Origin of the sequence: Streptomyces sp. NPDC088252 (genome assembly GCF_044740965.1) — a bacterium.
In the GTDB taxonomy this organism is placed as follows: domain Bacteria; phylum Actinomycetota; class Actinomycetes; order Streptomycetales; family Streptomycetaceae; genus Streptomyces.
In genome coordinates this window covers 1-56,538 of sequence record NZ_JBIURS010000002.1, presented here as the reverse complement: position 1 = coordinate 56,538, position 56,538 = coordinate 1, and the positions used below count along the sequence as shown (strand labels likewise).

Below are 56,538 nucleotides of genomic sequence, written 5' to 3'. Positions count from 1 at the left end.
GACGGCGGTCAGCAGGCCGAGAGCGCCGAGTGAGTACGCCACGGTCGAGGAGGTGACTCCGGCGTACTCGACGGGGCCTTCGAATCCGAACAGCCCGTACAGCACGTGCTGGAGCCGGTCGGCGACGCTAGGGCTTCCCACGACACGGCCGGGGTGGACGCTGACGATGATCAGGCCGAGGCCCAGCGAACCCGCTCCGAGGAGCACGAAGTTGGCCAGGGCCCGCCAGCGGCTCCGGGGATCGGGGAGCGCGGCGAATTCGCCGCGGTGGCGGACCAGCAGGAGGCAGAGCGCCAGCGAGACGAGCGTGCCGATGACGGAGTGCCGGTAGGCGAACTGCGCCAGCGCGCCGGCCGGCAGCAGGAGGGCGGCCGCCCGCCAGGCCCGCCGCTTGCGTCGCTTGAGGCCGTGGGCGAGGAGGAGCAGCAGGACGCCCGCGCTCAGGGAGAGGGCTGCGGCGAACGGGCCGAGGGCGCCGGGGAGCACCTCGGCGAGGGTGTGCATCCGGCTGTGCCGGAAGCGCGGGAAGACGCCCGCGGCCACGTCGATCAGGCCGACGACGGTGCAGGCGGTACCGACCAGCGTCGGTACGGATTCGGGTCGCGGGCCGCGTACGAACTTGCGTACGGGACTCGGAACCGATCCTGATTTATCCCCATCTAGCGTGACAGACATCGCTTCCCGTGGTTCCGCGAGAGATTCTTGAGTCCTTCGGCCGTGGCGCTCCGGACGATGTGCGACTTGTAGGACGAGGCTTCCAGGCCGGGGGTTCACCCGCCGGCCGGAAAATTCCAGACAAGAAAGCTCACCCCCTCATGGGTCTTACCAGCAAGGCGTTCCTGGCCGCCGCCATCATGCTGGCCGTGGTGTTCTTCGCCGCCACGGTCTGGCTCTGGCCGCGGCTGGCCCGGCGCAGTGTGCCCGCGGTGTTCGGCAGGGTCGGTCTGTTGCTGGCGACCCAGGTGACGGTCTTCGTCTCCGTCGCACTGGTGGCGAACAACTCGTTCCTCTTCTACGGGTCCTGGGCCGACCTGTTCGGCCAGAAGCAGGAGCTGGGTGTGGTCACGGACCGCGCGGCCGGCGCCCTGGCCTCCAAGAACATCGTCCGGGTCGGGATACAGCGGCCGGACGGGCCGGGCGGCTCACTGCCCACGAGGAACGGGCGGATCGACAAGGTCGTCATAGCGGGGCGGGAGTCGAAGATCGAGAGCTCGGCGTACGTGTATCTGCCGCCGGAGTACTTCCAGCCCGCGTTCGCCCGCCGGAAGTTCCCCGCGGTCGTCGTCCTCACCGGCTATCCGGGTGTCTCGGAGAACCTTCTGAAGGGCCTTCGGTACCCGCGGACGGCACACGATCGGGTGAAGGCCGGCCGGGCCCAGCCGATGATCCTGGTGATGCTGCGGCCGACGGTGGCGCCGCCGAGGGACACCGAGTGCGTGGACATAAAGGGCGGTCCGCAGACGGAGACGTTCCTGGGCAAGGACGTGCCGCGGGCGGTCTCGGACGAGTACCGGGTCGGCAGGCTGGCGCGCAACTGGGGCATCATGGGCAATTCGACCGGTGGCTACTGTGCGCTGAAGATAGGACTCCACCACCCGGACCGGTTCGCCGCGAGCGCCGGGCTCTCCGCGTACTACAAGGCGGCCGAGGACCCGACGACCGGTGACCTCTTCCACGGCGACCAGGACGCGCGCAACCGCTCCGATCTGATGTGGAGCCTGGACAATCTGCCGCAGCCCGACTCGTCCTTCCTGGTCACGACCTCCAAGCACGGCGAGGGGAACTACCACTCCACGATGCGGTTCCTCGACAAGGTGAAGGCGCCGGCCCAGGCCTCGTCGATCGTGCTCGACAGCGGCGGCCACAACTTCAACACCTGGCGACGGGAGATCCCTTCGGCGCTGGACTGGATGAGCAGCCGTCTGAGCGAGAGCTGAGCCGCGCCCGGTTCCGCTCCGACGGGGCCGGTTCCTGCGTCGATCGTGCCGGCCCTGCCCCGACGGGGCCGGTTCCTTCGCCGAACGTGCGGGTCGCGGTTCCTGCGGCGGCCCGGTCCGCGTCAGCGGCCCGGCCGGGCCGGAGGCCGGCTCACCGTGCGGCGGTCTTGGCGAGGCTCTCCACGGTCTCGACGGCGACCTCGGTGCGCGGGACGGCCTGGGCGTCCGCGTCGATCGAGCGGCGCAGCGCCTCGTGGAGCCGGGCCGGGGTGAGCACGCCGAGGAAGCGGCCGGTGCTCTCCTCGTCGATGACGGCGATCCAGCCGGCGTCGTGCTGGAGCATGGTGGCGAACGCCTGCTTGAGCGGGGCGCCGACGGGCAGCCACGCCTCCATCCTGCGGGCGTGGGCGCGCACCGTGTCCTCGGTCCCGCCGACGGGGCTGTCGGCCGGGATCCAGCCGTGCAGATTGTCCTCGCCGTCCAGGACGACGGCCCAGCGCGCCCCCTCGGCCCGCAGCCGTTCGGTCGCCCTCGCAAGGGAGTCGTCGAGGTGGACGACCGGCGGCTGGTCCAGGTCGCCCTCCTCGATGGGGGTGACGGAGAGTCGCTTGAGCCCGCGGTCGGCGCCGACGAAGTCCGCGACGTAAGGAGTGGCCGGCGTGCCGAGCACGGTCGCCGGGGAGTCGAACTGCTCGATGGATCCCTGTCCGTAGACGGCGATGCGGTCACCGAGCCGGACCGCTTCCTCGATGTCGTGCGTGACGAACAACACGGTCTTGCGGACCTGTGCCTGGAGTTTCAGGAATTCGTTCTGCAGTCGTTCCCGTACGACGGGGTCGACCGCGCCGAAAGGCTCGTCCATCAGCAGCACCGGCGGATCCGCGGCCAGTGCCCTGGCCACGCCCACGCGTTGGCGCTGACCTCCGGAGAGCTGTTCCGGATAGCGGTCGCCATAAACGGAAGGATCAAGTCCGACAAGGTCCAGGAGTTCCGCCGCGCGCTCACGGCCCTTTCCCCGCTTCCAGCCGAGGAGATGGGGAACGGTCGCGGTGTTCTCCAGGATCGTACGGTGCGGGAAGAGCCCCACCTGCTGGATCACATAGCCGATACGACGGCGCAGCCGAACGGGGTCGATGGCCGATATGTCGTCCCCGTCGAGGAATATCCGTCCCTCGGTCGGTTCGATCAGCCGGTTCACCATCTTCATGGTGGTCGTCTTGCCGCAGCCCGACGGTCCGACGAGCGTGACCAGTTCACCCTCGGCGACCTCGAAGGAAAGGTCGTCGACGGCGGTGGTGCCGTCCGTGTACCGCTTGGTGACGTGCTCGAAACGGATCATGGTTCCCCATTGTCGCGCGTGTTCTGTGAAGGACATGTTGCTGGAATACAACGGCTTCGGCGATTGTCAGTGGTCGGGGATAGGGTCGCCAGACATCGGTACGAGGCGGAAATCGGGAGGTGGGGGACGGATGGCGGCCGCACAGAACTGCATGGTGACGAACGACTGGATCTGCGGGGAGTATCTCCGTTCCCGCAGCCAGGAGTTGACCGATGCGACGGTCCAGCACATCTGGATCACCGCGGTCTCGGTGGCGATCGGACTTCTGGTGGCCTTTCCGCTGGCGTTGCTCGCCCGTCGCAGCCGTCGCTTCGCCGGACCGGTGCTCGGGCTGACCACCGTGCTCTACACCGTGCCCTCGCTCGCCATGTTCTCGCTGCTGCTGCCCCTGTTCGGACTCTCCGCGGCACTGGTCGTCACCGGCCTGGTGCTCTATTCGCTGACCATTCTCGTGCGGAACATCCTGGCCGGCCTCGAAGCGGTTCCGCAGGAGGCGAAGGAAGCCGCGAAGGGCATGGGATACGGGCCGGTGCGCCTGTTGTGGGAGGTCGAAGTCCCTCTCGCCATGCCCGCGTTGATGGCCGGTGTGCGGATCGCCACGGTCTCCACGATCGCGCTGACGACGGTCGGATCGATCATCGGCAGAGGCGGCCTCGGCAACCTCATAGGGGACGCCCTGCCCAGCTTCTTCAAGGCGCAGGTGCTCACCGCCTCGGTCCTGTGCGTACTGCTCGCGGTCGTCGCGGATCTGCTGTTGCTCGGTCTCCAGCGGATGTTGACCCCCTGGACCCGCATACGCGCCACGCACGCCGGCGCGGGCGCCACGGCAAAGGCGGTCTGAACCATGGGAGTTCTCGGCGAGGCCTGGACCTGGCTCACCACCGGCGCCAATTGGTCGGGGGAGAGCGGTGCGGCGCACCGGCTCGGCGAGCATCTGTACGTCAGCGGTGTCGCGCTCGCCCTGGCCTGCCTCATCGCGCTGCCGATCGCGCTGTACCTCGGGCACATCGGGAAGGGGGGCGCGCTGGCGGTCAATCTCTCCAATGCGGGGCGGGCGATTCCGGTCTTCGCGGTGCTGGCCCTCTTCATGGTCTCGCCGCTGCGCAACGCCGGATACGTGCCGACGGTCATCGCGCTGGTGCTGTTCGCCGTGCCGCCGTTGCTCACCAACGCCTACGTCGGGATGACGGAGGTCGACCGGTCGGTGACCGAGGCGGCGCGGGGCATGGGCATGTCCGGGGGACAGCTCTTCGTACAGGTCGAGCTGCCGCTGGCCTACCCGATGATCATGACCGGGCTGCGCTCGGCCGCGGTCCAGGTGGTCGCCACCGCGACGATCGCCGCGATGGTCGGGCAGGGCGGTCTCGGCCGGATCATCACCGCGGGGTTCAACACGTACAACACACCGCAGGTGGTCGCGGGGGCGCTGCTCGTCGCCGTGCTCGCTCTGCTGGTGGAGGCGGTGCTGGTGGCCCTGGACCGGATGCTGTCACCGCTGCGCCGCCGTCGCGGGACGGCATGACGGCCCCCACGCCCGTCCGTCGCGACCATCCGTCGGGCCCGCGCCCTCACGTGCCCGACGCCCCGGCGATCTCTCCCGGTCCCGGGACCCCTTCTCGAACCATCCTTGTTGCTGTGGACGGAGACAACTCATGAGCAAGACCTCGCGCATAGCGGGTGCGGTCATCGGCATGGTCGCGCTGGCCGGCTCGCTCGCCGCCTGCGGCGGCGACAGCCTGGAGAAGGACAAGGGGGGCTCGGCGTCCTCCGGCGACTCCGGCGGCGGCTCGGGGAAGAAGGGGTCGCTCGTCGTCGGCGCGGCGTCCTTCACCGAGTCCAAGGTGCTCGCGGAGCTGTACGCGCACATCCTGGGCGATGCCGGATACAGCACCTCGATCACCACGGTGGCCAACCGGGAACTGTACGAACCGTCCCTGGAGAAGGGCGAGATCGATGTCGTCCCCGAATATGCCGCGACGATCGCGGAATTCCTGAATGCCAAGGTGAACGGCGCGAAGCAGGCCGAGAAGAAGCCGGTCGCCTCCGGTGACGTGGCCGCCACGGTCGCGGCGCTGGAGAAGCTCGCCACCCCGCGCGGACTGAAGGTGCTCCCGGCCGGCGGGGCCGTCGACCAGAACACCTTCGCGGTGACGAAGGAATTCGCCGCCGAGCACAAGCTCAAGTCCCTTTCGGATCTCGGCAGGTCGAAGGCCGAAGTGAAGATCGCGGCGGGTGACGAGTGCGAGGTGCGGCCGTTCTGCGCGCCGGGTCTGAAGAAGACGTACGGCGTCAATGTCACCGGTATCGACCCCAAGGGAGTCGGTACGCCGCAGTCCAAGCAGGCGGTCAAGGACGGCAAGGACCAGTTGGTTCTCACCACCACCACGGACGCGGTGCTGGACAGCTATGGACTGGTGTTTCTGGAGGACGACAAGAAGCTTCAGAACGCGGACAACGTTCTGCCGGTCGTCAATGCCGAGGACGCGGGTTCCCAGGATGTCGCCGACGCGCTCGGCAAGCTCACCAAGGCCCTCACCACCCAGGATCTGGCGGAACTGAACCGCAAGGTCGACGCGGAGCGCGCAAAGCCCGCCGATGTGGCCAAGGACTATCTGCGGTCGAAGGGCCTCATCAAGAAGTAGGGATCGGGAGGATTGGGGGGCCGTCAGGTAACCGGCCGGGAACAGATTGGCGGGCGGCTCCCCAAGTGCCTCCTACACACGGTAAATTTCAGGCCATGCCACGTGGACGTCATCGCCATTCGCCACCTCTGCACAGAATCCTTCCGTCTTCGGCCGTCGTCGGAGTCTCGGTCCTCTGTGCCGGGGGCGCCTGGCTGCTCGCCGAGCCCCTGGTCCTGCGCGGTCTGGTGGCCGCCGCGGCGGCCGCTGCCGTGACCGGTGCGTATCTGATGCGCAGCTGGGACCGGGAAGCGGGCCGTCGCGTCGCGGAGCTGACGCGCGCCCGCGCCGGGGACGAGTGGCGGGCCGAGGAGCGCGTGGCCGAGCTGGAGGCGGACCTGGAGGAGTCGCGGGAGCTGCGCGTACGGCTGGAGACGAAGCTGCGCCGCAAGCGCGTGGAGCTCGCCAACCTGCGTGGTGAGCACGCCGCGCTGCTGCGTCGGTACGCCAACGCCGAGACCGGGCGGGCCAGCGCGCTGGAGGGCCGCAGGCAGCTCGCGCTCGAAGCCGCCGCGCCCCGGGAACTGCCCGCCGCGCGCAGCACACCGACACCGGCCGCCTACCTGCGTGCCGCCCAGGCGCTGGAGGACCTCTCGCGCAACGGGGCCCTCCAGGAGGCGCGCCGCACCGCCGAGCAGGCCAGGAAGCGCGATCTCGCGGAGCGCGCCCGGGAGGCGGAGGAGCGGCAGGGGAAGCACGCGGTCGCCGCGGACCCGTCGGACGCGCGGCACCTCCGTCCGCCGGCCGCCCTTCCCGCGTCCCGGCCGTCCGCCGCGCTGCCCGCGGCCCGCACCGTGCCGGTCGCCAGCACGGTCGCTCCGTACGCGGCCCCCCGGCGCCAGCCGGTGCCGCAGGGCAGCTTCGACTTCTTCGGAACGCAGAAGGCGCGCGCCGCGATCGAGTCCGTGCAGAACGAGGACCTCGCGGACGTCGTGGGCGAGGAGGCGCTGGCCGCGCACCGCACGGGATCGGCCGAGAACCGGGCCGTCGGCAAGGTCATCGACCTGACCGCGCACGACGAGACCGAACAGCTGGACGTGGTGCAGCTGCGCAGCGCCATCTCGTAGGGCCTCTCGTCCGGATCCGGCCGGGCCCGTGCCCCGGTCGCCGATCGGGCCCGATCCGGACGGAAGACCCCGGCACGGGCCGTCCTGCGGGCGGCCTACTTGTCGATGTCGCCGACGACGAAGAAGAGCGAGCCCAGGATCGCCACCATGTCGGCGACCAAGGTGCCCGGCAGCAGCTCGGTGAGTGCCTGGATGTTGTTGTACGAGGCGGAGCGGAGCTTCAGCCGGTACGGGGTCTTCTCGCCCTTGGACACCAGGTAGTAGCCGTTGATGCCGAGCGGGTTCTCGGTCCAGGCGTAGGTGTGGCCCTCGGGGGCCTTCAGGACCTTGGGCAGCCGCTGGTTGATCGGACCGGGTGCCAGGCCGGCCATCCGGTCCAGGCAGGCGTCCGCGAGATCGAGGGCGTTGTGCGTCTGCTCCAGCAGGCACTCGAAGCGGGCCAGGCAGTCGCCCTCGGTCCGGGTGACGACCCGGAGCGTGTCCTGGAGCTCCCCGTACGCGAGATACGGCTCGTCGCGCCGCAGATCGAAGTCGACCCCCGAGGCGCGGGCGATCGGCCCGGACACCCCGTACGCGTGGACGGTCGCGGCGGACAGCACGCCCACACCGCGGGTACGGCCCCGGAAGATCTCGTTGCCGAGCACCAGGTCGTCGTACACGTCCATCCGGGAGCGGACCGAGGCGACGGCGTCCCGGGCACGGCCGAGCCAGCCCGCGGGGAGGTCCTCCTTGAGGCCGCCGACCCGGTTGAACATGTAGTGCATCCGGCCGCCGGAGACCTCCTCCATCACGGCCTGGAGTTCCTCCCGCTCACGGAACGCGTAGAACACCGGAGTGATCCCGCCGAGTTCGAGCGGGTACGAGCCGAGGAACATCAGATGGTTCAGGACCCGGTTCAGCTCGGCGAGCAGGGTGCGCGTCCAGACCGCGCGCTCCGGGACCTCCATGCCGAGCATGCGCTCGACGGCCATCACGACACCCAGCTCGTTGGAGAACGCCGACAGCCAGTCGTGGCGGTTGGCGAGCATCACGATCTGCCGGTAGTCGCGGGCCTCGAACAGCTTCTCCGCGCCCCGGTGCATGTAGCCGATGACCGGTTCGGCGTGCTGGATGCGTTCGCCGTCCAGGACGATGCGCAGACGGAGCACGCCGTGGGTGGAGGGGTGCTGGGGGCCGATGTTGAGCACCATGTCGGTGCTCTCCGCCGCGCCGCCGATGCCGACTGTCGTCTCCGTCATACGGCCAGTATTCCTTGAGCGGTGGGGTGATGGGCGGTGCGGGGTGGGGGGTGCGCGACCGTTCCCCCGTCCGCCCCTTCCCGGAACCGGGACTCCGTCCCGGACCCGCGCCTCAAGAGCCGGTCGGAGGTCACCCGACAGGCCCTCGGACCCCGGCGGGGCCGTCCTTGCGCTGTATCAGCCAGCCGAAGTCGCCGAGGCCGCCCAGGGCCGTCAGTTCCGCCGCCTCGCCCGCCGAGGCGAGGGCCCGTACGTATCCGGCCGGGTCGGCCGACGCCAGGGACAGCGGGGGGCGCCCGCCGTCGACGCCGAGGCGGCGCAGCGCCTCGCGCTGCGTCAGCACCTCGGGCGGTGCGTCGGCCCCGGCCGCCGCGGCGCACGCGTCCAGTGCCACGTGCGAGGTGAGGTCGCAGCTGCCGTCCGGCACCGGTCGCACCTCGCGGCCGGACCGGAAGCCGGTCAGTGTGCCGAAGGGCGGTCGCGCCTCCCGTGCGTGGGCGTAGTCCACCGCCACTGCGAGGCCCCCGGCCAGCGAGGCCACCGCCCCCGCCCAGGCCTCGTCGCGCGGGCGGCCGATCTCCGCCCGGCCACCCGGCCCGGCCGACGGCCACCAGCGGCGCAGCCACTCGGCATCCGCCCCGGTCACCGGATCGCCCAGCCGTTCCGCACCGTCCGCCGTCCGCACCAGGACGTACCGGTCGACGCCGTCCTCGTCGGTCTCGACGACCTCGGTGGGGACGTTGTCCAGCCATTCGTTGGCGAACAGCAGACCGTACGTTCCCCGTGGGGGTTCGGCGCACCACTCGATCCGGGGATCCAGACCGGCCGGGCGCGCGGCGAGCTCCACGGCGTACGCCCGCACGTCCAGGTCACCGGCCCCAGCGGCCGGAAGCGCGGCCAGCACCCCCGTCAGCAGTTCGCCCCGCCCCGCGCCCAGGTCCACCAGATCCACCGAGCCGGTGTCCAGCTCCCGCGCCGTTTTGACCAGCAGCCGGGCGACGGCCGAGGCGAACAGCGAAGACGCGTGGACGGAGGTGCGGAAGTGGCCCGCCGGCCCCTCGGGGCTCCGGTAGAACCCCCCGTCTCCGTACAAAGCGGCCTCTGCCGCCTCCCGCCACCCACGCCACTCATCCGTCACGTTCCCAAGTCTCCACCTTGGGGAGTACGGTCCCAGGAGCTGGATCGGCCCTTCGGCTGACCCATGCACCCACCGCCTGTCCCTACGCTGGGTTACGTGCAGCGCCTCTACGACTTCATCCGCAGACACCCGACGGGCGTCGACAGCTGCTGGGCTGTCTTCCTCCTCGGGCTCTCCGGCCTGTCCATGGTGGCGGATCCCGGCCGCGGCAGTGAGCGGCTGCCTGCCGTGCCGGTCGTCATCGGCCTCTGCACCGTCGTCGCGCTGCGTCGGCGTGCGCCGGAGAAGATGCTGCTGCTCGCCGTGGCGATGGGCGTCGTGCAAGTGGTGTTCGGGGTCAAGCCGGGTGTCGTGAACTTCGCGATGCTGGTGATCGTCTTCACCGTGGCCACCGTCGGGCAGCGCTGGGCGTCCCGGCTCGCGCTGGTCTGCAGCCTGAGCGCGGCCACTGTCGCCCAGCTGCGGTGGCCGCAGGACGTGCCCCAGACCGGTTGGCTGCAGCAGGCCTTCGTCGTCGTCGTGATGACCGTGCCGTTCGTGCTCGCCTGGGTGCTCGGCGACTCGATGCGCACCCGGCGGGCGTACTTCGACCAGCTGGAGGAGCGCGCGGCCCGGCTGGAGCGGGAGCGCGAGGCGCAGTCGAAGGTCGCGGTGGCCGCCGAGCGGGCCCGGATCGCCCGCGAGCTCCACGACGTCGTCGCGCACAATGTCTCGGTGATGGTGGTGCAGGCGGACGGCGCGGCGTACGTCATGGAGGCGGCCCCCGACCAGGCCCGGCAGGCACTGGAGACCATCTCCAGTACCGGCAGGCAGGCGCTCGCCGAGATGCGGCGGCTGCTCGGGGTGTTGCGGACCGGGGACGCCAAGGAGAGCGGGGAGTACGTCCCGCAGCCCGACGTCGAACAGATCGAGGACCTCGTCGAGCAGGTCAGGCAGACCGGCCTGGCCGTCGACTTCAAGATCGAGGGCACGCCCCGCCCGCTGCCCAGCGGGGTGGAGCTGACCGCGTACCGCATCGTGCAGGAGGCTCTGACCAACACCCGCAAGCACGGCGGTCCGGACGCCGGGGCCAGTGTGCGGCTGGTCTACTTCGACGACGGCCTCGGACTGCTGGTCGAGGACGACGGGCGGGGCGCGGCGCACGAGATGTACGAGGACGGCGGCGCCGACGGCGCGGGCCACGGGATGATCGGTATGCGCGAGCGGGTGGGCATGGTCGGCGGCACGCTGGACGCCGGGCCGCGTCCCGGCGGCGGGTTCCGGATCAGCGCACTGCTGCCGCTCAAGCCGGCCCACTAGAACTTCGGATCCTTGCGGGACAGACAGCAGGACAGACAGGAGACAGGACACCTCATGGCCATCCGCGTGATGCTCGTCGACGACCAGGTGCTGCTGCGCACCGGCTTCCGGATGGTGCTTGCCGCCCAGCCGGACATGGAGGTCGTGGCCGAGGCCGGCGACGGCGCGGAGGCGATCGAGATCCTGCGCTCCACCGCCGTCGACGTGGTGCTGATGGACGTCCGGATGCCGAGGCTCGACGGGGTCGAGGCCACCCGGCGCATCTGCGCGCAGCCCGGTGCGCCCAAGGTGCTCATCCTGACCACGTTCGACCTCGACGAGTACGCCTTCTCCGGGCTGAAGGCCGGGGCCAGCGGCTTCATGCTCAAGGACGTGCCGCCGGCCGAACTGCTCGCCGCGATCCGCTCCGTGCACAGCGGTGACGCCGTGGTCGCCCCGTCCACCACCCGCCGACTGCTCGACCGCTTCTCACCGATGCTGCCGAGCGGCAACAGCGAACCGCAGCACAAGGGCATCGCCAAGCTCACCGAACGCGAACGCGAAGTGATGCTGCTGGTCGCGCAGGGGCTGTCGAACGGCGAGATCGCGGCCCGCCTGGTGCTCTCCGAGGCGACCGTGAAGACGCACGTGGGCCGCATCCTCACCAAACTGAACCTGCGTGACCGGGTGCAGGTCGTCGTCCTCGCGTACGAGACGGGGCTGGTCAGGGCAGGCGGGGGCGGGGCGGGCTGAACCCGGCCCCCGGCTCAGCGCAGGATGCCCTCCAGGAAGTCGCTGCCGAGCCGGGCCACCACGGTCAGGTCCAGCTGGTGCTGGACGTACCGGCCGCGCCGCCTGGTGGTGACCAGGCCCGCCTTCTTGAGCGCCGCGAGATGCCGGGAGACCTCGGGCGCCGTGATGCCGTACGTGTCGGCGAGTTCGCCGGTCGTGTACGCGGACCGGGCGAGATGACGGCACAGGCGCATCCGCATCGGGTGGGCCAGCGCCTCCATGCGCAGCTGGAGCAGTTCCACGGAGGAGGGGGAGGACAGCTCGGGGCGGTGCACCGGGTAGTGGATCACCGGGCGCCAGCCCGGCGCGTGCAGCAGGTTCAGGTGCGGCCAGCCGAAGGCGGACGGGACGAGGGTGAGTCCGGGGCGGCCGACAGCCGGGTCGACGGCATCGGCCCGGCCCTCGGTGAGCTTGTCGGCGCTGATCCGGGTCCCGGCCTCGTCGAGCGAGAGTGCCGTGGACACCGCGCCTATCGCCTCGCGGAGCCCCTTGCGGCGCAGCAGATCCGTCTTGTGCCGGGCGTCGGCGACCAGCTGGACCTGCACCCTTCGCCAGGTGTCGGAGAAGAACGCCTGGTCACAGTCCTCGAACAGGCGGCGGATCCAGCGGCGCAGGGGGGCGGGGTCGGCCAGCAGTTGCTGGGTGAACTCCACCTGTTGGGGGCCGCGCGCCGCCGCCATGTCCAGGGCGCGGGCGCGCATCGTCGCGTCGCAGAGCGGGGAGGGCGCGCCTAGCCCGTACAGGCTGGAGCAGGTGAACTCCAGGGCGGCGGCGACGAACCGCTCGTCGTCCAGCCGGTCGAGGATGTCCAGGTCCTCGGCGAGGTTCGCGCCCGCCCTGCCGTTGCCGCCACGGACTCCGGCGAACGGCAGGAAGACGTCCGAGAACGTGTTGCGCCAGAGGAACTCGGCCTCGTGCAGCCGGTCGGCGAGGTCGGGTTCCAGCGCGCTGGCGGTCGCCGTCGCCCAGCCGTGCAGCCCCGGGTGGTGTCCGGGTTCGGAGAGGGCATGCAGGGCGAGCCCCAGCTCGGCGAGGGGGGAGGTCTCGAAGACGATGCTCTCGGGCGCCAGCCCGGCGATGTCGATGTGCACGCTCACCCCTCCATGGTGCGGGGTGCGCGCGGAAGCTCACGTGCCATTTGACGGTGGTCGTCAATCGGTCGGCCGGACCGGCCGGGCCCGGCCCACGCTGAGAGCATGGACGCCATTCAGCAGCACATGTTCGACAGCTACCGGGCGGCTCGGCGAGGTGAGCTGCCGCCGCCACTGCCGGGACGGCACGACTGGGGGGTGGTGCGCGAGGCACGCGACCGACGCCGCTTCGACCTGGTGATCGCGGGCCGCCCGGCGCGCCGCCGGTGGCGGACGGCGCTACGGGCGCTGTTCACCCGACGCCACCGAGCCGGTGCCCCCGGCCGGTGCGGCGTCTGAGGACCGAACCGTCCGGGCGGCGCCCCTGGGGCAGACGTGTCCGGCCACTCGATCGGCGCGGCTGCCTCCCGTCAGGCCAGCCGCTTCACGAACTCCGTCACTGCCTCCCGTACCTCCTGCGCCGTCCACTCCAGGCCTTCGCGTCCCACCGTGACCTCGGTGAACGACACCCCGGGCGGCCCGGCAGCCGCCGGGTACCAGTTACGGAAGAGTGCCACGCCCGTCTCCTCGGCCTGCCGCACCGCCGCCTCCGTCAGGACTTCCGCCTCGTACGGCAGCCACACCTGGAACTGATGCGTGTGCGGGGGTTCGGGATGCACCCGGAACCACCCGGCACCGGCCGCCGACAGGCCCTCGGCCAGCGCCGCGGCCACCACCTTGGCCTGTGTCACGTACGACGGCAGGCTCGGCAGCTCCCGGTCCAGGCCGATCAAAGCGGCGAGCGCTGCCGGGAACTGCTGGAAGAGCTGCCCGCCGTACCGGTGGCGCCAGGTTCGGGCCTCCTCGATCAGCGATTCGGGCCCGGCCAGCGCGGCCCCGGAGATTCCGCCCAGGGTCTTGTAGAACGAGACGTACACGCTGTCGGCGAGCGCCGCGATCTCCGGCAGTTCCCGCCCGAAGTGGGGGGCGCATTCCCACAGTCGCGCGCCGTCGAAGTGCACCACCGCATCGCGTTCCCGGGCCGCCGCCACCACGGCCTCCAGCTCCTCCCACGTCGGCAGGACGAAACCGGCGTCGCGCAACGGCAGCTCCAGCATCAGCGTGCCGAACGGCTCGGCGAAGTCCTGGATCTCCCGCGCCGTGGGCAGCCGGGGCTCGGACGTCGGATGGACGGTACGCAGCCCGCTCACCGCCCCCAGCGCGCCGCGCTCGTGCACCTCGGGGTGGGCCAGGGGGTGCAGTGCCACCGTGGGATCGCCGGTCCGCCCGGCCCAGCACCGCAGCGCGACCTGCTGCGCCATCGTCCCGGTCGGGAAGAACGCGGCGGCCTCCATGCCCAGCAGGCCGGCGATCCGCCCCTCCAGCTCGGCGACGACCCCGTCGCCGTAGATGTCCGCGGGACGGTCCGGATCGGTGACCGATCCGGCTCCCGCCGCCAGCGCGGCCAGCCGCTCACCGAGCGGAAGGTGCATGGGCGGCCTGATCAGGACCCGCTCGGCCGCGCGCCAGGCGCTCAGCCTGCGCAGCCGCTGTGCCTCCTCCCGCGACGGCTCCGGCTCGTGCGCCGGAGCATCCGCGGCCTGCCCGGCCTGCCCGGCCTGCCCGGCCTGCCCGGCTTGCCCGGCCTGCCCGGCTTGCCCGGCCTGCCCGGCCTGCTCCGTGCCGTCCCGTGCCCCGCCCCGCGCCTGTCGTACCTGCTGATCCGTGTCCGGCGTGTCTGTCATGGGACGATCATCACGCAGAGTGCGGCTCGCACCTGAACGAATTCCGGGCCCACCAGGCGCCGGGCCCTGCCGCGCCGGACGTTTCCCACAGGCTGTGGACAGCCGGGAACCCGGACGAAACGCTGGCGTAGCATGCAGAGGAATCGTCCGGTACCCCCCGCGGACTGGAACGGAAGGCCACCGCCGCGTGAATGCAACAGCCCCCAAGGAGCCCCTCGACGCGAGGGACCGCCCCGCCCGCCTCACGGTCGGCGTCGTGGGCGCGGGCCGCGTCGGCCCCGCCCTCGCCGCGTCCCTGCAGCTCGCCGGGCACCGACCGGTCGCCGTGTCGGGCGTCTCCGACGCGTCCGTGCGCAGGGCGGCCGCCCTCCTCCCCGACGTACCGCTGGTGCCGCCCGCCGAGGTCCTCGCGCGTGCCGAGCTGGTGCTGCTGACCGTCCCCGACGACGCCCTGCCCGGCCTGGTCGAGGGCCTCGCCGAGACCGGCGCGGTACGGCCCGGACAGCTGATCGTCCACACGTCCGGGCGGTACGGGACGAGGGTGCTGGACCCGGCGCTGCGGGCCGGTGCCCTGCCGCTCGCCCTGCACCCGGCGATGACGTTCACCGGCACCTCCGTCGACGTCCAGCGGCTGGCCGGCTGCTCCTTCGGCGTGACCGCCCCCGAGGAGCTGCGGCTCGCCGCCGAGGCGCTGGTCATCGAGATGGGCGGCGAGCCCGAATGGATCGCGGAGGAGTCCCGCCCGCTCTACCACGCGGCGCTCGCCCTCGGCGCGAACCACCTGGTCACCCTGGTCGCCCAGTCGATGGAGCTGTTGCGTACGGCCGGGGTCGCCGCCCCCGACCGGATGCTCGGCCCCCTCCTCGGCGCCGCGCTCGACAACGCGCTGCGCTCCGGCGACGCGGCCCTGACCGGCCCCGTGGCCCGCGGCGACGGCGGCACCGTCGCGGCGCACATCGGCGAGCTGCGCGAGCACGCTCCGCAGGCCGTGGCCGGCTACGTCGCGATGGCCCGCGCCACCGCCGACCGCGCACTCGCCCACGGCATGCTCAAGCCGGAGCTGGCCGAGGACCTGCTCGGCGTCCTCGCCGACGGCACCGGAACCACGGGCGGCACCGGATCACAGGAGCCCCGATGACCCACACGACCGGCAGGCCCGGCACGTCGCACACGCCCGGCGCCCCGACCCGTGCACCCGGTACCGCCCCGGCGGCCCCCCTGCTCCGCACGGCCGCCGAACTCGCCGCGTTCGCGCCCCGCAAGGGACCGCGGGCGGTCGTCATGACCATGGGCGCCCTGCACGAGGGCCACGCCACCCTGATCCGTACCGCACGCGCGGCCGCGGGCCCGGACGGGCAGGTCGTCGTCACCGTCTTCGTCAATCCGCTCCAGTTCGGCGAGGCCGCCGACCTGGAGCGCTACCCCCGTACCCTCGAAGCCGATCTCGCCGTGGCGGGCGCCGCCGGGGCGGACGCGGTCTTCGCACCGTCCGTCGAGGAGGTCTACCCCGGCGGCGAGCCGCAGGTCCGGATCTCGGCGGGGCCCATGGGCGAGCGCCTGGAAGGGGCGTTCCGCCCCGGGCACTTCGACGGCATGCTCACCGTCGTCGCCAAGCTCCTGCACCTCACCCGGCCCGATGCCGCCTTCTACGGGCAGAAGGACGCCCAGCAGCTCGCGCTGATCCGCCGCATGGTGCGCGATCTGAACTTCCCGGTCGAGATCGTCGGCGTGGAGACGGTCCGCGAACCGGACGGCCTCGCGCTCTCCAGCCGCAACCGCTTCCTGGACGCCGAGGAACGGCACACCGCCCTCGCCCTGTCCCGGGCCCTGTTCGCGGCGCGGGACAGGCTCGCCGCCCAGCAGGCGCTGCACGCCCGCGCGCAGACCACCGCGGCGACCACCGGCCGGGCCGCCGCCCTCACCGCGCTCGGCGAGACCCGAGCGGCGGCCGACACCCAGGCGGTGGCCCTGGCCCGCCCCGTGGACGGACCCGCCGCGGTACGCGCCGCGGCGCAGTTGATCCTGGAGGACGCGGCCGCCGAACAGCCGCCGCTCGCCCTCGACTACCTCGCGCTCGTGGACCCGGCCGACTTCACCGAGATCCCCGACGACCGCACCACCGGTGACGCGATCCTCGCCATCGCCGCGAAGGTCGGCAAGACCCGCCTCATCGACAACATCCCGCTGACCTTCGGAGCCACCACGTGACCGGAATACGGCTGACCGCCCCCGCCCCCGGCTGGTCCATCGACGCCGATGTCGTGGTCGTCGGCTCCGGCGTGGCCGGTCTGACCACCGCGCTCCGCTGCGCGGCCGCGGGCCTCGCCACCGTCGTCGTCACCAAGGCCCGCCTCGACGACGGCTCCACCCGCTGGGCGCAGGGCGGTATCGCGGCGGCCCTCGGCGAGGGCGACACCCCTCAGCAGCACCTGGACGACACCCTGGTCGCGGGCGCGGGCCTGTGCGACGAGCCGGCGGTCCGGACCCTGGTCACCGAGGGCCCCGACGCCGTGCGCAGGCTGATCGGAACCGGCGCCCACTTCGACACGACGGACAGCGGTGACATCGCCCTGACCCGCGAGGGCGGCCACCACCGCCGGCGCATAGCCCACGCGGGCGGCGACGCCACGGGCGCCGAGATCTCCCGCACCCTGGTCGAAGCGGTCCGCGAAGCCGCCCTGCACACCGTCGAGAACGCCCTGGTCCTGGATCTGCTCACGGACGCCGAAGGCCGGACCGCGGGCGTCACCCTGCATGTCATGGGCGAGGGCCAGCACGACGGCGTCGGCGCGGTCCGCGCCCCCGCGGTCGTCCTCGCCACCGGCGGCATGGGCCAGGTGTTCTCCGCCACCACCAACCCGGCGGTCTCCACCGGCGACGGCGTGGCCCTGGCGCTGCGGGCCGGTGCGGAGGTCTCCGACCTCGAATTCGTCCAGTTCCACCCGACGGTCCTCTTCCTCGGCGCCGACTCCGAGGGCCAGCAGCCCCTGGTGTCGGAGGCGGTACGGGGCGAGGGCGCCCACCTGGTCGACGCGTCCGGCACGCGCTTCATGGCCGACCAGCACGAACTGGCGGAACTGGCCCCGCGCGACATCGTCGCCAAGGCCATCACCCGTCGGATGCAGCTGCACGGCACCGAGCACATGTATCTCGACGCCCGGCACTTCGGCGCCGAGATGTGGGAGCAGCGCTTCCCCACGATCCTGGCGGCCTGCCGCGCCCACGGCATCGACCCGGTCACCGAACCCGTCCCGGTCGCGCCCGCCGCGCACTACGCCTCCGGCGGCATCCGCACCGACCTGCGGGGACGTACGACGGTGCCCGGCCTGTACGCCTGCGGCGAGGTCGCCTGCACCGGCGTGCACGGCGCGAACCGGCTGGCGTCCAACTCCCTCCTGGAGGGGCTCGTCTTCGCCGAGCGCATCGCCGCCGACATCGTCGAGGACCGCCCCCGCGCGGGCGCCCCGACGACCGACGCCCTGCCCGATCCCTCGCCGCTGCTCGCGCCCGAGGCACGCACCACGATCCAGCGGATCATGACCCGGGGCGCCGGAGTCCTCCGCTCCGCCGAGAGCCTGGCCGCCGCCGCCGAGGAGCTGGAGGCTCTGCACGAGGGCGCCGCCCGTGCTGCCGAGGCGACCGAGCCCAAGGTCGCGGTACCCGGGGTCGAGGCGTGGGAGGCCACCAACCTGCTGCTCGTCTCGCGCGTCCTGGTCGCCGCCGCCCGTCGGCGCGAGGAGACCCGTGGCTGCCACTGGCGCGAGGACCGGCCCGAGCGCGACGACGAGAACTGGCGCCGTCACCTCGTCGTCCGGCTCACCCCGGAGCGTCAACCGGTCCTCCGTCGGACGGAGACCGAGGCATTCGGGCCCGTACGTCCCACGCAGGCACCAGACTGCGCAGCAGCACCCCCGACCCACCCCGCCGACGTCACCGAGGAGCCGTAACCGTGAGCACGCCCGAAGAGAATCCGCGCCCGACACCCGTGGACGTACCGCTGATCCAGATCGGCGCGCCCGCACCGTCCGCGGGCGGCTGCGGGGACGGCTGCGGCTGCGGCGGGGACGAGCTCTACGAGCTCGACCCGCTGGAGTGCGGCCTCGACCCCGACCTCGCCCAGCTCCTCGCCGACGTCGGCCTGGACCCGGTCCAGGTCGAGGACGTCGCGCATGTGGCCATCGAGGAGGACCTCGACGGCGGTGTCGACGTCACCACCGTCGCGACCGTCTCCGAGGACGCGGTGGCCACCGGCGACTTCACCGCCCGGGAGGCGGGCGTGGTGGCGGGGCTGCGCATCGCCGAGGCCGTCCTTTCCATCGTCTGCACGGACGAGTTCGCGGTCGAGCGCCACGTCGAGGACGGCGACCGCGTCGCCCCCGGCCAGAAGCTGCTGACCGTCACCACCCGCACCCGCGACCTGCTCACCGGCGAGCGCAGCGCGCTCAACCTGCTCTGCAGGCTCTCCGGCATCGCGACCGCCACCCGTGCCTGGGCCGATGTGCTCGAAGGCACGAAGGCCGAGGTCCGCGACACCCGCAAGACCACGCCGGGCCTGCGCGCCCTGGAGAAGTACGCGGTGCGCTGCGGCGGCGGCGTCAACCACCGCATGTCGCTGTCGGACGCGGCGCTGGTCAAGGACAACCACGTGGTCGCGGCGGGCGGTGTGGCCGAGGCCTTCAAGCGGGTACGGGACGAGTTCCCGGACGTTCCGATCGAGGTCGAGGTCGACACCCTGCAGCAGGTACGCGAGGTCATCGACGCGGGCGCCGATCTGATCCTGCTGGACAACTTCACCCCGCTGCAGACGGCCGAGGCGGTCGCCCTGGTCGGTGGCCGCGCGGTCCTGGAGTCCTCCGGCCGGCTCTCCCTCGACACCGCGCGCGCCTACGCGGAGGCAGGCGTCGACTACCTGGCCGTCGGCGCGCTCACCCACTCCTCGCCGATCCTCGACATCGGCCTGGACTTCCGCGACACCGACGAGGCCGGCGTCTGATGCTGCTCACCATCGACGTCGGCAACACCCACACCGTGCTCGGCCTGTTCGACGGTGAGGAGATCGTCGAGCACTGGCGGATCTCCACCGACGCCCGCCGCACCGCGGACGAACTCGCGGTACTGCTCCAGGGGCTGATGGGCATGCACCCGCTGCTCGGCGAGGAGCTGGGCGACGGCATCGAGGGCATCGCGATCTGCTCCACGGTCCCGGCCGTCCTGCACGAGCTGCGCGAGGTGACCCGCCGCTACTACGGCGACGTCCCCGCGGTCCTCGTCGAGCCGGGCATCAAGACCGGGGTGCCGATCCTGATGGACAACCCGAAGGAGGTCGGCGCGGACCGCATCATCAACGCGGTCGCCGCCGTCGACCTGTACGGCGGTCCGGCGATCGTCGTCGACTTCGGTACGGCCACGACCTTCGACGCGGTCTCGGCCCGGGGCGAGTACACCGGCGGTGTGATCGCCCCCGGCATCGAGATCTCGGTCGAGGCGCTGGGAGTCAAGGGCGCCCAGCTCCGCAAGATCGAACTGGCCCGGCCGCGCAGCGTGATCGGCAAGAACACGGTCGAGGCGATGCAGTCGGGGATCATCTACGGCTTCGCCGGCCAGGTCGACGGTGTCGTCGCGCGGATGAAGAAGGAACTGGCGGCCGACCCCGACGACGTCACCGTCATCGCGACGGGCGGCCTTGCGCCGATGGTGTTGGGCGAGTCCTCCGTCATCGACGAGCACGAGCCCTGGCTCACTCTCATCGGGCTGCGCCTGGTGTACGAGCGGAATGTGTCCCGGATGTAGCGGATGCGGGGTGTACCTGCGGGAACGGTCGGGCGGGGCGGGGCCGACGCCGCGCCGCCGACGGCCAGCTAAGAGGATTTTGTCCATTTAGCACGTATTGTCGCGTCATGCCCACGCCTTACGGATCACGCGGCGGTATGGCGTTCAGCGCGGACGAGCTGCGGGTGCTCCGACGTGCCCTCGCCATCGCCCTTCAACCCAAGCCCCTGCCCGACGAGGACGTCCAGGACTGCCTGCGGCTGGCGGGCGCCGTGGACGAGGCGGTCGGCGAGGCGGGACGACTGCGCACGTTCCTCCTCGCCGACCTCGTCCGCTACCGCAACGCCCTCCCCGGCTCCGTCAGCGGCTATCTGGAGCTGCTCCAGGACGCCCTGGCGGGCGGATACGACCCTCGTCCCGACGACCTGGCCGCGCTGCGGGCCCTGCGTCACAGACCGGTGGCCGCGGCGCTCCTGGAGCGCTGTCAGATGCTCGCGGAGCGCTCGGTGCGGGCCCGCCTGGCCGGACGTGCCACGCCGGCGACGGCCCCGGCGCCCCGCAGTCGACTGCTGGCCCTGCCCGGCGGCCGGGCGGCCGACGCCGAACCCGAACGGCCCAAGACCCCGGCGGCCCCGCCCCGGCCGGTCCCGCCGTCCGAGCGCCCGGCGCCCAAGCCTTCCGAGGTCTTCCCGCCCCGCAAGCCCGCCCCGCCGCGGCAGGAGTGGGCCGCGGGCTGACGGCGTGCACCAGGCCGTAAGGGGTGTCCCGTAACCCCTGGCGGGCGAACGACGACAGCTGCGGCACCCCGACGCGGAGGGGGCGCGCGGAAGTCCGTACCGGCCTCGCTACTCTGGACGTCATGGACTACGTATCCGCGCTCGTGCCCCCCGTGGTGATGGCCGTCTTCTTCATCGGCCTCGTCGTGACGATCGTCAAGAGCCAGGGCGGTCCCAACAAGGCCAAGGAGGACGCGGTCGTGGACCTGGCGATCGGCCGCGCCGAGTCCGTCCAGCAGGCCCCGCGTACCGACGGCGTCTGACTCCCCGCACCTCGCAGTACCCGAAGGGCGCACGGCTCCTCAGGGGTCGTGCGCCTTTTTGCTGCGCAAATAACCAGGCATTCCAGGCATCTGGCACTAAAGTGACATTGTGCCCCGCCAATTGGGAGAACTGGAAGACGCCGTGATGACACGGGTCTGGCAATGGAACCGCCCGGTCACTGTGCGGGAAGTCCTTGAGGACCTTCAGCAGGAACGCTCCATCGCCTACACCACCGTCATGACGGTAATGGACAATCTCCATCAGAAGGGCTGGGTGCGCAGGGAAGTCGACGGCCGCGCATATCGATATACGGCGGTCTCCACCCGCGCCGCCTACTCGGCCGCACTGATGAACGAAGCCTGGTCGCGGAGCGACAACCCGGCCGCCGCTCTTGTCGCGTTCTTCGGCATGATGTCCGCCGAGCAGCGGGAGGCCCTCGCGGACGCCATGCGGATCGTCCGCCCCGGACTGCCCGGGGCTTCCGGACACCCGGCCGAAGAAGCGGTCCACGGTGCGGTGGGCGAACCGGGTGATGAACCCGGGGGTGAACCGGCTGATGAAGCCGCCGGAGAAGCGGCCGAAGATCCGGCCGAAGATCCGGCCGATGGCGCGGGCCCGGAGACCGGGCGATAGCGTCGGGGGTATGTCCTCAGAGCTTCCGCATACCGATTTCCGTACCGAACCGTCGGTTATAAACATGGCCATCACTGTGCGCCGTGCCAGGACCAGCGATGTCCCATCGGTCCGCCGTCTCCTCGACGGGTACGTACGAGAAGGCATCCTGCTCGACAAAGCAACGGTGACGCTTTACGAGGACATCCAGGAGTTCTGGATCGCGGAACGCGACGAGGACGCCCGGGTCATCGGCTGCGGTGCACTGCACGTGATGTGGGAAGACCTCGCTGAAGTGCGCACTCTAGCTGTCGATCACGGCATCAGGGGTGCCGGAGTCGGGCATCAAGTACTGGACAAGTTGTTGCAGACCGCCCGTTGGCTGGGCGTACGGAGGGTTTTCTGTCTCACCTTCGAAGTCGACTTCTTCGCGAAGCACGGCTTCGTGGAGATCGGAGAGACGCCGGTCGACGGAGATGTCTACAGTGAGCTGTTGCGTTCCTATGACGAAGGTGTAGCAGAGTTCCTGGGTCTCGAACGAGTGAAGCCGAACACCTTGGGCAACAGCCGGATGCTTCTGCACCTGTGACCGTCACAAGAAGCCGTCGCCCTATGTCCGAATCGCGCATGTTTCCCGTCTTCTTGCGATCCTGAACCTCTCCCGGGGGTTTGTGTTTTCCGAAGAAAAGCGGTTTCCTTTCCGCGTACTGCATTTTCGATGAAAGGAAATCCGGTGGCACAGAAGGTTCAGGTCCTTCTTGTCGACGACCTCGACGGTGGCGAGGCTGACGAGACGGTCACGTTCGCTCTGGACGGCAAGACATACGAGATCGACCTCACCACGAGCAACGCGGACAAGCTCCGTGGTCTTCTTGAGCCGTACACCAAGGGCGGTCGGCGTACGGGCGGTCGCGCGGCGGCCGGTCGTGGCAAGGGTCGCGCCGTCACCGGCGGCAACAAGGACACCGCGGAGATCCGTAAGTGGGCCCGCGAGAACGGCCATAATGTGAATGACCGCGGCCGTGTTCCCGCGGAGATCCGCGAGGCTTACGAGAAGGCCAACGGCTGAGCTGTCGACCCTTCGGTCGACCGCCCCGTTCGGGCGTGCATCAACCGGGCCCGGTGGCATTCCGTGGCCACCGAGTCCACGAGCCGTACGAGATCGGGAGCATCCCCACCCCTGCTCCCGAGGCCGACGAGGGCCGGGAGTTCCGGCTCTCCCTCGTGCCGCAGCCCGGGGGGTCGCAGCCATACGGCGGCCCCCGGCCGGTCGGTCGCCCGTCCGGGCGGTGCCGGCGCAGTGATCCGGCCGCCCGTGCCGATGGCGGTCAGCGAGAGGGCGACGCCGCCCCATTCCAGCCAGTCGAGCAGTCCGGGCAGTTCGTCGGCGCTTCCCGCCGCCACCAGCAGACCCATCCGTCCACCGGACAGCGCCACCGGCCCGGTGCGGCCCACCCGCCGCAGTGCCGCATGGCCGGCCACCGCGGGCACTTCGAGGACGTCGAACCGCAGCCCGGTCAGCAGTCGCACCGGTGCGATGCCCTCCGTCGGCCAGCCGAGCTCGTGCTCGTACCACCGCGCCCACTGCGCGTGACCGGCGTGAGCCTTGCGCGTGTCGGCGAGCGACGGCGGGGGAGGCGGGACGGTGACGGCCATGCCGGAAGAACGGCCGGGCCGCCCCCGTGGTTACGCAGGGTCCGGGAGCGGGTGCGTAGTGTGTCCGGGGTGGGGGCGTGGAGACGTATTCGGGAGCGCAAAGATGTTCGCCCGTAGCGGAGGGAACCGGCGCGCGCCGCATGGACTGTCTGTAATTACGGGTAAGACATCCCTAGTGGGGAGGGGCGACACGCAGGCTCGGGCATCTCACGTTCGCCATCGGCGTACTGGCGAAAGGGGTATCTGCCTGGCCTGCGGGAACATCGTCTCGCACCATCGGGTTGGAGCAGATGTCGGCGTTCGAGGTCAGGAGGCCAAGGACGGTGTCGGCAGTTGGAATGAGCGGTCCCCGCTTGCGGGACTAAGCTGCGGAAGGACAGGGAGGGGACCGACCCCTTACTGCCTGACCGCTCTGAGGAGCGATTAACGATGTTCGAGAGGTTCACCGACCGCGCGCGGCGGGTTGTCGTCCTGGCTCAGGAAGAAGCCCGGATGCTCAACCACAACTACATCGGCACCGAGCACATCCTCCTGGGCCTTATCCACGAGGGTGAGGGTGTCGCCGCTAAGGCCCTGGAGAGCCTCGGGATTTCGCTCGAGGCGGTCCGCCAGCAGGTGGAGGAGATCATCGGCCAGGGCCAGCAGGCCCCGTCCGGGCACATCCCCTTCACGCCCCGGGCCAAGAAGGTCCTGGAGCTGTCGCTCCGTGAGGCCCTTCAGCTCGGCCACAACTACATCGGCACCGAGCACATCCTGCTCGGCCTGATCCGCGAGGGCGAGGGCGTCGCGGCCCAGGTCCTCGTGAAGCTCGGCGCCGACCTGAACCGGGTGCGGCAGCAGGTCATCCAGCTGCTCTCCGGGTACTCCGGCGGCAAGGAGGCGGCAACCGCGGGCGGCCCCGCGGAAGGCACCCCTTCCACGTCCCTGGTGCTCGACCAGTTCGGCCGGAATCTCACCCAGGCCGCTCGCGAATCCAAGCTCGACCCGGTCATCGGGCGCGAGAAGGAGATCGAGCGGGTCATGCAGGTGCTGTCCCGCCGTACCAAGAACAACCCGGTTCTCATCGGCGAGCCCGGCGTCGGCAAGACGGCGGTCGTCGAAGGACTGGCGCAGGCCATCGTCAAGGGCGAGGTGCCCGAGACCCTCAAGGACAAGCACCTCTACACCCTCGACCTCGGTGCGCTGGTCGCCGGCTCCCGCTACCGCGGTGACTTCGAGGAGCGCCTGAAGAAGGTCCTCAAGGAGATCCGCACCCGCGGCGACATCATCCTGTTCATCGACGAGCTCCACACCCTGGTGGGTGCGGGCGCCGCCGAGGGCGCGATCGACGCCGCCAGCATCCTCAAGCCGATGCTGGCCCGCGGCGAGCTGCAGACCATCGGTGCCACGACGCTCGACGAGTACCGCAAGCACCTGGAGAAGGACGCCGCTCTTGAGCGCCGCTTCCAGCCCATCCAGGTCGCGGAGCCGTCGCTGCCGCACACCATCGAGATCCTCAAGGGGCTGCGCGACCGCTACGAGGCCCACCACCGCGTCTCCATCACGGACGAGGCGCTGGTCCAGGCCGCGACGCTGGCGGACCGGTACATCTCGGACCGGTTCCTGCCGGACAAGGCGATCGACCTGATCGACGAGGCCGGGTCCCGGATGCGCATCCGCCGGATGACCGCGCCGCCGGACCTCCGCGAGTTCGACGAGAAGATCGCGGGCGTCCGCCGCGACAAGGAGTCCGCGATCGACTCGCAGGACTTCGAGAAGGCCGCGTCCCTGCGGGACAAGGAGAAGCAGCTCCTCGCCGCGAAGACCAAGCGCGAGAAGGAGTGGAAGGCCGGCGACATGGACGTCGTGGCCGAGGTCGACGGTGAGCTGATCGCCGAGGTCCTGGCCACCGCGACCGGCATCCCGGTCTTCAAGCTGACGGAGGAGGAGTCCTCCCGTCTGCTGCGCATGGAGGACGAGCTCCACAAGCGCGTCATCGGCCAGAAGGACGCCATCAAGGCCCTCTCGCAGGCGATCCGCCGCACGCGGGCCGGCCTGAAGGACCCGAAGCGCCCCGGTGGCTCGTTCATCTTCGCCGGCCCGTCCGGTGTCGGTAAGACGGAGCTCTCCAAGACGCTCGCCGAATTCCTCTTCGGCGACGAGGACGCGCTGATCGCCCTCGACATGTCGGAGTTCAGCGAGAAGCACACGGTTTCCCGCCTCTTCGGTTCTCCCCCCGGTTACGTGGGTTACGAAGAGGGCGGCCAGCTCACCGAGAAGGTGCGCCGCAAGCCGTTCTCCGTCGTCCTCTTCGACGAGGTCGAGAAGGCCCACCCCGATATCTTCAATTCCCTGCTCCAGATTCTGGAAGACGGTCGTCTGACCGACTCCCAGGGCCGGGTCGTGGACTTCAAGAACACGGTCATCATCATGACGACCAACCTCGGGACCCGGGACATCTCCAAGGGCTTCAACCTGGGCTTCGCCGCCCAGGGCGACGTCAAGACCGGCTACGAGCGGATGAAGAACAAGGTCAACGAAGAGCTCAAGCAGCACTTCCGCCCCGAGTTCCTCAACCGTGTCGACGACACGGTCGTCTTCCACCAGCTCACCGAGGAAGACATCATCCAGATCGTCGACCTCATGCTGGCCAAGGTGGACGAGCGCCTGAAGGACCGCGACATGGGCATCGAGCTGAGCTCGGAAGCCAAGTCGCTCCTGGCGAAGAAGGGCTACGACCCCGTGATGGGCGCCCGGCCGCTGCGCCGGACGATCCAGCGCGAGATCGAGGACGTCCTCTCCGAGAAGATCCTCTTCGGCGAGCTGCGCCCCGGTCACATCGTGGTCGTCGGCACCGACGGCGAGGGTGAGGAGAAGAAGTTCACCTTCCGCGGCGAGGAGAAGTCGGCTCTGCCCGACGTCCCCCCGATCGAGCAGGCGGCGGGCGGTGCGGGTCCGAACATGTCGAAGGACGTGTAAGGACGCCACCGAGCGCCTGAGCGCCTGAAGGGGCTGCCCCGGAACCGTTGAGAAACGGTCCGGGGCAGCCCCTTTTCCGTGCGGCACCGGCCTCGTCGTGCGGTCGGTTGCGCTCGGTGGACGACGGGGCTCCTCGACGGCCTGCGGCTCCTCGACGGGCCGCGCGGCTCCTCCATGGCCCGCGGTATCGGCCGGGCCGGCGCGACGGCCGTCGATCGCGCCGTCGGCATGCGGCGGACGGCCCCGATCGAAGGGCTCCAGGACCCTCCGGCGGTGACAAGGCACACAGCCCGTTCCGCCCCTACTACGGGCGATAGGAGAGAGCGCCGTGAACCCGGGAGGGACCTTCGGCCCTGCGTGGAGAGGGGCTTTCGGCGCGGGAACGAGAGAAGCCCGGATCGCCGGTTTCGGTCCGTTTGGACCGGTTTGGAGCTGGGGCTGAACCTGCCCGGAACGAGAGTTTCAGTGGGCCCGTACGAGGGGTGCGCGAAGGCGGTGCCGAGGCATTCCCGAGGCGCCGGATACGGCTTTTGTTCGTAGATGGGGTGTTTGAGCATCGATGGGGGTGCGGGTTACCAAGGGATGGCCGACGCGGCGAAAGCGTCGGGTCCAGTCATCTCCGGAGGTTCTCCGCTCATGTCGAAGCGCGTTTCGTTCCAGCACTCCCGTCGCCCGTCCCTGTCCCGTGTCCGTGGCGCCGTGGTGGCAGCCGGCCTGGGGACGTCGATGGTTCTCGGCGCCGGTGCTGCGTTCGCGGCCGGCACGGCGGGTGCACCCCACACGGCGAGCCCGATCAGCAATGGCACGGCCGACTCGGTCGCCGCGCAGGCGGCCGCGCAGGGCAAGGCGGCCAAGGCGGTCAAGGCCGAGCGTGCGGCAGCCGAGAAGAAGACCGCCGCGTGGCGGATCCCTGTGGCCCACTACGCGCTGAGTGCGAGCTTCGGCAACGACGGCTCCCGCTGGGCCCACAAGCACTCCGGCCAGGACTTCGCCGTCCCGGTCGGTACCAAGGTCGAGGCCGCGCACGGCGGCACCGTCGTGAAGGCCGGTCCGAACGGCGGCGGCGACGGCCCCGCGTACGGCAACGCCGTCGTGATCCGCCACGGCAACGGCACGTACTCGCAGTACGCCCATCTGTCGAGGATCGATGTGCGCATCGGCCAGACCGTGAAGGCGGGTCAGAAGATCGCGCTCTCCGGCAACACGGGCAACTCCAGCGGCCCGCACCTGCACTTCGAGATACGGACCACCCCGAACTACGGTTCCGCGATCAACCCGGTCTCGTTCCTGTACAAGCAGGGCGTCACGGTCTGACCTGACCGGACGTGTTCCGCTACTCGGCGGACCCCGGGCCGTGCGCCCGGGTGACCAGTTCGAAGGCGACTTCGAGGACGGCGCTGCGCTTCTCCTCGGGGTCGCCTTCGACGTCCTTCAGGGCGAACATGCCCGCGTGGATCGTGAAGAGCGCGGTGAAGCAGCGCACCTGGTCGGCCAGTGAGGCGTCGGGTTCCTTGATCAGGTCGACCAGGCCGATGACGCGGTCCTTGATGGTCTTCCCGATGCTGAGGTCCCGCACGGTCGCCTGGTTCTCCTGCATGAAGCGGAAGAGCGGGGCCGCGGCGGTCAGCGCCTCGCTGTAGCGGCGCAGGATCTCTTTCTTCGTCTCCAGGGTGTGGGGCCGGTCCCGGCCCCACACGATCAGCTCCTCGACCGGCCGGTTGAGGTCCTCGAAGATGCTGACCAGGATGTCTTCCTTGGTCTTGAAGTGGTAGTACAGCGCGGCCTTGGTGACATCCAGCCGCTCGGAGATCTCCCGCAGCGAGGTCTTCTCGTAACCCTGTTCGGCGAAGAGCTCCAGGGCGACGTCCTGAATGCGCTGGCGCGTGTTACCCCGGCGTGCCTGCGGCGTGCTGCCCATGGCGCTCTCCCTCAACAAACTTACTTGACGCCCGGCTAGTTACGGGTCTACTTTCCCCAGTGTAGTCAACTAGCCGGGCGGCAAGTAAGAACCCGGCGCGCACCGGGGATCAGGGGAGTGGGGACCATGGCGGAGCTGAAGAAGGCGACGGACGGAGGGGCGGGTGACCGGCCGGCCGGGAAACCCGAGAAGCAGCAGCGCAGTGTCCGGGTGGTGATGCTCGCCCTGATGATCACGATGCTGCTCGCCATGCTGGACAACCTGATAGTCGGCACGGCCATGCCGACCATCGTCGGTGACCTCGGCGGCCTGGAGCATCTGTCCTGGGTCGTCACCGCGTACACCCTGGCCACCGCCGCCTCCACCCCCATCTGGGGCAAGCTCGGCGACATGTACGGACGCAAGGGTGTGTTCCTCACGTCCATCGTGCTCTTCCTGATCGGCTCGGTCCTGAGCGGCATGGCCCAGGACATGGGCCAGCTGATCGGTTTCCGGGCGGTCCAGGGGCTCGGCGCGGGCGGCCTGATGGTCGGTGTCATGGCGATCATCGGCGACCTGGTGCCGCCCCGTGAGCGCGGCAAGTACCAGGGGATGATGGCCGGCGTCATGGCCATCGCGATGATCGGCGGACCGCTGGTCGGCGGCACCATCACCGACCACCTCGGCTGGCGCTGGAGCTTCTACATCAACCTGCCGCTGGGCGCGGTCGCCCTGGCCATGGTCACCCTCGTGCTGCACCTGCCGAAGCGGGAGCGCGCAGAGGTGAAGATCGACTACCTCGGTGCGGGGCTGCTGACCGTCGGCATCACCGCGATCGTGCTGGTCACCACCTGGGGCGGTTCGGAGTACGCCTGGGGCTCCGTCATGATCGTGGCGCTCATCGCGATCGGCGTCGCCTCGCTCACGGGCTTCTGCTTCGTCGAGACGCAGGTTGCAGAACCGATTATTCCGCTCCACATATTCCGCAACCTCAACTTCACCCTGATGTCCGTCATCGGCTTCATGTCGGGCTTCGTGATGTTCGGCGCGGTGCTCTTCCTGCCGCTGTACCAGCAGTCCGTCCAGGGCGCGTCGGCGACCAACTCGGGTCTGCTGCTCCTGCCGATGCTGCTGGCGATGATGGTCGTCTCGCTGATCGCGGGACGGGTCACCACCAGTACCGGCAAGTACAAGATCTTCCCGATCCTGGGCTCGGTCCTCATGGTGTCCGGTCTGTTCCTGCTCTCGCGGATGGACACCGGCACCACGCGGCTCACCTCGGGCATCTACATGGCGGTGCTCGGCGCGGGCATGGGCTTCCTGATGCAGATCACGATGCTCGTCGCGCAGAACAGCGTGGAGATGAAGGACATGGGAGTCGCCTCCTCCGCGACCACCCTCTTCCGTACGCTCGGCAGCTCCTTCGGTGTCGCGATCATGGGAGCCCTGTTCACCGGCCGGGTGCAGGACGAGATGGCCGCCCGCGGCGGCGGGGCGGTCACGGCGAAGTCCGCCCAGCTGGACGCGTCGAGCCTGGCGAAGCTGCCGGCCGCGGTGCGTGAGGCGTACCAGTTCGCGGTGTCGTCCGGTACGCACATCGCGTTCCTGGTGGGTGCCTCGGTCGGAGTGATCGCGCTGATCGCGTCGGTGTTCGTCAAGGAGGTGCCGCTGCGGGGAGCGGGCCCGGAGACCACGTCGTCGGACGGCGGCGCGGCACCGGCCTCGGCCGCCGGTGTCAAGCAGCCCGAGGCGGTCTGACCCCTCCGCGGTGGTACGAGCGATGAACGTGAGGAGGCTCCCGGGGCGCGCCCCGGGAGCCTCCTCACGCATCCGGTTCAGCTGCCGGGCCGCCGGCTGCCGGACTCCGCGCTCTCCCCGTCACCGCTGTCCGGGGTGCGCTGTTCGGACAGGTGCAGGATCGGGAAGCTGCCGGTGTTCGTGGGTGCGTGCTCGGGCAGCCACAGCACGGCGATCGCCCCGCCCGCGCCCTGCGCGGCCCCTTCCGGCGCCGCGTTGCGGAAGGTCAGCCGGGCCCCGAGGACGCGCGCCTGACCGGCCGCGATCGTCAGCCCGAGACCGTGTCCGTGCCCGGCCCGGTCACTGCTTCCGGTACGGAACCGGCTCGGCCCCTCACGCAGCAGCGCCGCGGGAAACCCGGAACCGTGGTCGCGGATCCGTACCACCCGGCCCTCGACCGTGACCTCGACCGGTGTGGCACCGTGCTTGGCGGCGTTCCCCAGCAGATTGCCGAGGATCCGCTCCAGCCGCCGCGGATCGGTGCTGACCCAGGACTCATGGACGACCTGCACCCGTACATCCGGGTACAGCAGCGCGACGCGCCGGCTGACGAACTCGCCCAGCGCGATCTCCTGCAGCTCGGCCCGCTCCGACGCGCTGTCCAGCCGGGCCACCTCCAGAACGTCCTCGACCAGGGTGCGCATCGCCTGCGCCCGGTCCCGTACGAGCTCGGTGGGGCGGCCCGGCGGCAGCAGCTCCGCCGCCGTCAGCAGGCCGGTCACCGGGGTGCGCAGTTCGTGCGCGATGTCCGCGGTGACCCGGCGCTCCGCCTCGATCCGTTCGTTCAGCGCGTCCGTCAGCGCGTCCACCGCACGGGCCAGCTCGTCGGTCTCGTCCTGGACGACCCCGCCGACGGCCTCCCTGACCCGTACATCCGTATTGCCCTGCGCGACCTTGCCCGCGGCGGCGGCGGCCTTGCGCAGCCGGCGCGACAGCTGCCCGCCGATCAGCACGCCCAGCGCACAGCTGCCGAGCACCACAGAGACCGAGCCGATGATCAGCGCCCGGTCGAGATCCCCCAGGACCCTGGCGCTGCGGCCGGTGAAGCGGGTGTGCAGCGAGAGCACGTCGCCGTTGCCGACCGGGACGGCCGCCCAGACGTCGGGTCCCCCCTGCTTGAGCTCCTCGACATGCGTGGCGCGCCGGTTCCTGCTGGTCTCCGCGCGCAGGCTGCGCGGCATCAACGGGTCGTTGAGCTTGGCGCCGAACCGTGGGTCGGTCTTCTGCGTCTTCTTCGCCTCGTACAGCAGCTGCGCGTACGTCAGCCGCGTCAGCTGGACCTCGCGCGCGTTCTCCAGCATCGAGACCCGGGCGGCGTTGTGGACGACGAAGCTGAGCGCGACCGCGGTCAGCGCGCCCACCGCCGCGATGGCGATGCTGATCTTCCAGCGGACACCCGTCCGCAGCGTCGGCCGCCTCATGGCTTGAGCTTGTAGCCGAAGCCGCGGACCGTCTCGATCCGGTCCTGGCCGATCTTGGTGCGCAGCCGCTGCACGTGGACGTCCACGACCCGGGTGTCACCGCCCCATCCGTAGTCCCAGACCCGCTCCAGCAGCTTGTCGCGGGAGAGCACCGTGCCGGGCGCGGCGGAGAACTCCAGCAGCAGCCGCATCTCGGTCGGCGTCAGCGCCACCTGCTCGCCGCCCCGGTGGACCTCCATGCCCTCGGTGTCGACCTCCAGATCGCCGAAGACCAGCACGCCGCCGAGGGGCTGCGGCTCTCGTTCCCCGTTGCCCGGCTGCCCGCCCGACGCATGACCGAAGCGGCGCAGCACGGCACGGATCCGGGCGACCAGGACCGCCCCGTCGAAGGGCTTGGTGACGTAGTCGTCGGCACCGGCCTCCAGGCCGAGCACCACATCGATCGAGTCGGCCCGCGCCGACAGCATGATCACGGGGACCGTCGACTCGTCGCGGATGCGACGGCAGAGGCTGACCCCGTCGAGCCCCGGCACCATCACATCGAGCAGGGCGATGTCGGGACGGTCGGCCCGGAACGCGGCGAGGCCCGACAGGCCGTCCGGCATCGCGGTGACCGCGAAACCGTCGCGCTCCAGCGCCAGCTGGGTGGCCTCGCGGATGACGTCGTCGTCCTCGACGAACAGGACGTGGGTCTCGGCCATCGGGCTGCTCTCAGTTCCCCGCCGGTTCCGCGGATTCCGGAAGACCGGCCTCTCCGTTACCGACGGCTCGGTTGAAGTCGTTGTGCACCCGGTCGTGCTCGTCGAACCGGTTGTCCGCCCAGCGGTAGGTGATCACTTCCTCGCCGGAGGGGTACGCGACCGAGTCCTTCTTCCCGTACACCTGGGCCGTCACCACCAGATCACCGCGGTCGATGGTGCCGTACACCGCGGGCTGTTCGACGGCGAACACGTTCTCGTACGTGCCATTGGCCCGCTGGCGATACACATAGGTGCCGACCCCCACCGAATCGCCGCAGGTCATCACGTTCACCACGACGTCGGCCGAGGGACCGCCGGTCAGGGTGCCGTACGAGGTGTCCACCGGGTACTCGGAGCCGCTGCAGGGCTTCAGATCCGTTCTGACCCGCTCGCTGACCTTGGGGTCGTGCTTGAGCAGCGTCACGGGATCGACCCGCGGCGTCGGCTTCGCCGTGGTCGACGGCTCGGCGCTCGGCGTGACCTGGGCGACCGCCTGGGTGCCCGCCGGGCCCTCGTCCCGGGTGCCGGTGCCGCCGCTGGAGCATCCGACGACGAACAGCCCGAAGGCGGCGAGCGCGACCAGGGTCGTGGTGCTCGCCGCCCAGCCGGTCAGGGTCCGGCCACGCCTGACGGCGGCCTGGCGGCCACCGTCACTCCCGTTGCCGCCACGGTCGCCGTCCTTGTCGCCGCTGCCGCTGTCATCGCTGGCTGTCAGGCCGCGCACCGCTCCCGCCCCCGTTCGTCCACACGCCTGCCCGACTCCACCCGGACCTGCGCCCTTGCCCGCGCACGTACCGGAGCACCGTCGGCCGCCGTCGGTCCCTGCTCCTCCCGGAGCCGGGCCTCCCTGCTCGCTGCCTCACGGCTCTCCAGCTCCTGGCGCAGCCGGGCCAGCGCACGGTGCAGCGTGCTCTTCACCGTACCGGCCGACATGCCGAGGGCCGCAGCCGTCTCTTCCGTACTCATCTGCTCCCAGTGTCGCAGCACGACGACGCTGCGCTGCTTGGGAGCCAGTACGCCCAGCACATCCATCAGCAGGGCGCGGTCGGCGCGCTGCTCGGTGCCGTCCTCGACGCTCGCGTCGGGCAGCTGTTCGGTGGGGACCTCGTCCAGCTTGCGGGCCCGCCACCACTCGGTACGGGTGTTGATCATGACGCGGCGCAGATAGGCGTCGGCGAGGGACTTGTCGGCGATGCCGTCCCAGCGGCCGTACGTGCGGGCCAGGGCGGTCTGCAGCAGGTCCTGCGCGTCCACCGGGTCGGGTACGAGTCGGCGTGCACTGCGCAGCAGTGCCTCCTGCCGAGTGCGTACGTACTCCTCGAATTCGAGCACCTCGCCCTGCGCCATTCCAACCGCCTCCGTCCCCGTAGAACCCCGTAGAACACCGTCGAACCGTGTCGGCCACCGATGGGCCGGGCCGACGTCGTCGACGCTACGGAGCTGTTGTCACGGGGCTGTGCGGAGCAGCCATACGCCGACGCACGGCTGTCCATCGGTTGTGTAACAGCGGAGGGGAGGGGACCTGGCGGCTCAGCTCAGCGGCAGCCGGTACTGGCCGCCGGCCAGCGGTTCGACCAGTCCGTCCGCGACCAGTCCGTCCAGTGCGCGGGCGCGCTGCACCGGTTCGTCCCACACCGCGTCCAGTGCCGACTGCGGCACGGGGGTCATGGCCTCGCGCAATACGGCGAGCAGCCGGCCGCGCACCTGCCGGTCCGTGCCCGCGTACGTCTGACCGCGCCGCGGGGGCCCCTGGTGTGCGGGCTTCCCGGCCAGCCGCCAGGCGCACTGCTCGGCGATCGGGCAGTGGGCGCAGTCCTCGTTCTTGGCGGTGCAGACGAGGGCGCCGAGCTCCATCGTCGCGGCGGCCCAGCGGGCGGCCCGCTCCTCCTCCTCGGGGAGCAGCGCGCGGGCGAGCTTGCGCTCGGCGGCGGTGGTCGCGTTCGGCGGGTACTGGATGCCGGTCGCGGCGCGGGCGAACACCCGGCGGACGTTGGTGTCGAGCACGGCATGCCGCTGTCCGTACGCGAACGAGGCCACGGCCGCCGCGGTGTACTCACCGATACCGGGCAGCGCGAGCAGCTGACCGTGCTCGCTCGGTACGTCGCCGCCGTGCCGTTCCGTTATTGCCTGGGCGGCCCCGTGCAGCCGCAGCGCTCGGCGCGGGTAGCCGAGCCGGCCCCAGGCGCGGACCGCCTCGCCGGGCGGCTCGGCGGCCAGGTCGGCCGGGCGGGGCCAGCGGGCCAGCCACTGTTCGTACACCGGGAGGACCCGGCTGACGGGGGTCTGCTGCAGCATGAACTCACTCACCATCACGCCCCAGGCGCCCGCTTCGGGGCGGCGCCAGGGCAGATCGCGGGCGTGCTGTTCGAACCACCCGATGACGGGAGCGTGGAGGGAGGCGGGGGGCGTCTGTGTCGCAGTCATGGCAGTCATCGCACCGACGATCCTGGCACGGAAGCGCGGACAACGGCTCCGCGCACGGTGGTGTCGCGCCTCGTGAGGGCCCTTGGGGTGATAATCCCACCCGTCTTGTCCCCTCGGTGTCCGGCAACCGGCCCAAGGGGACTCCCTCCGGGCCGTCAGTGCCGTTTGCGCCGCCTCCGGGACCGGCCGGCCGTGACCGGTGCCCTCCCCGTACCCGGCCCCGAGACCAGGGCCGCCACCGGGGCCCCGCTGCTGCGTACCGTGCGGGCGAGCGAGTGTGCCGGGCGCCGCAGCACCGCGACCACGACGGCCGCCAACGCCGCACCCAGCAGCAGACCGACCGCCACGTCATGCGGATAGTGCACCCCGACGAAGACCCGGGAGAAGGCCATCAGCAGCGCCAGCGGCACGGTGAGCCAGGCCAGCCGGGGCCGGGCGATCGCCAGGGCCACGGCTGCCGCGCCGGCGATCGCGGAGTGGTTGCTGGGGAACGACCAGTCGCCCGCCGGCGGACACGGCACCAGTGACGCCGCCGCCCCGGCGACCGCCCTGCACGGGCGCTCCTCGTTCACCAACGACTTGAACACCTCGCTGCCCACATAGGCGAAGGCCGTCGCGAGGGGCGCGAGCACCGCCAGGGCCAGGGCGCCCTCGTCCGCCCGGCGGGCGCGCCACCACCCGGTGATGAACAGGACGCCGAAGACCAGAAGGCCGAGCTCCGTCCATATCTCGGCCAGGTGTTGCACCCATGACGGCATGTCATGAGCGAAGTCGGTGATGTCCCGGTAGAGCGGGGCAGTAACTGAACTATCCATGTGACAGAGGCTAGTCAACGAAACGGAGTGGTCGGACGGGGCGATTCCGGGAGCCCGACCCGGCCGGAATTCCGGGCGGAACGGGACGGGCCGGGATGATGATCCGCAAAACTTCGGGGCCGGGCGGCGGGTGGGGCGGGAGTCGGCGCCGATCTCTCGTAGAGTTTGCGCCGTGGGATCTTTGCGTAATCCGATCGGGCCGCTTCCCTCCACCATCTACTGGCGACGGAGGGCCGTAGCGGCGACGCTGGTTGCGCTGCTCGCGCTGCTGATCGTATGGGCCGTCACTTCCGGCAGCGACGGCAAGAAGAACACGGACGACTCCCGGCCCGGCGGCAAGGGGCCCGCGCACGAGATCACTCCCGGTCCCTCCCAGCCGGGTACGGCCATCACCCAACAGCCGGGCGGACGCGACGAGTCGGGCGACACCGGCGGCGGAGGCACCGGCGGTACGGGCGCGGGCTCCGACGGCGGTACGGGCACCGGCGACGGCGGTACGGGCACCGGCGGCGGACCGGGCACCGGCGTCGGGGGCGCGGGCGGCAGCGGTGCGGTGACCGGTGAGCAGGTCCCGGCCGGTTCTTCGCTCCCCGACTGCGCCCCCGCCACACTGCAGTTGAGCCTGAACACCGAACTCAGCTACGGCCCCGACGAGAAGCCGAAGTTCCGGTTGCTGGTCAGGAACACCTCGTCCACCACCTGCAAGGCCGACCTCGGGCCGAGGAGCGCGGTGCTCACCATCACCGAGGCCGGTGGCGACGACAAGCAGGTGTGGTCCTCCAAGGACTGCCCGCGCAACGGCGGCAGCCTGCTGCTGAAGGTCCCGGCGGGCACGACCGTCGTCCACACCGTGGAGTGGGACCGCAAGAAGAGCGTTCCGCAGTGCGCGACGCCGCCCGCGGGGACCGCGGCGCCCGGAACGTATCTGGTCGAGGCGAAGGCGCCGGGCGAGCCGGTGCAGCGCGCCTCGTTCCGCCTTGAGAAGGACTGAGCGAAGGACGCGGGCAGGGGCCGGGAGAAGGCCGGGGAGGGCCGAGGAGAAGGCGGGCGGAAGGCCGGGGAGGGCCGAGGAGAAGGCGGGCGGAAGGCCGGCGGAGGGGCTCGAAGCAGGGCTGGGCCCCCGAGGCCGGCCGGCTCCGGAAAGCGCTTCGGGGCCCGGTCTCCCGGGCCCCGGCGCCCCCTTCTGTGTGCAGGGCCGCGCGTACCGCTACACGTACCGCTCAAGGATGGACGACTCGGCCAGCCGCGACAGCCCCTCGCGCACGCTCCGCGCCCGCGCCTCGCCGACCCCGTCGACCGTCTGGAGGTCGTCCACGCTGGCGGCGAGCAGCTTCTGCAGGCCGCCGAAGTGCTCCACCAGCCGGTCGATGATCGCTCCGGGCAGCCGCGGCACCTTCGCCAGCAGCCGGAAGCCGCGCGGCGAGACCGCCGAATCCAGCGTCTCCGGCGAGCCGCTGTACCCCAGTGCCCGTGCGACGACCGGGAGTTCGAGCAGTTCGGTGTGGGAGAGCGCGTCGAGTTCGGTGAGGGCCTCGGCGACCGTGCGGGACCGCTTGGCGGTCGGCTCCGGCACGTAGTCGCGCACGACCAGCTCACGCTCCGGCTCGACGCCGGCGATCAACTCGTCGAGCTGGAGCGAGAGGAGCCGGCCGTCGGTGCCCAGCTCCACCACGTACTCGGCGATCTCGGTCGCGATCCGGCGGACCATCTCCAGGCGCTGCGCGACGGACGTCACGTCCCGGACCGTCACCAGATCCTCGATCTCCAGCGCCGAGAGCGTGCCCGCGACCTCGTCGAGCCGGAGCTTGTAGCGCTCCAGAGTGGCGAGTGCCTGGTTGGCGCGGGAGAGGATCGCGGCGGACTCCTCCAGGACCCGGCGCTCGCCGTCCACGTACAGCGCGATGAGACGCATCGACTGCGAGACCGAGACGACCGGGAAGTTGCACTGCTTGGAGACCCGGTCCGCCGTGCGGTGACGGGTGCCGGTCTCCTCGGTGGGGATGGAGGCGTCCGGGACCAGCTGCACACCGGCACGCAGGATCTTGGTCATGTCCTTGTCGAGGATCAGCGCCCCGTCGAGCTTGGCCAGCTCGCGCAGGCGCGTCGCGGTGAACTCCACGTCCAGCACGAATCCGCCGGTGCACATCGACTCCACGGTCCTGTCCATGCCGAGCACGACCAGCCCGCCGGTGTTGCCGCGGAGGATGCGCTCCAGGCCGTCCCGCAGGGCCATTCCGGGCGCGACGGCGGACAACGAGGCGCGCATCAGCGCCTCGTTACCGGTGCCTTGGCCGGACTTTCCGGGCGATGCTGCCCGGTCGCTGGCTGCCACTGCACTCCTCCGGTCACAGGTTTGTGGTGCCCTTGCGTCCCTCATGCCGTTCGTACGGACGGGCGAGACCAGGGCAAAGTCTACCGGCGCGCGTTCTCCTCCTGTGGGGCCTGTGCGCGAGACCGGCGCGGGAGCACCCTCAGTGCATCACCCATGTTGGCGACTTCTGTGACCTTCATACCGGCCGGGACCTTTCCGGGATCGGTCGGGACCAGCGCGTGCGTGAAGCCCAGACGGTGCGCCTCGGCCAGCCTGCGCTGCACCCCGGTGACCCTTCTGACCTCGCCCGCGAGGCCCACTTCGCCGATCGCCACCAGGTTCTTGGGGAGCGGGGTGTCGCTGGCCGCGCTGGCCAGGGCCAGGGCGACGGCGAGGTCCGCGGCGGGCTCGGAGAGCTTCACACCGCCGACCGTCGCGCTGTAGATGTCCCGCTTGCCGAGCGAGCTGATCCGGCCGCGCTGCTCCAGAACGGCCAGCATCATCGACACCCGGGACGTCTCCAGGCCGGAGGTGGTGCGCCGGGGTGACGGAATCTGTGAGTCGACCGTCAGCGCCTGGACCTCCGCGACGAGCGGGCGCTTGCCCTCCAGGGTGACGGTGAGGCAGGTGCCGGGCACGGGCTCGTCGCGCCGGGTGAGGAAGAGGCCGGACGGGTCGGCGAGGCCGGTGATGCCCTCGTCGTGCAGCTCGAAGCAGCCGACCTCGTCGGTCGCGCCGTATCGGTTCTTGACGCCGCGCACGAGGCGCAGCCGGGCATGGCGGTCGCCCTCGAAGGACAGCACCACGTCGACGAGATGCTCCAGCAGCCGCGGCCCCGCGATCGCCCCGTCCTTGGTGACATGGCCGACCAGGAGCGTCGACATCCCGCGCTCCTTGGAGGCCCGGATGAGCGCACCGGCGACCTCCCGGACCTGCGCCATGCCGCCGGGCGCCCCGTCGATCTCGGGCGAGGCGACGGTCTGTACGGAGTCGAGGATGAGGAGCGACGGCTTGACGGCGTCCAGATGGCCGAGGACCGCGGAGAGGTCGGTCTCGGCGGCGAGGTACAGATGGTCGTTGATCGCCCGGATCCGGTCGGCGCGCAGACGCACCTGGCTCGCGGACTCCTCGGCGGTGACATAGAGGGTGCGGTGGTCGTCGCTCGCCGCCTTCGCGGCCACGTCGAGCAGCAGCGTCGACTTCCCGACGCCCGGTTCGCCCGCGAGCAGCACGACGGCCCCGGGGACGAGACCGCCGCCGAGCACCCGGTCCAGCTCGCCCACGCCGGTCGAGCGGGCGGTGGCCTGTCGGCTGTCGACCTGGCCGATGGGGAGCGCGGCCGTGCTGACCCGGCCGGCCGCGGTGGTCCGCACGGCGGGGGCGCCGCCGAACTCCTCGACCGTCCCCCATGCCTGGCATTCGGGGCAGCGGCCGAGCCACTTGGCGGTCGTCCAGCCGCACTCGGTGCAGCGGTAGGACGGCCGGTCCTTCGCAGTTTTCGTACGGGCAGCCATGGCGCAACCGTATAGGTGGGGTCGGACAGTGCCGCCGGGCGCGGTCCGGGGCGCCACCCGGCGCGGGCGCGTGCCCGGCGACTACCCCGGCACTTCCGCCGAAATGTCTGATTCCGGCCCCTCGGCTTCCCGGTTTCGGCCTCTTGAACCATGAATCCCTGTCCCCTTTTGAGCGATACGTTCACCCGTAAGGATTAAATGTGCTGAAGAGGCGCTAAAAGCATGCTCTGTGCTGCCTACGGTCGCCAGGTGATGAGCAGCAGGCTGGAGCCCCCTACGCACACCACCGGCGCACACCGGGCGCGGCGCCGTGCGCCCCACCCCGCGGCGCAGCCTTCGCCGCGGCGGCCTCCCGCACGTTACGAGCCGCATCTCGACGGTCTGTTCACCTACTGCCTCTCCGTGCTCTGCGACCACGACGCCGCCACCGAGGCGCTCGGCGGGGTGCTCGCGATCGCGGAACGGCAGGGCGGCCGGTGCCCGGCGGGCGAGGAGGAACGTAAATCCTGGCTGTACGCGCTGGCCAGGTGGATGTGTCTGCGCAAGCTCGCCGAGCGGAAACAGGGCCGCCAGGCGCACCGCCACAAGGCCGGGAAGCTGTCGGGAAGGCAGCCGGTCAAGCCGGAGACGAAGCGGGAACCGAAGCGGGCGGGCGGGCCTCAGGGCAAACAGCCGGGCGGGACGGCCGCCCAGGGGGCGCGCACGGGACGCTGTACGCCCCCCGCCGCTCCTGCGAAAGCTCCTGCCGCCTTCACCCCGGGCGGCATCCCGGCGGGCAAGGCCCGCGCCCTCGAATCCGAGGCCGCCGCCGAGGCGCACCGCCGCGAACTCGCCCAGCTGGCCTGGCCCGAGGCCGCGGGTACCACCCCCGAACAGCGCGAAGCGCTCGAACTCGCCGTCCGCCACCGCCTCGCCCCGCGTGCCGTCGCCTCCGTCCTCGGCCTGGAACCCGCGACCGCGCGGGACCTCCTGGCCGCCGCGGCCTGTGAGGTGGAACGGACCCGCGCCGCCCTCGCCGTCGTCGAGACCGGCAACTGTCCCACCGTCGCCCGGCTCACCGGCGACCACCGCGTCCTGCTCTCCGCCACCCTGCGCCGTGAACTCGTCCGCCACGTCGACGACTGCCCCCGCTGCCGCCGGGCCGCCGAGCGGGCCGGCGCCGAGGGCCCCTGGCCGGGCGGGCCGCTCACCCCGGCCGCCGTGCTGCCGGTCGTCGAGGCACCGCGACCCTCCGCCTACGTCGCGATGGTCCACGCCCAGCGGAGCCGGTCCGGCGGCCCGCGCTTCGACCGGACGGGCTTCCCGCTGGACCCGAAGGACCACGCCGCGCGGCGGGACCGGATGCGGGCCAGGGTCGTGACGACGACGGTGGTGGCGACGGTCGTGGCCGCCCCGGTGATCGCGTTGTGGACCGCCTACCGCGGCGCACCGCAGACCGGCGAGGGCCATGAGGGCTCCTCGGTCACCGCGACCGAGACGGACGTCCGCCACGACGACGGCACTCCGGACGGCCACTACGAGAACGCCGGCAACGCCCGTCCCCAGCCGGGTGCCCGCTTCAGGGACGGCGGCACTCCGGACGTCTCGGCCGAGGTGATCAGCTCGGGTTCGGTGCGGGGCATCGGCGGGCTCACCGTCGAGGCCCGCTCGTCCGGCGGCACGACTCTGATCCGCCTGACCGCCTCGGGCGGTGCCCCCGTCGCCTGGTCGGCCCGCGCGGACGTGTCCTGGCTGCGTCTGAGCAGTTCCTCGGGGACGCTCGCCGCGGGCGAGAGCGTCACGGTCCGCGTCCTCGTGGACCATCCCCGGGAACCCGCCGGTCCGTGGAGCGCCCGTATCGCCCTCGCCCCTTCGGATTCGGTCGTGGTGATCCGGGGGCGCGGGGCGACGGCACCGTCACCCGACGGTCCGGGACACCCGGGTACGCCCGCCCCCTCCGGCCCGTCGGCTCCGCCCTCGTCCTCGCCGCATCCCACACGGCCGACCGATCCGACACCCCGCCCGAGCGAACCGACACCGACGCCGACGGACCCGGCCCCGACCGATCCGACCCCGACCCCGGACCCGACGCCCCCCACCGACCCCGGGTCCGGCACGACCACCCCGGCGGGCTGAAACGGGGCGTCGGGGGGCGAGGCGAACCGCACCGTCGACCCGCGCGACACCGGCCGACGCACGGCGTCCGGCCGTCACGCCCCGGCCTCAGGGGCCGCGCCTCCCGGTCCCCGCCGTCGTCGTCACGCCCCGGGCCGCTACGCCGGATCCGCCGGGTGCGGCGCCATCGGCAGCAGCGAGGACAGGCGCTCCTCGCACAGCTCGACCAGCCGGTCGTACGCCTCCTTGCCCATCAGCTCGGTGAGTTCCGGCCGGTACGACACGTACACCGGCTCACCGGCCCCGTGCGCGGAGGTCGCCGACGTGCACCACCAGTGCAGATCGTGACCGCCCGGACCCCAGCCCCTGCGGTCGTACTCGCCGATCGACACCTGGAGCACGCGGGTGTCGTCGGGCCGGTCGATCCAGTCGTACGTACGCCGGATCGGCAGCTGCCAGCAGACGTCCGGCTTGGTCTCCAGGGGCTCCTTGCCCTCCCGCAGCGCCAGGATGTGCAACGAGCAGCCCGCGCCCGCCGCGAAGCCGGGACGGTTCTGGAAGATGCACGAACCCTCCCAGCGCCGTGTCTGGCGTTCCCCGTCGTCGTCGACCTCGACCCAGCCGGTCCTGGTGCCGACGTCGTGGAACTGCCACAGGTCAGGGGTCAGCCGTGCGACATGGCCCGCCACGCGCTTCTCGTCGTCCTTGTCCGAGAAGTGCGCGCCCAGGGTGCAGCATCCGTCGTCCGCGCGGCCCGCCTGGATGCCCTGGCAGCCACTGCCGAAGATGCAGGTCCACCTGGACGTCAGCCAGGTCAGGTCGCACCGGAAGACCTGTTCGTCGTCCGCCGGGTCGGGGAACTCGACCCAGGCGCGTGCGAAGTCGATACCCGTTTCGTCCTCGGACCGGTTCGGTCCGTTCGCTTCCTGCTGCTGCATCTCCTGCTTCGTTCTCTGCTTCTTCGTGTTTTTGCCCGGCTTCGCCTTTTTCGTCTTTGGCACGGGCCAAGAGTAAGTCCGCCGCCCCGGTAGCGTTCCGGGTATGAGACTCGGAGTCCTCGACGTGGGTTCGAACACAGTGCATCTGCTGGTGGTGGACGCGCACCCCGGTGCGCGCCCGCTGCCCGCGCACTCGCACAAGGCGGAACTGCGCCTGGCCGAACTCCTCGACGAGGACGCGGCGATCGGCCCCCACGGTGTGGACCGGCTCGTGGCGACGATCACCGACGCGCTGCAGGCCGCCGAGGACAAGGGGTGCGAGGACGTTCTGCCGTTCGCCACGTCCGCGGTGCGGGAGGCGAGCAACGCCGACCAGGTGCTGGCCCGGGTACGGGAGGAGACGGGCATCGACCTCGCCGTCCTCAGCGGCGCGGAGGAGGCCCGGCTCACCTTCCTCGCCGCCCGCCGCTGGTTCGGCTGGTCGGCGGGGCGGCTGCTGGTCCTGGACATCGGTGGCGGCTCGCTGGAGGTCGCGTACGGCATGGACGAGGAGCCGGACGCCGCGGTGTCGCTGCCGCTCGGGGCGGGCCGGCTGACCGCCGGATGGCTGCCGGGCGATCCGCCGGACCCGGCGGACGTGAAGGCACTGCGCCGCCATGTACGGGCCAGGATCGCCAGGAGCGTCGGGGAGTTCACCCGCCTCGGGCGCCCGGACCACGTCGTCGCCACCTCCAAGACCTTCAAGCAGCTCGCCAGGATCGCGGGCGCCGCGCGCACCACCGACGGTCTGTACGTGCAGCGTGCCCTCACCCGCAAGTCGCTGGAGGAGTGGGTGCCGAAGCTGGCGTCGATGACCGTCCAGCAGCGGTGCGACCTGCCCGGGGTCTCCGAGGGCCGGTCCGCGCAGCTGCTGGCCGGGGCGCTGGTCGCGGAAGGCGCCATGGATCTGTTCGGGGTCGAGGAGCTGGAGATCTGCCCCTGGGCGCTGCGCGAGGGCGTCATCCTGCGCCGACTGGACCACCTGCCCACGGAGCAGGCCGCGCTGCGCTGAGTGCCGCGGGGCCCGCCAGGGTTCGCCCGGCGCCGCGGGGCCGGGCGGGGTTCCGCCGGGCGCCGTGGACCCTGCCGGGGTCCGCCATGGCCCTTCTCACTTTCCGCCCGGGTCTCTCGGCGAGGCGTACCACTGCCCGTACGCTGTCCCAGTGGCAGAACCAGTGGTGCGCATCCCGGATGCGAAGGTCGCCCTGTCGACGGCATCCGTCTATCCGGAGTCGACGTCGACGGCCTTCGAGATCGCCGCGCGCCTCGGTTACGACGGTGTCGAGGTCATGGTGTGGACCGACCCCGTCAGCCAGGACATCGAGGCCCTGCGCCGGCTCTCGGACTACCACGGGGTGCCGATCCTCGCCGTCCACGCGCCGTGCCTCCTGATCACACAGCGCGTCTGGTCCACCGACCCGTGGGTGAAGCTCCAGCGGGCGCGTGCCGCCGCGGAGAAGCTCGGGGCGACGACCGTCGTCGTGCACCCGCCGTTCCGTTGGCAGCGCAACTACGCGCGCGACTTCGTCAGTGGGATCTGGCGGATGGCGGACGAGACGGACGTGCGGTTCGCCGTCGAGAACATGTACCCCTGGCGCTACCGGGACCGCGAGATGCTCGCGTACGCCCCCGACTGGGACGTCACCAACGACGACTACCGCCACTTCACCGTGGACCTCTCGCACACCGCGACGGCCCGCGCCGACGGCATGGCGATGGTCGACCGGATGGGCGGCCGGCTCGCCCACATCCACCTCGCCGACGGCAAGGGCTCCAACAAGGACGAGCACCTGGTGCCCGGCCGTGGCGACCAGCCCTGCGCCGAACTCCTGGGGCATCTGGCCCGTACCGGCTTCGGCGGCCATGTCGTCATCGAGGTCAATACCCGGCGCGCCATGTCCACTGCCGAACGCGAGGCCGACCTGGCGGAGGCGCTGGCCTTCACCCGGCTCCACCTGGCGTCCGCCTCGGCCGAGGCGCCGCGCCCGTGACCGACGGCCCCACCGGCGCCGACGGCCCCGCGAACCCCGCTCCCAGGCGCCGAGGCCGCCCCTCCCGCGCGGCCGACACCACCGGCCCCGATGCCCGTACCCGCATCCTGGAGGCCGCCCGTACCGAATTCGCGGAGCGCGGCTACGACAAGACGTCGATCCGGGGCATCGCCAAGGCGGCAGGCGTCGACTCCGCCCTCGTCCACCACTACTTCGGTACGAAGGACGAGGTCTTCGCGGCCGCCATCGAGCTCTCCTTCGAGCCGGCCCTGGCGATCCCGGCCATCCTGGGCAGCGGTACCGACGGCCTGGGGGAGCGGCTGGCCCGCTATTTCATCGCCGTGTGGGAGAACCCGGCGTCGAGGGCTCCGCTGCTGGCGGTCATGCGGTCCGCGCTGACGCACGAGGCGGCGGCGAAGGTCCTCCGCGGCTTCGTCCTGCGCCGCCTCCTGGAACGCGTCGCGCGGACGCTGGACGTCCCGGACGCGACCTTCCGCGCGGAACTGGCCGCCTCGCACATGATCGGGATCGTGATGCTGCGCTATGTGATCCGGGCGGAGCCACTGGCTTCGGCACCCCCCGAGCGGATCATCGAGATGGTGGCACCGACGCTGCAGCGCTACCTGACGGAATCCTGATCCCACCACCGCGGCCTGCGGCGAAACCGTCCCGCCCGCCCGCGCGCCCCGGCGCCCCGTGCCGCCTCGGCAAGCCGCCCGTCCATCGAGCATCCTGTCCCGTATGGCGGACAGCGTGTCCAGATCTTGGAGCCGGAGGCGTAGGCTCGGAAGCAGTCTTTTCTGTCGAAGGAGCGAGAGACGATGCCCGAGCTGAGGTCCCGCACTGTCACCCACGGCCGCAACATGGCCGGCGCCCGCGCCCTTATGCGGGCCTCGGGCGTAGCGAGCGAGGACATCGGCAAGCCGATCATCGCGGTCGCCAACTCCTTCACCGAGTTCGTCCCCGGCCACACCCACCTGGCTCCTGTCGGCCGGATCGTCTCCGACGCGATCAAGGCCGCAGGCGCCGTGCCCCGCGAGTTCAACACGATCGCCGTCGACGACGGCATCGCGATGGGTCACGGCGGGATGCTCTACAGCCTCCCCTCCCGCGACCTGATCGCCGACTCCGTCGAGTACATGGCCGAGGCGCACTGCGCGGACGCGCTGATCTGCATCTCCAACTGCGACAAGATCACCCCCGGCATGCTGATGGCCGCGATGCGCCTCAACATCCCGACGGTCTTCGTCTCCGGCGGCCCGATGGAGGCCGGCCGGGCCACCCTCGTCGACGGCACGGTCCGCAAGCTCGACCTGGTCAACGCGATCAGCGACGCGGTCGACGAGAACATCTCCGACGAGGACATCCTCCGCATCGAGGAGAACGCCTGCCCCACCTGCGGCAGCTGTTCCGGCATGTTCACCGCCAACTCGATGAACTGCCTGACCGAGGTCCTCGGCCTCTCCCTCCCCGGCAACGGCACGGTCCTCGCCACGCACACCGCCCGCAAGGCGCTGTACGAGGACGCCGGCCGCACGGTCGTCGAGATCACCAGGCGCTACTACGAGCAGGACGACGCGACGGTCCTGCCCCGCTCCATCGGCACCCGTGCCGCGTTCGACAACGCCATGGCGCTGGACATCGCCATGGGCGGCTCGACCAACACGATCCTGCACCTGCTCGCCGCCGCGCAGGAGGCCGAGCTCTCCTACGACCTCGACGACATCAACGAGGTCTCGCGCCGCGTCCCCTGCCTGTCCAAGGTCGCGCCCAATGTGGCGCCCGGCGGCACGTACTACATGGAGGACGTGCACCGGGCCGGCGGTATCCCCGCCATCCTGGGCGAGCTGCACCGCGGCGGCCTGCTCGACGAGAACGTGCACTCGGTCCACTCCGACTCCCTCGCCGAGTGGCTGAAGAACTGGGACATCCGTGGCGGCTCCCCGTCCCCGGCGGCCGTCGAGCTGTGGCACGCGGCTCCCGGATGCGTCCGCTCCGCGACCGCCTTCTCGCAGTCCGAGCGCTGGGAGACCCTCGACCTGGACGCGGCCGGCGGCTGCATCCGCGACCTGGCGCACGCGTACTCCAAGGACGGCGGCCTCGCGGTCCTCAAGGGGAACCTCGCCGAGGACGGCTGCGTCGTGAAGACGGCGGGCGTCGACGAGTCGATCTGGACCTTCGAGGGCCCGGCGGTCGTCTGCGAGTCGCAGGAGGAGGCCGTCGACAAGATCCTCCGCAAGGAGATCAAGGAAGGCGACGTCGTCGTCATCCGTTACGAAGGCCCGCGCGGCGGCCCCGGCATGCAGGAGATGCTCTACCCCACGTCCTTCCTCAAGGGCCGCGGCCTCGGCAAGAGCTGCGCCCTGGTGACCGACGGCCGCTTCTCCGGCGGTACGTCGGGGCTGTCCATCGGCCACGCGTCGCCGGAGGCCGCTTCCGGCGGCACCATCGCGCTCGTCGAGGACGGCGACCGGATCAGGATCGACATCCCGAACCGCTCGATCGAGCTCCTCGTCCCCGAGGCCGAGCTGACCGCCCGCCGCGCGGCGCTGAACGGTGTGTACGCGCCGAAGAACCGCGACCGCAAGGTCAGCGCGGCGCTGCGCGCGTACGCGGCGATGGCGACGAGCGCGGACCGGGGCGCGGTGCGGGACGTGTCCAAGCTCGGCTGAACCGAGCCGCGAACGCCATGGAAGGCCGGGCCCCGCTCTCACCAGTGAGCGGGGTCCTTGCCGTCGACGGCGAACACGGACCCGTCGGGCGCGGTCCCGATGACGGTCCGGCCGACGGTGACGGGGGCCGGCAGCGCCGAGGCGTAGCTGAGCTTCCCGTCCCGGAGCCGGGGGCTCGTCTGGCCCAGCAGCGTCCCGCGCTCGGTGTCCACGGCGAGCAGGCGCCCGTCCGCCGAGGAGAAGTACAGCCGGTTCCCGGTGGCGAGGACGGGCGCCGACGTCCGCCCGGCCGCGGTCTCCAGTTGCCAGAGCACGGCCTTGCCGTCCCGCTTTCCGTCGCCCTTCCCGCCGGCCGGGCGCATGTCGACGGCGACCAGGGTTCCGCCGTGGGCCAGCAGATAGGCGGTGTCCCCACCCACCACGGCTTCCGGTTCGTTCATCCGGAACGGCAGCGCCACGCGTGAGACGTGCCTGCTCTCCGGGTCGTAGCGGACGAGCCCGACGGTCTGGGTGTCCCCGTTCATGGAGGTCAGGACGAGTGCGCCGCCGGAGGTCCCCACCGGGGTGAGCATTCCGTCCAGCCGTCGCTGCCACGCCATGTGCCCGGAAGACGAGTCCAGGGCCGTGACCAGTGTGGTGGACCCGTAGGCCGAGTGCTCGAACGCGTAGGCGAGCCCGGACGCGGCGTCGTACACCGCGAAGTCCGGGCGCCGGTGCCCCGCGAGCGAATGCCGCCAGCGGGACACGCCGGTGGCGGAGTCGAGCGCCTCGGTCGTGCCGTCCTCGGCCGTCAGCAGCAGCGTGTCACCCGCGGCGAAGGGCGTGCCCAGGTACGGGGAGAGATCCGCGGACCAGACCTGTTCGCCCTTGGCCGGGTCGTACGCCCGGAGCTTCCCGCCCGGCACGGCCTTGTGCACCAGGCCGCCGGAGACCGACAGCACGCCGGACGTCGGAGCGTTCCCGGCGGAGCGACGGGTCCACAGCACCCGGCCGTCGGCGGGATCCAGCCGGGCGGCGCCGGTACCACCCGTGGCGCAGTACAACGCCGCGGTCCGGCCGGACGTCCCCTCCCCGGCCTGCTCGCCGGTGCCGCCCGCCGAGGAACAGACCGGCGTCGCGCTGCCCGAGGTCACGAGCGGCGTCCGCCACGGCGCGAACGTCGCCGGGACCTTCGCGCCACCACCCGACTTCCCCGGCTCGTCGGAGCCGCCCACGACGCCGGCCGCCCACACCCCGCCGACACCCACGACGAGCAGTGTGGCGGCGGATGCCAGTTGCCACCGCCGTCTGCCGCCGCCGGTCGCGGTGCCCTTCCTGCCCCGCCCGGCCCCGCCCGCGCCCACATGCGTGTCCGCCTCCGCCCCGGCCCCCGGCGCCGCGACCGCGGGGCCTTCGGTTCCGGCGTCGGCTCCAGCGCCGGCTTCGGCCTGGTTCCCGACCGTGCCGGGCCGCCGCTGCGACGGTATGAACGCGGCGGCATCGTACGAAGGAGGGCTCAGCGTCGCCATGATCTCGTCCGGGGTGGGCCGCTCCGCGGGGTCCTTCGCCAGGCATCGCCCGATCAGCGGAGCCAGATCCGTCGGCACCCCTGCCAGATCGGCCTCGTCATGCACCACCTGGTAGGCCACGATGTACGGGCTGTCGGAGTCGAAGGGCCCCCGGCCGGTCGCCGCGTGGACGAGCACGGCTCCCAGCGCGAACACGTCCGCGGCGGGCCCGACCTCGCGCGGCCGCTGGAACTGCTCGGGCGCCATGTACGGCGGCGAGCCGATCAGTTTGCCCGTCTCGGTGCGCAGGTCGCTGTCGTACGGCCGGGAGATCCCGAAGTCGATGACCTTGGGCCCGGAGTCGGAGAGCAGCACATTGCTCGGCTTGAGGTCTCGGTGGATCACCCCGGCCCGGTGGATGTCGCGCAGCGCCTCGGCGAGTCCCGCCGTCAGTCTGCGCAGCGCGGCGGGGGCCATCGGCCCGTTCCGCTTCACCTGATCGGAGAGCGTGGGACCGGGCACGTACAGCGTGGCCATCCACGGGCGCGCGGCATCCGGATCGGCGTCGACGACCGGCGCGGTGAAGGCTCCGCTGACCCGTCTCGCCGCCCCGACCTCCTGCCGGAAACGAGCCCTGAACTCGGGGTCCGCGGAGTAGTGCCGATGCACCACTTTGACGGCGAGCTGCAGTCCGGAGGTGGAGCGGGCCAGATGCACGACGCCCATGCCGCCTACGCCGAGACATGCCTCAAGGCGGTACTGACCGGCGTATTCCGGATGCTCCGCTTCCGGATTCGCTCCGGTACCTCGCAGCGGCGGCATCGCCCACCCCCGTGTGTTCGTCCGCAAGCGCGACGCACGGAGCCTAGTCGATGGTGCGTGCGATAACGCCGGGGCTTGTAGCCTGCGCGTCGTACACACCGTCTCTCAACGGGGGAGGGCCTCATGGCCATGGAAGAGCAGATCGACACCGTCACCACCGACGCAGCCGGGGCGGCCGAGGGCACGGCCGCGCTCGCCGGCACCGACGACGTCACCCGGTACCCCATCGCACCCGGCTACCGCGTCAACGTCCGCACGGGACCGGGCACCCAGTACGGCATCGTCCGCACGCTCCCGTACGGAGTGAAGGTCGCGGTCTACTGCCAGAAGCCGGGGGAGCGGGTCACCGGCCCGTACGGCACCTCGAACATCTGGGACAACATCGCCAACGGCCAGTTCGTGTCGGACGCCTACGTCCACACGGGCAGCGACGGCTACATCGCCCCGCGCTGCGACTGACCGCGCCCCCGTCCCGTCCGGGGCCACGACCCCGTCGGGGCCGGGACCGGGTCCGGGTTCCCGCGTCGGTGACCGGCGTGACCGGGGCCGTGGCCGCCCGGGGATAATCGACCTCGTGAGCGAGAACAGCGAAGACCCCGGTACCGGCGCGACACCCGACAGCGCCGCGTCCGGCTCCAGCACGCCGGGTCCGCGGCCCGAGCCCCTGTTCTTCTTCGGTACGACCTGGGTCGACCACGACGGGGGCTACGGGCTGCGACGCGTGGGGGCGGCGGTCGGCTCCCTCGTCGCCGCGGTCGCCGCCTGCTTCGTCCTGCGCTTCGCCTACCAGGGGCTGCAGATCGCCGATGTCGGCAATCTCGTCGGCATCCTGATCGTCGCGATGTTCGCCATCTGCAGCGCGATCGCCTTCCGCAAGACATGGGAGGGGTTCAGCCGCCGTCCGGCCGATCCGGCGCGCGAGGCCAGTCTGCGCGGTCTGAAGACGATCGGCTTCGTCGGCTCGCTGATCGCCTACTTCCTCCGTACGTTCATGGAGGCGCCGGGCGAGCGACTGCGCCGCACGGAGTACGAGACGGCCCTGGCCCGCTACGCGAAGCGCCGCTCGTCCCGTACCGGGAATCCGGCTGCCCGCAAGACCGCCAAGACCCCCAAGGGCAAGCGGCCCAAGCGCAAGTAGGAACCGAAGGCAGGGTCCGGGGCCACGCCGCACGAGCGCGGCCGGACTTGCCTCGTGCGGGGCGGGCTCCGCGCGCGGCCGAGACCCGATCTCCGTTTCTCGCGAGCACCGGCACCGGGCCCCGCACGGGTCATGTCTCCTTCGGCCTCCGCCCACGGCCCCGGCCCCACCTCCCGGCCGCTCCGAGGCCACCCGACAGGCTCCGAGGCCCTGCGCGTCCTGCGCCCCGGCGGCGCACTCGCCGTCTGGGCGGGACGTCTTCGACCACGCGGTCCCCTGGACAGCCGAGCAGAATGCCCGCCTGCGCCGTTTCCTCGGCGCCGACGAAAGCGCCCACGGCTCGCCCGTCCGCTCCCGTGACCTGCCGTCCGAGTTCGACTTCGTGCACCGCCTGGTGCCCTGGCCCCGGACGGTGCCCCTCGACACCCACCTCGCCGACCTCGGCAGCCACTCCGCGTTCCTCGTCCTCGGCGAGGAACCCACACGCCGGTTCCTCGCCGAGGAGCGCGACCCGCTCGCGGGCGGTCTTCCCGGACGGCACGGTCGAGGAGCGTTACGTGGTCGACCTGAACGTGGCGATCCGCCCGTCCTCGTCCCCGCCCGAATCGCCTCCGTCGCGCTCCTGACCCGACAGCCGCCGTTCCTCGCGAGCCTCTCGGGCCTTCCGCTCCGTGGCCCACCCCTCCAGGGCCGCTGCGCACGCGTGGTCGGTGTGGTGCAGCCCGCTGAGGTCCAGCACCACGGTCCGGTCGTGCGGCAGGCCGTCCAGCGCGTCCAGCAGTTTCGGCAGCCGCAGGAACGTGGCGTGGCCCGCGACCCGGACCCGCAACACCCCGTCGCCGTCGTCCTCATGCGCCTCGATGTGTACATGGCTGATGTCCCAGGCGGTCTTGGCCACGGCCAGCAGCAGCCCCACCAGCACTCCCTCGAAGAGACTCGTGGCCACGATCGTCCCCGCCGTCACCGCGAGCACCACCGCCTCCCCGCGATGCTCACGCCACAGCGGCACCAACGCCCGTACGGGAACGAGCTTGAAGCCCGCATGCAGCAGCACCGAAGCCAGCGCCGCCACGGGAATCACTTCGAGCGCACTCGGCAGGGCAGCGGCGAAGAGCAACAGCCACACGCCGTGGAGCACCCGGGACGCCTTCGTCCTCGCCCCGGCGCGGACATTGGCCGCGCTGCGCACGATCACCGCGGTCATCGGCAACGAGCCGAGCAGCCCGCACACCGCGTTGCCCGTGCCCTGCGCGATCAACTCCTTGTCGTAGTCCGTCCGCCTACCGTCGTGCAGCCGGTCCACGGCCGCCGCACCGAACAGTGATTCGGCCGAGGCGACCAGCGCGAACGCCAGGACGGTGCCGATGACGCCCACCTCCGTGAGCCGCGCCCAGTCCCCGGCCTCCGGCGGTCGTACGGCATCCAGCAGCCCGCTCACCGCCACCCGCTGCACGGGCAGGTCGAACAGCCAGGTCGCACCGGCCGCCAGTCCCACCGCGACCAGGGGCGCGGGGACCAACCGGGCTGCTCGCGGCCACTTCGGCCAGAGCAGGAGCACGAGGAGCGCCCCGATCCCGACGGCGACCGCGCTGCCCGTCACCCCCGTGCCGAGCGCCAGTCGCGGCAGCCCGCCGAGCTTCTGCCCCATGGTCCCGGGCGCCACCGCGTCGGCGAGCACGTACAGCTGCCCCACCACCAGCACGAGGCCGATTCCGGCGAGCATCCCCTGCACGACGGCCACGGACACGGCCCGGAACCACTGCCCGAGCCGCAGCACCCCCAGCCCCACCTGCACCACACCGGCGGCCAGGACCAGCACCCCCAGGGTGCCGACCCCATAGCTGTGCACCGCCTCGTAGACGAGCACGGTCAGACCGGCGGCGGGCCCGCTGACCTGCAGACTGCTGCCCGGGAGCAGGCCCGTGACGAGCCCGCCGACTATCCCGGTGATCAGTCCCAGTTCGGCCGGGACCCCCGATGCGACGGCCACCCCCACGCACAGCGGCAGGGCGACCAGGAAGACGACGAGCGAAGCGGCGAAGTCGGCACGCGGGATCGAAAAGGATCGAAAGCCCGGGACATTCGGAAAACCACGCACGGGAAGCACCTCCATCGACTGACGGACACGTCATGGACCGGGAGATGCGCGGATACCGGGGGGACGGTGAAATTCATTGTCCTTTACGGGAGTTGCTCATCCGTCCCGTATCCGGAACCGGTCGGTGGGCACGGAAGCACAGAGGGGTGGAATACCTCCGTCCGATCGCGCCCTCAACCGCCCGCTCCCCAGCAACGCCACGTCCCACCCGTGCCGCGGCGCCTCCGCGCCGCCACCGCTGCCCCGCGTCTTGACGAGAGGGGCCGCCAGGATAAAAATTCACCGCATGATGAATTCTTCGGGTGCCGCCATCGAGGCCCGGGGCCTCGCCGTCGTACGAGGCAACCGCACCGTCCTCCGCGACCTCGACTTCACCGTCGAACCCGGCAGGATCACCGGTCTGCTCGGCCCATCCGGCTGCGGCAAGTCCACCCTGATGCGTGCCGTCGTGGGCACCCAGGCCAAGGTCACCGGCACCCTCGACGTGCTCGGCAGCCCCGCGGGCCACCCCACCCTCCGCCCGCGCATCGGGTACGTCACCCAGGCTCCGTCCGTCTACACGGACCTGACCGTGCGGCAGAACCTCGACTACTTCGCGGCGATCCTCCAGCCGGGCCGCCGCCACCGGGACGCCCGCCGCGCCGCGGTCGCCCGCGCGATCAACGAGGTGGACCTGACCAGCCACGCCGACGCCCTGGCCGGCGCCCTCTCCGGCGGTCAGCTCACCCGCGTCTCCCTCGCCGTGGCCCTGCTCGGCACCCCTGAACTCCTGGTGCTCGACGAGCCGACCGTGGGCCTGGACCCGGTACTCCGCCGCGAGCTGTGGAACCTCTTCCACGCCCTCGCCGCCGGCCGCGGCACCACACTCCTCGTCTCCTCCCACGTCATGGACGAGGCCGAGCGCTGCCACCGCCTGCTGCTCATGCGCGAGGGCGAGATCCTCGCCGACGACACACCAGAGGCCCTGCGCACCGCCGCCCGCACCGCCACCGTCGAAGAGGCATTCCTCCACCTGGTCGACGAAGCCGCCACCCGTCAGGAGACCCTCCGATGAGCACGACCCCGACCCCGCAGTCCCTGTCTTCCGCCCACACCCACCCGGCCGCGCCACCGCTGAGCCCCGCCCGCACCCTGGCCACCGCCGCCCGCGTCCTGCGCCAGCTGGCCCACGACCCCCGCACCGTCGCGCTGCTCCTGCTGGTCCCGGTCGTGCTGATCACGCTGCTCCGGTACGTGTTCGACGACAGTCCCCGCACCTTCGACGCCATCGGCGCGTCGCTCCTCGGCATCTTCCCGCTGATCACGATGTTCCTGGTCACCTCGATCGCCACCCTGCGCGAACGCACCTCGGGCACGCTCGAACGTCTCCTCGCCATGCCGCTCGGCAAGGGCGAACTGATCGGCGGCTACGCCCTGGCCTTCGGAGCCGTGGCGATCCTCCAGTCCCTCCTGGCCACCGCGCTCTCGGTCCAAATGCTCGGCCTGGACGTCACCGGCTCCGCGTGGCTGCTCCTCCTCGTCGCCCTGCTCGACGCCCTGCTCGGCACGGCACTGGGCCTCTTCGTCTCGGCCTTCGCCGCGTCGGAGTTCCAGGCGGTCCAGTTCATGCCGGCGGTCATCTTGCCGCAGCTCCTGCTCTGCGGTCTGTTCATCGCACGCGACCGGATGGCGCCCGCCCTCGAAGCGGTCTCGAACGTCCTGCCCATGTCGTACGCGGTCGACGGCATGAACGAGGTCCTCCACCACTCCGACGTCACCGGCGACTTCGTCCGCGACGTCCTGGTCGTCGCGGGCTGCGCCCTGCTCGTCCTCGCCCTCGGCGCGGCCACACTCCGCCGCCGTACCGCCTGACCGCCCCCGGTGCGAGGATGACGGACACAAGCACAGGCCCGCGTACGGGCCCGCGCACCGAGCCCCGTCAGCACGACGCACCGAGAACAGCGAGCACAGCCCGGAGGGTGAACCGCATGACCCAGACAGTTGCCGTCCTCGGCACCGGCAAGATCGGCGAGGCCCTGCTCAGCGGCATGATCCGGGCAGGCTGGCGCCCGGCGAACCTGCTGGTCACCACCCGCCGCTCCGAACGCGCCGAGGAACTGCACAGCCGCTACGGAGTCGACTCCGTCACCAACGCCGAGGCCGCCAAGCGCGCCGACATCCTCATCCTCGCGGTCAAGCCCCAGGACATGGGCCGGCTCCTCGACGAGCTCGCCGGGCACGTCACCGCCCACCGCCTGGTCATCAGCGCCGCCGCGGGCATCACGACCACGTTCATCGAGGACCGTCTCACCGCGAACACCCCGGTCGTACGCGTCATGCCGAACACCCCCGTCCTCGTCGACGAGGGCATGTCCGTCATCTCAGCGGGCAGCCACGCCACCACCGAGCACCTCGCCACCGCCGAGGCGATCTTCGGCGGCGTCGGCAAGACCCTGCGCGTCCCCGAGTCACAGCAGGACGCGGCAACCGCGCTCTCCGGTTCGGGCCCCGCGTACTTCTACTTCCTCGTCGAGGCGATGACCGACGCGGGCATCCTGCTCGGTCTGCCCCGGGCCCAGGCACACGAACTGATCGTCCAGGCCGCCATCGGGGCCGCCGTGATGCTCCGGGACAGCGGCGAACACCCGGTCAAGCTCCGCGAAGCCGTCACCAGCCCGGCCGGCACCACCATCAGCGCCATCCGCGAGCTGGAGAACCACGGTGTGCGGGCCGCCCTCATCGCTGCCCTGGAAGCCGCCCGCGACCGCAGCCGCGAACTCGCCACCGGCAACGGCTGACCGGACAGGGCCCACCACCGCCCCGCAGCCCCGGTCAGCTCCGAACCGCGCGCCACCTCCGCGAACCCGCCGCCGGGCAACGACACGACGGTGGGTTCGCGACGACGACATCGGAACATCGGCAGGCACCGCGACCGGCATCGACCTCCGCCTCCGCCTCACACGTGCTCACACGCACGGCCCACGGGCCGAGAGCGCCGCGACGACCGCGATGCCGACCCCTCACCTCCACCCCACGCGGCTGCCGCGAGGACCTCCATCCGGACCCGGCCCAGCTCGGGGTTGACACGACACGCCCGCAACCGTAATGTGCTCCGAGTTGTCCGACGTGAGCGCCGACCCCGGTCGGTCCCCGGACAGCCATTCCGCAGTAACCACATCTGGTCGGCGACATCTGTCGCCCGGCTTTCTGTGCGCATTTGCGAAATGAGGAATCCGCGTTCGAAGGAACGCGACCCCGATTAGCGTCGAGGCCCAGGATTCCGCTAAAGTCTCACTCGTCGGAACGGCCCAAGGGCCTGGAAGACAAGCCCCGCTGACTGGGAATCAGGCCCGAAAGGATCTGATAGAGTCGGACTCGCCGGAAAGGGAAACGCGAAAGCGTGGAACTGGAAAGCGGCCCCGCTTCGACCGGGAATCGGACACGAAAGAGTCTGATAGAGTCGGAAACGCAAGACCGAAGGGAAAAGCCCGGAGGAAAGCCTCAGAGAGTGTTCTGCGGGTGAGTACAAAGGAAGCGTCCGTTCCTTGAGAACTCAACAGCGTGCCAAAAGTCAACGCCAGATATGTTGATACCCCGGCCTGTTTCGGCAGGTTGGTGGTTCCTTTGAAAGTCCTGCGGGATCATTGATCCGGCAGGCAATTTACACAGCGAGGACGCTGTGAACCGTCGGTCTTATTCCGGCCGATGGTTCCGCTCTCGTGTTGTGTTGTCCCGATCACGGGAAAACATTCACGGAGAGTTTGATCCTGGCTCAGGACGAACGCTGGCGGCGTGCTTAACACATGCAAGTCGAACGATGAAGCCCTTCGGGGTGGATTAGTGGCGAACGGGTGAGTAACACGTGGGCAATCTGCCCTTCACTCTGGGACAAGCCCTGGAAACGGGGTCTAATACCGGATAACACTCTGTCCCGCATGGGACGGGGTTGAAAGCTCCGGCGGTGAAGGATGAGCCCGCGGCCTATCAGCTTGTTGGTGGGGTGATGGCCTACCAAGGCGACGACGGGTAGCCGGCCTGAGA

At 71.2% G+C, this 56,538-nt stretch carries 51 protein-coding genes and 1 rRNA gene (1 of these 52 only partly in view); 33 read left to right on the top strand and 19 right to left on the bottom strand.

What is annotated here, in order from left to right; all coding sequences use genetic code 11:
- Nucleotides 1-675: the 5' end (the start) of a phosphatidylglycerol lysyltransferase domain-containing protein gene (locus ACIOHC_RS04015; RefSeq protein ID WP_351077481.1), read on the bottom strand. It extends 1,167 nt beyond the left edge of the window; 675 of the gene's 1,842 nt are visible here — the first part of the coding sequence; it begins with the start codon at nt 673-675; its stop codon lies off the left edge, out of view.
- A 140-nt stretch (nt 676-815) separates the two neighbouring features.
- Here ACIOHC_RS04015 and ACIOHC_RS04010 point away from each other — a divergent pair, with 140 nt between their 5' ends.
- Complete coding sequence (locus ACIOHC_RS04010; RefSeq protein ID WP_351077479.1) at nt 816-1,937, top strand: alpha/beta hydrolase-fold protein; 1,122 nt, start codon at nt 816-818, stop codon at nt 1,935-1,937.
- Between the two features lie 151 nt (nt 1,938-2,088).
- Here ACIOHC_RS04010 and ACIOHC_RS04005 read toward each other — a convergent pair whose 3' ends face one another.
- Nucleotides 2,089-3,276 (bottom strand): betaine/proline/choline family ABC transporter ATP-binding protein, encoded by a 1,188-nt coding sequence (locus ACIOHC_RS04005; RefSeq protein WP_401841273.1) that lies wholly within the window; start codon nt 3,274-3,276, stop codon nt 2,089-2,091.
- A 130-nt stretch (nt 3,277-3,406) separates the two neighbouring features.
- On the opposite strand from ACIOHC_RS04005, the gene ACIOHC_RS04000 reads away from it, so the two are divergent.
- The 4 genes from ACIOHC_RS04000 to ACIOHC_RS03985 all read left to right on the top strand — a co-directional run bounded on the left by ACIOHC_RS04000 (nt 3,407) and on the right by ACIOHC_RS03985 (nt 7,024).
- Nucleotides 3,407-4,117: an ABC transporter permease gene (locus ACIOHC_RS04000; protein ID WP_351077475.1), complete on the top strand. Its 711-nt coding sequence runs from the start codon at nt 3,407-3,409 to the stop codon at nt 4,115-4,117.
- 3 nt (nt 4,118-4,120) lie between these two features.
- Nucleotides 4,121-4,798, top strand: coding sequence for an ABC transporter permease (locus ACIOHC_RS03995; RefSeq protein ID WP_351077472.1), 678 nt, complete (start codon nt 4,121-4,123; stop codon nt 4,796-4,798).
- A gap of 130 nt (nt 4,799-4,928) precedes the next feature.
- Entirely contained in the window at nt 4,929-5,918 is a 990-nt protein-coding gene (locus ACIOHC_RS03990; RefSeq protein ID WP_401841270.1) for an ABC transporter substrate-binding protein, read from the top strand.
- A gap of 95 nt (nt 5,919-6,013) precedes the next feature.
- Nucleotides 6,014-7,024, top strand: a complete 1,011-nt coding sequence (locus ACIOHC_RS03985) for a hypothetical protein (RefSeq protein ID WP_351077466.1) — start codon at nt 6,014-6,016, stop codon at nt 7,022-7,024.
- A 95-nt stretch (nt 7,025-7,119) separates the two neighbouring features.
- Here ACIOHC_RS03985 and ACIOHC_RS03980 read toward each other — a convergent pair whose 3' ends face one another.
- Both ACIOHC_RS03980 and ACIOHC_RS03975 read right to left on the bottom strand, forming a co-directional pair.
- Nucleotides 7,120-8,262 carry an NADH-quinone oxidoreductase subunit D gene (locus tag ACIOHC_RS03980; protein WP_351077463.1) on the bottom strand — a complete coding sequence of 381 codons (1,143 nt, stop codon included), beginning with the start codon at nt 8,260-8,262 and terminating at the stop codon, nt 7,120-7,122.
- Nucleotides 8,263-8,392: 130 nt separating this feature from the next.
- Nucleotides 8,393-9,400 (bottom strand): SAM-dependent methyltransferase, encoded by a 1,008-nt coding sequence (locus ACIOHC_RS03975; protein ID WP_401841266.1) that lies wholly within the window; start codon nt 9,398-9,400, stop codon nt 8,393-8,395.
- 96 nt (nt 9,401-9,496) lie between these two features.
- On the opposite strand from ACIOHC_RS03975, the gene ACIOHC_RS03970 reads away from it, so the two are divergent.
- A complete protein-coding gene (locus ACIOHC_RS03970; RefSeq protein ID WP_351077458.1) occupies nt 9,497-10,699 on the top strand; it encodes a sensor histidine kinase in 1,203 nt (400 codons plus the stop codon).
- A 54-nt stretch (nt 10,700-10,753) separates the two neighbouring features.
- Nucleotides 10,754-11,431 (top strand): response regulator transcription factor, encoded by a 678-nt coding sequence (locus ACIOHC_RS03965; protein WP_351077455.1) that lies wholly within the window; start codon nt 10,754-10,756, stop codon nt 11,429-11,431.
- A gap of 14 nt (nt 11,432-11,445) precedes the next feature.
- Here the strand turns inward: ACIOHC_RS03965 and ACIOHC_RS03960 are convergent, their stop codons facing one another.
- On the bottom strand, nt 11,446-12,561 hold the full coding sequence (locus ACIOHC_RS03960; protein ID WP_351077562.1) for a DUF5937 family protein: 1,116 nt from the start codon (nt 12,559-12,561) through the stop codon (nt 11,446-11,448).
- 105 nt (nt 12,562-12,666) lie between these two features.
- On the opposite strand from ACIOHC_RS03960, the gene ACIOHC_RS03955 reads away from it, so the two are divergent.
- Nucleotides 12,667-12,900: a hypothetical protein gene (locus tag ACIOHC_RS03955; RefSeq protein WP_351077454.1), complete on the top strand. Its 234-nt coding sequence runs from the start codon at nt 12,667-12,669 to the stop codon at nt 12,898-12,900.
- A 71-nt stretch (nt 12,901-12,971) separates the two neighbouring features.
- Here ACIOHC_RS03955 and ACIOHC_RS03950 read toward each other — a convergent pair whose 3' ends face one another.
- Entirely contained in the window at nt 12,972-14,285 is a 1,314-nt protein-coding gene (locus tag ACIOHC_RS03950; RefSeq protein ID WP_401841264.1) for a threonine aldolase family protein, read from the bottom strand.
- 187 nt (nt 14,286-14,472) lie between these two features.
- On the opposite strand from ACIOHC_RS03950, the gene ACIOHC_RS03945 reads away from it, so the two are divergent.
- The 10 genes from ACIOHC_RS03945 to ACIOHC_RS03900 all read left to right on the top strand — a co-directional run bounded on the left by ACIOHC_RS03945 (nt 14,473) and on the right by ACIOHC_RS03900 (nt 22,775).
- Complete coding sequence (locus tag ACIOHC_RS03945; RefSeq protein WP_401841262.1) at nt 14,473-15,423, top strand: Rossmann-like and DUF2520 domain-containing protein; 951 nt, start codon at nt 14,473-14,475, stop codon at nt 15,421-15,423.
- Complete coding sequence (gene panC / locus ACIOHC_RS03940) at nt 15,420-16,493, top strand: pantoate--beta-alanine ligase (RefSeq protein WP_365691772.1); 1,074 nt, start codon at nt 15,420-15,422, stop codon at nt 16,491-16,493. Before ACIOHC_RS03945 ends, panC begins: the two co-directional genes overlap by 4 nt.
- The gene (locus ACIOHC_RS03935; RefSeq protein WP_351077445.1) at nt 16,490-18,232 is read left to right on the top strand and encodes an L-aspartate oxidase; all 1,743 of its coding nucleotides are present in this window, start codon (nt 16,490-16,492) and stop codon (nt 18,230-18,232) included. Before panC ends, ACIOHC_RS03935 begins: the two co-directional genes overlap by 4 nt.
- A gap of 2 nt (nt 18,233-18,234) precedes the next feature.
- Entirely contained in the window at nt 18,235-19,278 is a 1,044-nt protein-coding gene (gene nadC / locus ACIOHC_RS03930; protein WP_351077443.1) for a carboxylating nicotinate-nucleotide diphosphorylase, read from the top strand.
- Nucleotides 19,278-20,075, top strand: a complete 798-nt coding sequence (locus ACIOHC_RS03925; RefSeq protein WP_114245204.1) for a type III pantothenate kinase — start codon at nt 19,278-19,280, stop codon at nt 20,073-20,075. Before nadC ends, ACIOHC_RS03925 begins: the two co-directional genes overlap by 1 nt.
- Nucleotides 20,076-20,212: 137 nt before the next feature.
- Nucleotides 20,213-20,791: a hypothetical protein gene (locus ACIOHC_RS03920; protein WP_351077559.1), complete on the top strand. Its 579-nt coding sequence runs from the start codon at nt 20,213-20,215 to the stop codon at nt 20,789-20,791.
- Nucleotides 20,792-20,913: 122 nt separating this feature from the next.
- Nucleotides 20,914-21,093 (top strand): hypothetical protein, encoded by a 180-nt coding sequence (locus tag ACIOHC_RS03915; RefSeq protein ID WP_351077441.1) that lies wholly within the window; start codon nt 20,914-20,916, stop codon nt 21,091-21,093.
- A 109-nt stretch (nt 21,094-21,202) separates the two neighbouring features.
- Nucleotides 21,203-21,727, top strand: coding sequence for a BlaI/MecI/CopY family transcriptional regulator (locus tag ACIOHC_RS03910; RefSeq protein ID WP_351077438.1), 525 nt, complete (start codon nt 21,203-21,205; stop codon nt 21,725-21,727).
- A 64-nt stretch (nt 21,728-21,791) separates the two neighbouring features.
- The gene (locus ACIOHC_RS03905; protein WP_351077557.1) at nt 21,792-22,295 is read left to right on the top strand and encodes an amino-acid N-acetyltransferase; all 504 of its coding nucleotides are present in this window, start codon (nt 21,792-21,794) and stop codon (nt 22,293-22,295) included.
- A 144-nt stretch (nt 22,296-22,439) separates the two neighbouring features.
- Complete coding sequence (locus tag ACIOHC_RS03900) at nt 22,440-22,775, top strand: Lsr2 family protein (RefSeq protein WP_093894032.1); 336 nt, start codon at nt 22,440-22,442, stop codon at nt 22,773-22,775.
- Here the strand turns inward: ACIOHC_RS03900 and ACIOHC_RS03895 are convergent.
- Complete coding sequence (locus ACIOHC_RS03895; protein ID WP_351077436.1) at nt 22,754-23,362, bottom strand: SCO3374 family protein; 609 nt, start codon at nt 23,360-23,362, stop codon at nt 22,754-22,756. The genes ACIOHC_RS03900 and ACIOHC_RS03895 overlap by 22 nt on opposite strands.
- Nucleotides 23,363-23,791: 429 nt before the next feature.
- Between ACIOHC_RS03895 and ACIOHC_RS03890 the strand changes: the two genes are divergently transcribed.
- A complete protein-coding gene (locus ACIOHC_RS03890) occupies nt 23,792-26,320 on the top strand; it encodes an ATP-dependent Clp protease ATP-binding subunit (RefSeq protein WP_351077434.1) in 2,529 nt (842 codons plus the stop codon).
- Nucleotides 26,321-26,956: 636 nt separating this feature from the next.
- Nucleotides 26,957-27,634, top strand: coding sequence for a M23 family metallopeptidase (locus ACIOHC_RS03885; RefSeq protein ID WP_401841255.1), 678 nt, complete (start codon nt 26,957-26,959; stop codon nt 27,632-27,634).
- 19 nt (nt 27,635-27,653) lie between these two features.
- On the opposite strand, the gene ACIOHC_RS03880 is transcribed toward ACIOHC_RS03885, so the two are convergent.
- Nucleotides 27,654-28,238 (bottom strand): helix-turn-helix domain-containing protein, encoded by a 585-nt coding sequence (locus ACIOHC_RS03880; protein ID WP_351077430.1) that lies wholly within the window; start codon nt 28,236-28,238, stop codon nt 27,654-27,656.
- Between the two features lie 126 nt (nt 28,239-28,364).
- Here ACIOHC_RS03880 and ACIOHC_RS03875 point away from each other — a divergent pair, with 126 nt between their 5' ends.
- On the top strand, nt 28,365-29,975 hold the full coding sequence (locus tag ACIOHC_RS03875; RefSeq protein ID WP_401841253.1) for an MDR family MFS transporter: 1,611 nt from the start codon (nt 28,365-28,367) through the stop codon (nt 29,973-29,975).
- Nucleotides 29,976-30,052: 77 nt separating this feature from the next.
- Here the strand turns inward: ACIOHC_RS03875 and cseC are convergent, their stop codons facing one another.
- The 6 genes from cseC to ACIOHC_RS03845 form a co-directional block, all read right to left on the bottom strand.
- Nucleotides 30,053-31,435: a two-component system sensor histidine kinase CseC gene (gene cseC, locus ACIOHC_RS03870; RefSeq protein ID WP_351077426.1), complete on the bottom strand. Its 1,383-nt coding sequence runs from the start codon at nt 31,433-31,435 to the stop codon at nt 30,053-30,055.
- Nucleotides 31,432-32,136, bottom strand: coding sequence for a two-component system response regulator CseB (gene cseB / locus ACIOHC_RS03865; protein ID WP_351077424.1), 705 nt, complete (start codon nt 32,134-32,136; stop codon nt 31,432-31,434). The genes cseC and cseB overlap by 4 nt, the downstream gene beginning before the upstream one ends.
- A gap of 10 nt (nt 32,137-32,146) precedes the next feature.
- Nucleotides 32,147-32,899, bottom strand: a complete 753-nt coding sequence (locus ACIOHC_RS03860) for a hypothetical protein (RefSeq protein WP_351077422.1) — start codon at nt 32,897-32,899, stop codon at nt 32,147-32,149.
- Nucleotides 32,887-33,522, bottom strand: a complete 636-nt coding sequence (locus ACIOHC_RS03855) for a SigE family RNA polymerase sigma factor (RefSeq protein WP_351077420.1) — start codon at nt 33,520-33,522, stop codon at nt 32,887-32,889. The genes ACIOHC_RS03860 and ACIOHC_RS03855 overlap by 13 nt, the downstream gene beginning before the upstream one ends.
- A gap of 183 nt (nt 33,523-33,705) precedes the next feature.
- A complete protein-coding gene (locus tag ACIOHC_RS03850; RefSeq protein WP_351077417.1) occupies nt 33,706-34,608 on the bottom strand; it encodes an A/G-specific adenine glycosylase in 903 nt (300 codons plus the stop codon).
- Between the two features lie 146 nt (nt 34,609-34,754).
- Nucleotides 34,755-35,414: a phosphatase PAP2 family protein gene (locus tag ACIOHC_RS03845; RefSeq protein WP_365691765.1), complete on the bottom strand. Its 660-nt coding sequence runs from the start codon at nt 35,412-35,414 to the stop codon at nt 34,755-34,757.
- A gap of 172 nt (nt 35,415-35,586) precedes the next feature.
- Between ACIOHC_RS03845 and ACIOHC_RS03840 the strand changes: the two genes are divergently transcribed.
- The gene (locus ACIOHC_RS03840; protein ID WP_351077412.1) at nt 35,587-36,405 is read left to right on the top strand and encodes a hypothetical protein; all 819 of its coding nucleotides are present in this window, start codon (nt 35,587-35,589) and stop codon (nt 36,403-36,405) included.
- 216 nt (nt 36,406-36,621) lie between these two features.
- Here ACIOHC_RS03840 and disA read toward each other — a convergent pair whose 3' ends face one another.
- Both disA and radA read right to left on the bottom strand, forming a co-directional pair.
- On the bottom strand, nt 36,622-37,746 hold the full coding sequence (gene disA, locus ACIOHC_RS03835) for a DNA integrity scanning diadenylate cyclase DisA (RefSeq protein ID WP_351077410.1): 1,125 nt from the start codon (nt 37,744-37,746) through the stop codon (nt 36,622-36,624).
- Between the two features lie 80 nt (nt 37,747-37,826).
- Complete coding sequence (radA, locus tag ACIOHC_RS03830) at nt 37,827-39,239, bottom strand: DNA repair protein RadA (RefSeq protein ID WP_351077408.1); 1,413 nt, start codon at nt 39,237-39,239, stop codon at nt 37,827-37,829.
- A 252-nt stretch (nt 39,240-39,491) separates the two neighbouring features.
- Here radA and ACIOHC_RS03825 point away from each other — a divergent pair, with 252 nt between their 5' ends.
- Nucleotides 39,492-41,354: a hypothetical protein gene (locus tag ACIOHC_RS03825; protein ID WP_401841247.1), complete on the top strand. Its 1,863-nt coding sequence runs from the start codon at nt 39,492-39,494 to the stop codon at nt 41,352-41,354.
- A gap of 137 nt (nt 41,355-41,491) precedes the next feature.
- Here the strand turns inward: ACIOHC_RS03825 and ACIOHC_RS03820 are convergent, their stop codons facing one another.
- Nucleotides 41,492-42,334 (bottom strand): hypothetical protein, encoded by an 843-nt coding sequence (locus tag ACIOHC_RS03820; protein ID WP_351077404.1) that lies wholly within the window; start codon nt 42,332-42,334, stop codon nt 41,492-41,494.
- Nucleotides 42,335-42,374: 40 nt separating this feature from the next.
- Between ACIOHC_RS03820 and ACIOHC_RS03815 the strand changes: the two genes are divergently transcribed.
- From ACIOHC_RS03815 to ilvD, 4 genes are all read left to right on the top strand, one after another.
- Nucleotides 42,375-43,322: a Ppx/GppA phosphatase family protein gene (locus ACIOHC_RS03815; RefSeq protein WP_351077402.1), complete on the top strand. Its 948-nt coding sequence runs from the start codon at nt 42,375-42,377 to the stop codon at nt 43,320-43,322.
- Nucleotides 43,323-43,473: 151 nt separating this feature from the next.
- Entirely contained in the window at nt 43,474-44,301 is an 828-nt protein-coding gene (locus ACIOHC_RS03810) for a sugar phosphate isomerase/epimerase (protein ID WP_351077400.1), read from the top strand.
- Complete coding sequence (locus ACIOHC_RS03805; RefSeq protein ID WP_351077397.1) at nt 44,298-44,939, top strand: TetR family transcriptional regulator; 642 nt, start codon at nt 44,298-44,300, stop codon at nt 44,937-44,939. The genes ACIOHC_RS03810 and ACIOHC_RS03805 overlap by 4 nt, the downstream gene beginning before the upstream one ends.
- A 183-nt stretch (nt 44,940-45,122) precedes the next feature.
- Complete coding sequence (gene ilvD / locus ACIOHC_RS03800; RefSeq protein ID WP_351077394.1) at nt 45,123-46,973, top strand: dihydroxy-acid dehydratase; 1,851 nt, start codon at nt 45,123-45,125, stop codon at nt 46,971-46,973.
- Between the two features lie 38 nt (nt 46,974-47,011).
- On the opposite strand, the gene ACIOHC_RS03795 is transcribed toward ilvD, so the two are convergent.
- Entirely contained in the window at nt 47,012-49,282 is a 2,271-nt protein-coding gene (locus ACIOHC_RS03795) for a serine/threonine-protein kinase (RefSeq protein ID WP_365691757.1), read from the bottom strand.
- Nucleotides 49,283-49,405: 123 nt separating this feature from the next.
- Here ACIOHC_RS03795 and ACIOHC_RS03790 point away from each other — a divergent pair, with 123 nt between their 5' ends.
- A complete protein-coding gene (locus ACIOHC_RS03790) occupies nt 49,406-49,741 on the top strand; it encodes an SH3 domain-containing protein (protein WP_365691755.1) in 336 nt (111 codons plus the stop codon).
- Between the two features lie 115 nt (nt 49,742-49,856).
- Nucleotides 49,857-50,420: a hypothetical protein gene (locus ACIOHC_RS03785; RefSeq protein WP_351077387.1), complete on the top strand. Its 564-nt coding sequence runs from the start codon at nt 49,857-49,859 to the stop codon at nt 50,418-50,420.
- A gap of 553 nt (nt 50,421-50,973) precedes the next feature.
- Here ACIOHC_RS03785 and ACIOHC_RS03780 read toward each other — a convergent pair.
- Entirely contained in the window at nt 50,974-52,533 is a 1,560-nt protein-coding gene (locus ACIOHC_RS03780) for a SulP family inorganic anion transporter (RefSeq protein WP_389637921.1), read from the bottom strand.
- 271 nt (nt 52,534-52,804) lie between these two features.
- Between ACIOHC_RS03780 and ACIOHC_RS03775 the strand changes: the two genes are divergently transcribed.
- From ACIOHC_RS03775 to ACIOHC_RS03760, 4 genes are all read left to right on the top strand, one after another.
- Nucleotides 52,805-53,572 carry an ABC transporter ATP-binding protein gene (locus tag ACIOHC_RS03775; RefSeq protein ID WP_351077382.1) on the top strand — a complete coding sequence of 256 codons (768 nt, stop codon included), beginning with the start codon at nt 52,805-52,807 and terminating at the stop codon, nt 53,570-53,572.
- The gene (locus tag ACIOHC_RS03770; protein ID WP_365691750.1) at nt 53,569-54,369 is read left to right on the top strand and encodes an ABC transporter permease; all 801 of its coding nucleotides are present in this window, start codon (nt 53,569-53,571) and stop codon (nt 54,367-54,369) included. The genes ACIOHC_RS03775 and ACIOHC_RS03770 overlap by 4 nt, the downstream gene beginning before the upstream one ends.
- A gap of 116 nt (nt 54,370-54,485) precedes the next feature.
- On the top strand, nt 54,486-55,295 hold the full coding sequence (gene proC, locus ACIOHC_RS03765) for a pyrroline-5-carboxylate reductase (protein WP_389637924.1): 810 nt from the start codon (nt 54,486-54,488) through the stop codon (nt 55,293-55,295).
- Between the two features lie 951 nt (nt 55,296-56,246).
- Nucleotides 56,247-56,538: ribosomal RNA gene (locus tag ACIOHC_RS03760) — 16S ribosomal RNA — on the top strand; the annotation flags it as partial.

Bases quoted from the DNA above. Each gene is read 5' to 3' on its own strand.
- ACIOHC_RS04010 (WP_351077479.1), top strand. From the start codon at position 816: ATGGGTCTTACCAGCAAGGCGTTCCTGGCCGCCGCCATCATGCTGGCC.
- ACIOHC_RS04005 (WP_401841273.1), bottom strand. From the start codon at position 3,276: ATGATCCGTTTCGAGCACGTCACCAAGCGGTACACGGACGGCACCACC.
- ACIOHC_RS04000 (WP_351077475.1), top strand. From the start codon at position 3,407: ATGGCGGCCGCACAGAACTGCATGGTGACGAACGACTGGATCTGCGGG.
- ACIOHC_RS03995 (WP_351077472.1), top strand. From the start codon at position 4,121: ATGGGAGTTCTCGGCGAGGCCTGGACCTGGCTCACCACCGGCGCCAAT.
- ACIOHC_RS03990 (WP_401841270.1), top strand. From the start codon at position 4,929: ATGAGCAAGACCTCGCGCATAGCGGGTGCGGTCATCGGCATGGTCGCG.
- ACIOHC_RS03985 (WP_351077466.1), top strand. From the start codon at position 6,014: ATGCCACGTGGACGTCATCGCCATTCGCCACCTCTGCACAGAATCCTT.
- ACIOHC_RS03980 (WP_351077463.1), bottom strand. From the start codon at position 8,262: ATGACGGAGACGACAGTCGGCATCGGCGGCGCGGCGGAGAGCACCGAC.
- ACIOHC_RS03965 (WP_351077455.1), top strand. From the start codon at position 10,754: ATGGCCATCCGCGTGATGCTCGTCGACGACCAGGTGCTGCTGCGCACC.
- ACIOHC_RS03955 (WP_351077454.1), top strand. From the start codon at position 12,667: ATGGACGCCATTCAGCAGCACATGTTCGACAGCTACCGGGCGGCTCGG.
- ACIOHC_RS03950 (WP_401841264.1), bottom strand. From the start codon at position 14,285: ATGACAGACACGCCGGACACGGATCAGCAGGTACGACAGGCGCGGGGC.
- panC (WP_365691772.1), top strand. From the start codon at position 15,420: ATGACCCACACGACCGGCAGGCCCGGCACGTCGCACACGCCCGGCGCC.
- ACIOHC_RS03925 (WP_114245204.1), top strand. From the start codon at position 19,278: ATGCTGCTCACCATCGACGTCGGCAACACCCACACCGTGCTCGGCCTG.
- ACIOHC_RS03920 (WP_351077559.1), top strand. From the start codon at position 20,213: ATGGCGTTCAGCGCGGACGAGCTGCGGGTGCTCCGACGTGCCCTCGCC.
- ACIOHC_RS03915 (WP_351077441.1), top strand. From the start codon at position 20,914: ATGGACTACGTATCCGCGCTCGTGCCCCCCGTGGTGATGGCCGTCTTC.
- ACIOHC_RS03905 (WP_351077557.1), top strand. From the start codon at position 21,792: ATGGCCATCACTGTGCGCCGTGCCAGGACCAGCGATGTCCCATCGGTC.
- ACIOHC_RS03895 (WP_351077436.1), bottom strand. From the start codon at position 23,362: ATGGCCGTCACCGTCCCGCCTCCCCCGCCGTCGCTCGCCGACACGCGC.
- ACIOHC_RS03890 (WP_351077434.1), top strand. From the start codon at position 23,792: ATGTTCGAGAGGTTCACCGACCGCGCGCGGCGGGTTGTCGTCCTGGCT.
- ACIOHC_RS03885 (WP_401841255.1), top strand. From the start codon at position 26,957: ATGTCGAAGCGCGTTTCGTTCCAGCACTCCCGTCGCCCGTCCCTGTCC.
- ACIOHC_RS03880 (WP_351077430.1), bottom strand. From the start codon at position 28,238: ATGGGCAGCACGCCGCAGGCACGCCGGGGTAACACGCGCCAGCGCATT.
- ACIOHC_RS03875 (WP_401841253.1), top strand. From the start codon at position 28,365: ATGGCGGAGCTGAAGAAGGCGACGGACGGAGGGGCGGGTGACCGGCCG.
- cseC (WP_351077426.1), bottom strand. From the start codon at position 31,435: ATGAGGCGGCCGACGCTGCGGACGGGTGTCCGCTGGAAGATCAGCATC.
- cseB (WP_351077424.1), bottom strand. From the start codon at position 32,136: ATGGCCGAGACCCACGTCCTGTTCGTCGAGGACGACGACGTCATCCGC.
- ACIOHC_RS03855 (WP_351077420.1), bottom strand. From the start codon at position 33,522: ATGGCGCAGGGCGAGGTGCTCGAATTCGAGGAGTACGTACGCACTCGG.
- ACIOHC_RS03850 (WP_351077417.1), bottom strand. From the start codon at position 34,608: ATGACTGCCATGACTGCGACACAGACGCCCCCCGCCTCCCTCCACGCT.
- ACIOHC_RS03845 (WP_365691765.1), bottom strand. From the start codon at position 35,414: ATGGATAGTTCAGTTACTGCCCCGCTCTACCGGGACATCACCGACTTC.
- radA (WP_351077408.1), bottom strand. From the start codon at position 39,239: ATGGCTGCCCGTACGAAAACTGCGAAGGACCGGCCGTCCTACCGCTGC.
- ACIOHC_RS03825 (WP_401841247.1), top strand. From the start codon at position 39,492: ATGAGCAGCAGGCTGGAGCCCCCTACGCACACCACCGGCGCACACCGG.
- ACIOHC_RS03815 (WP_351077402.1), top strand. From the start codon at position 42,375: ATGAGACTCGGAGTCCTCGACGTGGGTTCGAACACAGTGCATCTGCTG.
- ilvD (WP_351077394.1), top strand. From the start codon at position 45,123: ATGCCCGAGCTGAGGTCCCGCACTGTCACCCACGGCCGCAACATGGCC.
- ACIOHC_RS03795 (WP_365691757.1), bottom strand. From the start codon at position 49,282: ATGCCGCCGCTGCGAGGTACCGGAGCGAATCCGGAAGCGGAGCATCCG.
- ACIOHC_RS03790 (WP_365691755.1), top strand. From the start codon at position 49,406: ATGGCCATGGAAGAGCAGATCGACACCGTCACCACCGACGCAGCCGGG.
- ACIOHC_RS03780 (WP_389637921.1), bottom strand. From the start codon at position 52,533: ATGGAGGTGCTTCCCGTGCGTGGTTTTCCGAATGTCCCGGGCTTTCGA.
- ACIOHC_RS03775 (WP_351077382.1), top strand. From the start codon at position 52,805: ATGATGAATTCTTCGGGTGCCGCCATCGAGGCCCGGGGCCTCGCCGTC.
- ACIOHC_RS03770 (WP_365691750.1), top strand. From the start codon at position 53,569: ATGAGCACGACCCCGACCCCGCAGTCCCTGTCTTCCGCCCACACCCAC.
- proC (WP_389637924.1), top strand. From the start codon at position 54,486: ATGACCCAGACAGTTGCCGTCCTCGGCACCGGCAAGATCGGCGAGGCC.